This is a genomic window from uncultured Arthrobacter sp. (genome assembly GCF_947495145.1).
GTDB lineage: Bacteria > Actinomycetota > Actinomycetes > Actinomycetales > Micrococcaceae > Arthrobacter_D.
In genome coordinates this window covers 1-55,811 of record NZ_CANLXP010000003.1, presented here as the reverse complement: position 1 = coordinate 55,811, position 55,811 = coordinate 1, and the positions used below count along the sequence as shown (strand labels likewise).

Annotated in this window: 57 protein-coding genes, 2 tRNA genes and 1 riboswitch (1 of these 60 running past the window's edge); of the genes, 26 read left to right on the top strand and 33 right to left on the bottom strand. The window is 63.7% G+C overall.

The genetic code is table 11. From position 1 onward, the window contains the following. The 6 genes from Q0877_RS03030 to Q0877_RS03005 all read right to left on the bottom strand — a co-directional run. Window positions 1–275 carry the 5' end (the start) of a LysM peptidoglycan-binding domain-containing protein gene (locus Q0877_RS03030; protein ID WP_299165647.1) on the bottom strand. Its footprint begins 634 nt before the window's first position, so 275 of the gene's 909 nt are visible here — the first part of the coding sequence; it begins with the start codon at window positions 273–275; its stop codon lies off the left edge, out of view. A gap of 4 nt (window positions 276–279) precedes the next feature. Continuing rightward, window positions 280–469: riboswitch (cyclic di-AMP (ydaO/yuaA leader) on the bottom strand. 110 nt (window positions 470–579) lie between these two features. Then, window positions 580–861 carry a YtxH domain-containing protein gene (locus Q0877_RS03025; RefSeq protein ID WP_299165646.1) on the bottom strand — a complete coding sequence of 94 codons (282 nt, stop codon included), beginning with the start codon at window positions 859–861 and terminating at the stop codon, window positions 580–582. A gap of 77 nt (window positions 862–938) precedes the next feature. Continuing rightward, window positions 939–1,874, bottom strand: coding sequence for a bifunctional DNA-formamidopyrimidine glycosylase/DNA-(apurinic or apyrimidinic site) lyase (mutM, locus tag Q0877_RS03020; RefSeq protein ID WP_299165645.1), 936 nt, complete (start codon window positions 1,872–1,874; stop codon window positions 939–941). Window positions 1,875–1,889: 15 nt separating this feature from the next. After that, window positions 1,890–2,612 carry a ribonuclease III gene (rnc, locus tag Q0877_RS03015; RefSeq protein ID WP_299165644.1) on the bottom strand — a complete coding sequence of 241 codons (723 nt, stop codon included), beginning with the start codon at window positions 2,610–2,612 and terminating at the stop codon, window positions 1,890–1,892. Between the two features lie 58 nt (window positions 2,613–2,670). Continuing rightward, window positions 2,671–2,874, bottom strand: coding sequence for a 50S ribosomal protein L32 (rpmF, locus tag Q0877_RS03010; protein WP_056548281.1), 204 nt, complete (start codon window positions 2,872–2,874; stop codon window positions 2,671–2,673). Window positions 2,875–2,876: 2 nt separating this feature from the next. Next, window positions 2,877–3,452 (bottom strand): DUF177 domain-containing protein, encoded by a 576-nt coding sequence (locus Q0877_RS03005; RefSeq protein ID WP_299165883.1) that lies wholly within the window; start codon window positions 3,450–3,452, stop codon window positions 2,877–2,879. Between the two features lie 130 nt (window positions 3,453–3,582). Between Q0877_RS03005 and Q0877_RS03000 the strand changes: the two genes are divergently transcribed. The 4 genes from Q0877_RS03000 to Q0877_RS02985 all read left to right on the top strand — a co-directional run bounded on the left by Q0877_RS03000 (window position 3,583) and on the right by Q0877_RS02985 (window position 6,858). Next, window positions 3,583–4,155, top strand: a complete 573-nt coding sequence (locus Q0877_RS03000; protein ID WP_299165641.1) for a YdcF family protein — start codon at window positions 3,583–3,585, stop codon at window positions 4,153–4,155. Between the two features lie 125 nt (window positions 4,156–4,280). After that, on the top strand, window positions 4,281–5,036 hold the full coding sequence (modA, locus tag Q0877_RS02995; protein ID WP_299165640.1) for a molybdate ABC transporter substrate-binding protein: 756 nt from the start codon (window positions 4,281–4,283) through the stop codon (window positions 5,034–5,036). Beyond that, complete coding sequence (locus Q0877_RS02990) at window positions 5,033–5,824, top strand: ABC transporter permease (RefSeq protein WP_299165639.1); 792 nt, start codon at window positions 5,033–5,035, stop codon at window positions 5,822–5,824. The genes modA and Q0877_RS02990 overlap by 4 nt, the downstream gene beginning before the upstream one ends. Continuing rightward, window positions 5,821–6,858, top strand: a complete 1,038-nt coding sequence (locus Q0877_RS02985) for a sulfate/molybdate ABC transporter ATP-binding protein (RefSeq protein WP_299165638.1) — start codon at window positions 5,821–5,823, stop codon at window positions 6,856–6,858. The genes Q0877_RS02990 and Q0877_RS02985 overlap by 4 nt, the downstream gene beginning before the upstream one ends. 4 nt (window positions 6,859–6,862) lie before the next feature. Here Q0877_RS02985 and Q0877_RS02980 read toward each other — a convergent pair whose 3' ends face one another. Both Q0877_RS02980 and coaD read right to left on the bottom strand, forming a co-directional pair. Then, window positions 6,863–7,168: a hypothetical protein gene (locus tag Q0877_RS02980; RefSeq protein ID WP_299165637.1), complete on the bottom strand. Its 306-nt coding sequence runs from the start codon at window positions 7,166–7,168 to the stop codon at window positions 6,863–6,865. Window positions 7,169–7,224: 56 nt separating this feature from the next. After that, window positions 7,225–7,701, bottom strand: coding sequence for a pantetheine-phosphate adenylyltransferase (coaD, locus tag Q0877_RS02975; protein ID WP_299165636.1), 477 nt, complete (start codon window positions 7,699–7,701; stop codon window positions 7,225–7,227). A 76-nt stretch (window positions 7,702–7,777) separates the two neighbouring features. Between coaD and Q0877_RS02970 the strand changes: the two genes are divergently transcribed. The 11 genes from Q0877_RS02970 to Q0877_RS02925 all read left to right on the top strand — a co-directional run bounded on the left by Q0877_RS02970 (window position 7,778) and on the right by Q0877_RS02925 (window position 18,681). After that, window positions 7,778–9,004, top strand: coding sequence for an aminotransferase class I/II-fold pyridoxal phosphate-dependent enzyme (locus tag Q0877_RS02970; protein WP_299165635.1), 1,227 nt, complete (start codon window positions 7,778–7,780; stop codon window positions 9,002–9,004). Then, window positions 9,001–9,540, top strand: a complete 540-nt coding sequence (locus Q0877_RS17090) for a spermidine synthase (RefSeq protein WP_367182116.1) — start codon at window positions 9,001–9,003, stop codon at window positions 9,538–9,540. Before Q0877_RS02970 ends, Q0877_RS17090 begins: the two co-directional genes overlap by 4 nt. Beyond that, on the top strand, window positions 9,530–9,775 hold the full coding sequence (locus Q0877_RS17085) for a hypothetical protein (protein ID WP_367182115.1): 246 nt from the start codon (window positions 9,530–9,532) through the stop codon (window positions 9,773–9,775). The genes Q0877_RS17090 and Q0877_RS17085 overlap by 11 nt, the downstream gene beginning before the upstream one ends. Before the next feature lie 119 nt (window positions 9,776–9,894). Further along, complete coding sequence (locus Q0877_RS02960; protein ID WP_299165634.1) at window positions 9,895–10,185, top strand: DUF1540 domain-containing protein; 291 nt, start codon at window positions 9,895–9,897, stop codon at window positions 10,183–10,185. 215 nt (window positions 10,186–10,400) lie between these two features. Next, entirely contained in the window at window positions 10,401–11,642 is a 1,242-nt protein-coding gene (locus tag Q0877_RS02955) for a glycosyltransferase family protein (protein ID WP_299165633.1), read from the top strand. Further along, window positions 11,629–12,957 (top strand): glycosyltransferase family 4 protein, encoded by a 1,329-nt coding sequence (locus Q0877_RS02950; protein ID WP_299165632.1) that lies wholly within the window; start codon window positions 11,629–11,631, stop codon window positions 12,955–12,957. The genes Q0877_RS02955 and Q0877_RS02950 overlap by 14 nt, the downstream gene beginning before the upstream one ends. After that, entirely contained in the window at window positions 12,954–14,081 is a 1,128-nt protein-coding gene (locus Q0877_RS02945) for a glycosyltransferase family 4 protein (protein WP_299165631.1), read from the top strand. Before Q0877_RS02950 ends, Q0877_RS02945 begins: the two co-directional genes overlap by 4 nt. Further along, window positions 14,081–15,913: an ABC transporter ATP-binding protein gene (locus Q0877_RS02940; RefSeq protein WP_299165630.1), complete on the top strand. Its 1,833-nt coding sequence runs from the start codon at window positions 14,081–14,083 to the stop codon at window positions 15,911–15,913. Before Q0877_RS02945 ends, Q0877_RS02940 begins: the two co-directional genes overlap by 1 nt. Beyond that, window positions 15,910–17,163, top strand: a complete 1,254-nt coding sequence (locus Q0877_RS02935) for a phosphotransferase (protein WP_299165629.1) — start codon at window positions 15,910–15,912, stop codon at window positions 17,161–17,163. The genes Q0877_RS02940 and Q0877_RS02935 overlap by 4 nt, the downstream gene beginning before the upstream one ends. Then, the gene (locus Q0877_RS02930; protein WP_299165628.1) at window positions 17,160–18,290 is read left to right on the top strand and encodes an aminoglycoside phosphotransferase family protein; all 1,131 of its coding nucleotides are present in this window, start codon (window positions 17,160–17,162) and stop codon (window positions 18,288–18,290) included. The genes Q0877_RS02935 and Q0877_RS02930 overlap by 4 nt, the downstream gene beginning before the upstream one ends. 109 nt (window positions 18,291–18,399) lie before the next feature. Next, the gene (locus Q0877_RS02925; RefSeq protein WP_299165627.1) at window positions 18,400–18,681 is read left to right on the top strand and encodes a hypothetical protein; all 282 of its coding nucleotides are present in this window, start codon (window positions 18,400–18,402) and stop codon (window positions 18,679–18,681) included. Window positions 18,682–18,744: 63 nt separating this feature from the next. On the opposite strand, the gene Q0877_RS02920 is transcribed toward Q0877_RS02925, so the two are convergent. From Q0877_RS02920 to Q0877_RS02910, 3 genes are all read right to left on the bottom strand, one after another. Next, window positions 18,745–20,142, bottom strand: coding sequence for a UDP-glucose/GDP-mannose dehydrogenase family protein (locus Q0877_RS02920; protein ID WP_299165626.1), 1,398 nt, complete (start codon window positions 20,140–20,142; stop codon window positions 18,745–18,747). 141 nt (window positions 20,143–20,283) lie between these two features. Beyond that, window positions 20,284–20,850, bottom strand: a complete 567-nt coding sequence (gene rsmD / locus Q0877_RS02915) for a 16S rRNA (guanine(966)-N(2))-methyltransferase RsmD (protein ID WP_299165625.1) — start codon at window positions 20,848–20,850, stop codon at window positions 20,284–20,286. Window positions 20,851–21,038: 188 nt separating this feature from the next. Next, the gene (locus Q0877_RS02910) at window positions 21,039–21,938 is read right to left on the bottom strand and encodes a YsnF/AvaK domain-containing protein (protein ID WP_299165624.1); all 900 of its coding nucleotides are present in this window, start codon (window positions 21,936–21,938) and stop codon (window positions 21,039–21,041) included. A gap of 277 nt (window positions 21,939–22,215) precedes the next feature. Between Q0877_RS02910 and Q0877_RS02905 the strand changes: the two genes are divergently transcribed. Next, window positions 22,216–22,476: a hypothetical protein gene (locus tag Q0877_RS02905; protein WP_299165623.1), complete on the top strand. Its 261-nt coding sequence runs from the start codon at window positions 22,216–22,218 to the stop codon at window positions 22,474–22,476. Window positions 22,477–22,573: 97 nt separating this feature from the next. Continuing rightward, window positions 22,574–22,957, top strand: coding sequence for a GNAT family N-acetyltransferase (locus tag Q0877_RS02900; protein WP_299165621.1), 384 nt, complete (start codon window positions 22,574–22,576; stop codon window positions 22,955–22,957). 16 nt (window positions 22,958–22,973) lie between these two features. On the opposite strand, the gene Q0877_RS02895 is transcribed toward Q0877_RS02900, so the two are convergent. Both Q0877_RS02895 and Q0877_RS02890 read right to left on the bottom strand, forming a co-directional pair. Beyond that, on the bottom strand, window positions 22,974–25,190 hold the full coding sequence (locus Q0877_RS02895; protein WP_299165620.1) for an ATP-dependent DNA helicase RecG: 2,217 nt from the start codon (window positions 25,188–25,190) through the stop codon (window positions 22,974–22,976). Between the two features lie 83 nt (window positions 25,191–25,273). After that, window positions 25,274–26,071 (bottom strand): GAF and ANTAR domain-containing protein, encoded by a 798-nt coding sequence (locus Q0877_RS02890; protein ID WP_299165619.1) that lies wholly within the window; start codon window positions 26,069–26,071, stop codon window positions 25,274–25,276. A gap of 194 nt (window positions 26,072–26,265) precedes the next feature. Between Q0877_RS02890 and Q0877_RS02885 the strand changes: the two genes are divergently transcribed. After that, window positions 26,266–26,727 carry a MarR family winged helix-turn-helix transcriptional regulator gene (locus Q0877_RS02885; protein WP_299165618.1) on the top strand — a complete coding sequence of 154 codons (462 nt, stop codon included), beginning with the start codon at window positions 26,266–26,268 and terminating at the stop codon, window positions 26,725–26,727. Window positions 26,728–26,749: 22 nt separating this feature from the next. Here the strand turns inward: Q0877_RS02885 and Q0877_RS02880 are convergent, their stop codons facing one another. The 5 genes from Q0877_RS02880 to Q0877_RS02860 form a co-directional block, all read right to left on the bottom strand. After that, the gene (locus tag Q0877_RS02880) at window positions 26,750–27,952 is read right to left on the bottom strand and encodes an MFS transporter (RefSeq protein WP_299165617.1); all 1,203 of its coding nucleotides are present in this window, start codon (window positions 27,950–27,952) and stop codon (window positions 26,750–26,752) included. Window positions 27,953–28,058: 106 nt separating this feature from the next. Continuing rightward, window positions 28,059–29,033, bottom strand: a complete 975-nt coding sequence (locus Q0877_RS02875) for a DAK2 domain-containing protein (protein WP_299165881.1) — start codon at window positions 29,031–29,033, stop codon at window positions 28,059–28,061. Window positions 29,034–29,055: 22 nt separating this feature from the next. Next, complete coding sequence (gene thiL, locus Q0877_RS02870) at window positions 29,056–30,060, bottom strand: thiamine-phosphate kinase (RefSeq protein WP_299165616.1); 1,005 nt, start codon at window positions 30,058–30,060, stop codon at window positions 29,056–29,058. Between the two features lie 103 nt (window positions 30,061–30,163). Further along, window positions 30,164–30,802 carry a DedA family protein gene (locus Q0877_RS02865; protein WP_299165615.1) on the bottom strand — a complete coding sequence of 213 codons (639 nt, stop codon included), beginning with the start codon at window positions 30,800–30,802 and terminating at the stop codon, window positions 30,164–30,166. Beyond that, on the bottom strand, window positions 30,792–31,832 hold the full coding sequence (locus tag Q0877_RS02860) for an LCP family protein (protein WP_299165614.1): 1,041 nt from the start codon (window positions 31,830–31,832) through the stop codon (window positions 30,792–30,794). Before Q0877_RS02860 ends, Q0877_RS02865 begins: the two co-directional genes overlap by 11 nt. 122 nt (window positions 31,833–31,954) lie before the next feature. On the opposite strand from Q0877_RS02860, the gene Q0877_RS02855 reads away from it, so the two are divergent. The 6 genes from Q0877_RS02855 to Q0877_RS02830 all read left to right on the top strand — a co-directional run bounded on the left by Q0877_RS02855 (window position 31,955) and on the right by Q0877_RS02830 (window position 39,456). Further along, complete coding sequence (locus Q0877_RS02855) at window positions 31,955–33,205, top strand: MFS transporter (protein WP_299165613.1); 1,251 nt, start codon at window positions 31,955–31,957, stop codon at window positions 33,203–33,205. A gap of 167 nt (window positions 33,206–33,372) precedes the next feature. Then, window positions 33,373–34,614, top strand: coding sequence for a DUF2254 domain-containing protein (locus Q0877_RS02850; protein ID WP_299165612.1), 1,242 nt, complete (start codon window positions 33,373–33,375; stop codon window positions 34,612–34,614). Window positions 34,615–34,630: 16 nt separating this feature from the next. Then, window positions 34,631–35,563, top strand: a complete 933-nt coding sequence (locus Q0877_RS02845; RefSeq protein WP_299165610.1) for a PfkB family carbohydrate kinase — start codon at window positions 34,631–34,633, stop codon at window positions 35,561–35,563. A 44-nt stretch (window positions 35,564–35,607) separates the two neighbouring features. Continuing rightward, the gene (locus tag Q0877_RS02840; protein ID WP_299165609.1) at window positions 35,608–37,944 is read left to right on the top strand and encodes a glycoside hydrolase family 65 protein; all 2,337 of its coding nucleotides are present in this window, start codon (window positions 35,608–35,610) and stop codon (window positions 37,942–37,944) included. Window positions 37,945–37,998: 54 nt separating this feature from the next. Continuing rightward, the gene (locus Q0877_RS02835) at window positions 37,999–38,496 is read left to right on the top strand and encodes a DUF3515 domain-containing protein (protein ID WP_299165608.1); all 498 of its coding nucleotides are present in this window, start codon (window positions 37,999–38,001) and stop codon (window positions 38,494–38,496) included. Window positions 38,497–38,532: 36 nt separating this feature from the next. Further along, window positions 38,533–39,456 carry an aldose 1-epimerase family protein gene (locus Q0877_RS02830; protein WP_299165607.1) on the top strand — a complete coding sequence of 308 codons (924 nt, stop codon included), beginning with the start codon at window positions 38,533–38,535 and terminating at the stop codon, window positions 39,454–39,456. Window positions 39,457–39,462: 6 nt separating this feature from the next. Here the strand turns inward: Q0877_RS02830 and Q0877_RS02825 are convergent, their stop codons facing one another. From Q0877_RS02825 to leuC, 7 genes are all read right to left on the bottom strand, one after another. Further along, window positions 39,463–40,458, bottom strand: coding sequence for a LacI family DNA-binding transcriptional regulator (locus Q0877_RS02825; RefSeq protein WP_299165605.1), 996 nt, complete (start codon window positions 40,456–40,458; stop codon window positions 39,463–39,465). 19 nt (window positions 40,459–40,477) lie between these two features. Continuing rightward, window positions 40,478–41,611 carry a D-alanine--D-alanine ligase family protein gene (locus Q0877_RS02820; protein WP_299165879.1) on the bottom strand — a complete coding sequence of 378 codons (1,134 nt, stop codon included), beginning with the start codon at window positions 41,609–41,611 and terminating at the stop codon, window positions 40,478–40,480. Next, entirely contained in the window at window positions 41,608–42,633 is a 1,026-nt protein-coding gene (locus Q0877_RS02815; RefSeq protein ID WP_299165604.1) for an NAD(P)H-dependent glycerol-3-phosphate dehydrogenase, read from the bottom strand. Before Q0877_RS02815 ends, Q0877_RS02820 begins: the two co-directional genes overlap by 4 nt. Then, entirely contained in the window at window positions 42,630–43,388 is a 759-nt protein-coding gene (locus tag Q0877_RS02810; protein ID WP_299165603.1) for a 1-acyl-sn-glycerol-3-phosphate acyltransferase, read from the bottom strand. Before Q0877_RS02810 ends, Q0877_RS02815 begins: the two co-directional genes overlap by 4 nt. An 18-nt stretch (window positions 43,389–43,406) precedes the next feature. Beyond that, complete coding sequence (murA, locus tag Q0877_RS02805; protein ID WP_299165602.1) at window positions 43,407–44,750, bottom strand: UDP-N-acetylglucosamine 1-carboxyvinyltransferase; 1,344 nt, start codon at window positions 44,748–44,750, stop codon at window positions 43,407–43,409. Between the two features lie 230 nt (window positions 44,751–44,980). Continuing rightward, the gene (leuD, locus tag Q0877_RS02800; protein WP_299165601.1) at window positions 44,981–45,580 is read right to left on the bottom strand and encodes a 3-isopropylmalate dehydratase small subunit; all 600 of its coding nucleotides are present in this window, start codon (window positions 45,578–45,580) and stop codon (window positions 44,981–44,983) included. A 36-nt stretch (window positions 45,581–45,616) separates the two neighbouring features. Beyond that, a complete protein-coding gene (gene leuC, locus Q0877_RS02795) occupies window positions 45,617–47,089 on the bottom strand; it encodes a 3-isopropylmalate dehydratase large subunit (protein ID WP_299165600.1) in 1,473 nt (490 codons plus the stop codon). Window positions 47,090–47,203: 114 nt separating this feature from the next. On the opposite strand from leuC, the gene Q0877_RS02790 reads away from it, so the two are divergent. After that, window positions 47,204–47,929 carry an IclR family transcriptional regulator gene (locus Q0877_RS02790; RefSeq protein ID WP_299165599.1) on the top strand — a complete coding sequence of 242 codons (726 nt, stop codon included), beginning with the start codon at window positions 47,204–47,206 and terminating at the stop codon, window positions 47,927–47,929. Further along, complete coding sequence (locus tag Q0877_RS02785; RefSeq protein WP_299165598.1) at window positions 47,926–48,456, top strand: DUF1697 domain-containing protein; 531 nt, start codon at window positions 47,926–47,928, stop codon at window positions 48,454–48,456. Before Q0877_RS02790 ends, Q0877_RS02785 begins: the two co-directional genes overlap by 4 nt. On the opposite strand, the gene Q0877_RS02780 is transcribed toward Q0877_RS02785, so the two are convergent. The 8 genes from Q0877_RS02780 to Q0877_RS02745 form a co-directional block, all read right to left on the bottom strand. Continuing rightward, a complete protein-coding gene (locus Q0877_RS02780) occupies window positions 48,457–50,115 on the bottom strand; it encodes a GTPase family protein (protein WP_299165597.1) in 1,659 nt (552 codons plus the stop codon). Continuing rightward, a complete protein-coding gene (locus Q0877_RS02775) occupies window positions 50,112–51,923 on the bottom strand; it encodes a dynamin family protein (RefSeq protein ID WP_299165596.1) in 1,812 nt (603 codons plus the stop codon). The genes Q0877_RS02780 and Q0877_RS02775 overlap by 4 nt, the downstream gene beginning before the upstream one ends. 93 nt (window positions 51,924–52,016) lie before the next feature. Then, window positions 52,017–52,089: transfer RNA gene (locus Q0877_RS02770), tRNA-Glu, on the bottom strand. A 144-nt stretch (window positions 52,090–52,233) separates the two neighbouring features. Further along, a tRNA-Gln gene (locus Q0877_RS02765) sits at window positions 52,234–52,305 on the bottom strand. 67 nt (window positions 52,306–52,372) lie between these two features. Beyond that, window positions 52,373–53,101: an HAD family hydrolase gene (locus Q0877_RS02760; protein ID WP_299165595.1), complete on the bottom strand. Its 729-nt coding sequence runs from the start codon at window positions 53,099–53,101 to the stop codon at window positions 52,373–52,375. Continuing rightward, the gene (gene gltX / locus Q0877_RS02755; RefSeq protein WP_299165594.1) at window positions 53,091–54,590 is read right to left on the bottom strand and encodes a glutamate--tRNA ligase; all 1,500 of its coding nucleotides are present in this window, start codon (window positions 54,588–54,590) and stop codon (window positions 53,091–53,093) included. The genes Q0877_RS02760 and gltX overlap by 11 nt, the downstream gene beginning before the upstream one ends. Before the next feature lie 45 nt (window positions 54,591–54,635). Then, window positions 54,636–55,409, bottom strand: a complete 774-nt coding sequence (locus tag Q0877_RS02750) for a fumarylacetoacetate hydrolase family protein (RefSeq protein ID WP_299165593.1) — start codon at window positions 55,407–55,409, stop codon at window positions 54,636–54,638. Window positions 55,410–55,506: 97 nt separating this feature from the next. After that, window positions 55,507–55,650, bottom strand: a complete 144-nt coding sequence (locus Q0877_RS02745; protein WP_299165592.1) for a hypothetical protein — start codon at window positions 55,648–55,650, stop codon at window positions 55,507–55,509. Between the last annotated feature and the right edge of the window lie 161 nt (window positions 55,651–55,811).

The following is a 55,811-nucleotide window of genomic DNA, read 5'->3' as shown; positions in this document are numbered from 1 at the left end:
GCGTCTGCGGCAGGTGCCGGAGCTGCAGGCGCTGCAGGTGCTACCGGCGCAGCCGTTGCCTGGACGCTGACCTCAGCGGCCGGGGTGGCAGTGGAAGTGGTGGTGGTTCCCGCACTTGCCGGAAGGGCGGCTCCGAACATGATTCCGGAAGCTGCGACCACTACGGCTGCGGGGCGGCCAACGGTGCCAGCGTGGGAGCTGACTGCCTTGGACACGACCTGCATGGTGCTGGGCGGTGTTGCACGGTGGCGCGCGATATGACGGTTCTTGGACACAGAAATAGCCTCTCCCAATGCCTGCGAAGTTAGCTGTCGGATTCGGATGGGAGCCACCCGGACGGCCGGCTTGAGCCGGTGCGTCTTCACCCCTAGAACTTCCTGAAGAAGCCCGCTATCTGGTTCCCCCGCTCCTGCCGCTGTGTGTAGCGAACGGACCTTCCGGCGGCGGCAGGATTAGGCAATCCACCAGAAGGAAGCCGGGCTTTTGAGCCCGGCGTATCCATAACGTTACATACCTTTCCTTGAAATGTCACGTTTCGATCACAGGAAGGACAGACTGAGCTCCTGGGTGCAACCGGAATCAGATCTTGTATTCGTCCGTAGGGTTCTTCGGAGCGTCCTGATCGCCGTTGCGATGCAGCGCTGACTGCGCCTTCTTTACCGCTTGCTCAGCCTGTGCCTGGACCTCCGGCGCTTTGGCCTTGACCGTCTCCGATGCCTGCGAAACCTTGTCCTGAACCTTCGGGTTGTTCCAGAGCTCGTTCGCCTTGACCTTGATCTGCTCGTAACTGGCACGACCGGCCCGGGCGCCCAGAACGTAGCCTGCTGCCATCCCCGCCGCAAAAACCAACTTGTTCTTCATCGCGATACTCCTGACGTGTCGGATACTGAGGTATCGAATCTAGTCAGCATACTTACTTTTGTCACGTCAGGGGATGCTTACCAACGTCCGCTGCGCGGCCGCGGCTGGCATCGGGGACAGGTGTAGGAAGACCGGTTCATGAAGATGTCCCGCCGGATTCGTGAATCCAAGCCGAGGGCTGAGCATCGCCTGCAGGGCTCTCTCTCCCTGCCGTAGGCATTGAGAGATCGTTCAAAGTAGCCTGAGGCGCCGTTCACATTCACATAGAGGGAATCGAAGCTCGTCCCGCCTGCGTCGAGCGCCCGGGTCATCACTTCCCGGCAGGAGTCGACCAGCCGCACGGCTTCGGCACGGCGCAGCGTGTCAGTGGCCCGGGCATAGTGCAGCTTGGCCGCCCACAACGACTCGTCGGCATAGATGTTCCCCACGCCCGAGATGAGGGTCTGGTCAAGCAGCGCGCGCTTCACGCCGGTACGCCGTGCGCGCAGCTTCCGATAGAAATCCTCGAACGAAAATGCAGGGTCGAGGGGATCCCGGGCGATATGGGCTGCTTCAACCGGAACCAGGGGCAGGGGATTCTCCCCCAGACCCCCGGGAAGCCCATCAGAAGTGGGAACCATGCCAGTGACGAAGAGACCGCCGAAGATTCGCTGGTCCACGAAGCGGAGCTCGTCCGGCATCGAGGCATCGCCAGCCGCCTTCGACAGCCTCAACCGAACCTTCAGGTGCTTCTCATCGGGTTGCGCGCGATCCTCAACCAACAGCTGACCGCTCATTCCGAGATGGGCTACCAGTGCTACCGGGGCGCCGGTGAGCGGCAGCCAGAGGAACTTGCCGCGACGTACGGTGTCGCTGACGCGGGCTCCGATGAGGTTGCCGATGAAGTCCTCGGTGCCGAGGGCATGACGGCGGATGGATCGTGGGTCAAGAACGTCAACCGCGTCGATGCGGCGACCGCGGACCCAGCGCGCAAGACCCCGGCGGACCACCTCCACTTCGGGGAGCTCAGGCAATTACGGCTCCCGGAATCACGTAGACTGCTGTGCCTCCGCGGCGGCCTGTGCAGTGCCGCCCTCAGTCTGCAGAAGCTTCCAGGAGGCGGCGGCAGCCTCCTGTTCCGCTTCCTTTTTGGACCGGCCGGCTCCGGAACCGTAGCTAGCTCCGCCGATGACCAGCACGGCTTCGAACCGGCGGTCATGATCAGGCCCGAACCCTGTGACCCGGTAGTCGATTACGCCCATCCGTTGCGCGGCGGCTATCTCCTGGATGCTCGTCTTCCAGTCGGTTCCTGCGCCGAGCGCCGCAGCGTCCTGAAGTACAGGACCGATGATGCCCATTACAAGGGACCGCGCTGTTTCCATTCCGTTGCTGAGGTAGGTTGCACCAATGATGGCTTCCATGGTGTCAGCAAGGATTGAGGACTTGTCCCATCCGTTGGTGAGCTTCTCCCCCTGTCCCAGAAGGATGTGCTTCCCCAGATCGAGGCTGCGGGCAATCTCCGCCAGCGCACGCGTGCTGACGACGGCCGAGCGCCGCTTGGCGAGCTCACCCTCCGAGAGGTCCGGATTGTCCCGGTAAAGTGCATCCGTGACGGAAAGGCCGAGGACGGCGTCCCCAAGGAACTCAAGGCGTTCGTTGGTGGGGATACCGCCCTGCTCATAGGCGTATGAGCGATGCGTCAGGGCAAGACGAAGCGTCTCGGCGTCAATAGTGACACCGAGACGCTTCAAAAGATCTTCTGAACTTTCCACGCGGACGACGCTTTCGCGGTCATTGCCGAAAGCACCGGAAACCGGTGCCGCCAGCAGATTAGACGTCGGCTACCTTGCGGCCCTTGTACTCAAGGAACAGTTCGGTGCCGGCAGAATCCGTAACGACCTTGGCCTGGTGGGCAAGACTGTAAGTGACGCGGCCGTTCTCAACCGTCTTCACCAGCTTGGGAGCAACAGCCTTCCACTGGGACCGGCGTGCACGCGTATTCGAGCGGGACATTTTCCGCTTGGGAACAGCCACGGCTAACTCTCTTCTCTCTTGTCTGACTCTGTCTTAACTTCTGGCTCAGCTGCATCAGGGCCGGCGTCCGCACCGGCCAACCCTGTCAGGGCAGCCCAGCGGGGGTCAAGGACCTCGTGCTGGTGTCCGGGATCCTCTTCCAGGCGCACGCCGCATTCGGCGCACAAACCCTGGCAGTCCTCCCGGCATACCGGCTGGAACGGCAGCGATGTCACTACCGCGTCCCGCAGCGTCGGTTCGAGATCGATCGTGTCGTTCTCGATCAGACGCTGCGCGTCCTCCTCTTCGTCCTCCGCCATTTCAGGGGCGTCGTAATAGAAGAGTTCCTGCACGTCGACGCTGCTGTTGTAGCGGAGCGGGTCGAGGCATCTACCGCATTCGCCGGATACTTCGACGTCAACGGTTCCTGATACCAGGATCCCCTCGTGTACAGCCTCGAACCTCAGGTCCAACTCAATACGGGAGCCTTCCTGAACGCCGATGAGCGCCACACCAAAATCCTTCGGTGCAGGCACATGTTCTTCTTCTGTCCGCATGGTTCCCGGGCTGCGCCCGAGATCCCTGACACTGAAGACCAGGGGCGAACTGAGATCGCTTTTGATGAAAACTCCTGTAGAACATGTGACCGACGAACCATCTTAGCCCGAAACAAAGCCCTGCCCCAAACCGAGAGGATCCCGTGCCGCCAAGGCCCCTAAACTTGATGACGTGACAGATCAAGCAGCGGCGAAGCGGGAAGCGGGACGCAGGCTGGTCCTCGCATCGGGCGCCGTGCTTATCTTATGGCTCCTGTCTTCCTACGCGTTGTTCTTCAATCCGCCGTTGGGCGAACCAGAGCAGGCAGATGCGGTGGTGGTCCTTGGCGGTGCGAGCTCCGAGCGCTTGCCTGTAGGGCTGGAACTGGTATCGGACGGCTGGGCGCCGGTGCTTGTCCTCTCACATACGGACACACCAGGGAACGTGGATGCCGATCAACGGTGCCACCGGCGGCAGGTCGAATCCCTCATCTGTTTCCGGCCCGATCCGATGACCACCCGGGGCGAAGCCCGCGCCATCGCCCGGCTGGCTGCTGACAAAGGGTGGGACACGATCTTGGTGGTGACCTCGCGCTACCATGCGGTGCGCTCATATCAGTACATCGATCAGTGCTCCAGCGCTCGAATCATCATGGCTGGCTCCGACCCGGAGTTGGGCGAGCTCGGGTGGATACCCCGATTCGTTGAAGAGAGCGCCGGCCTCCTGGCAGGTGCAGTTCGGCCCGTTTGCGCCAACCAGATCTGACCGGGTTGCGCAGGTTGCAGCAAGTTCCCGGAATCGGGTCACATATTCCAAGATATGCTCGCCTCCGTGACTCAAATTCGCCTGGTTCCGGCCGGCCCCGTAGCGCGTCCGCCGGGCGGTTCCCGGTGAGCCGCAGGCTGTCCCTTCTGGTGGGTGGTGTCGTCGTCCTTTCCCTGACCGCGTGCGGCAGCACTAGCCCGACGACGGACGCCACACTCAACGTCTACGCTGCGGCATCCCTTCAAGCTCCCTTCGAAAACATCGCCGGTGAGTTCGAAGCTGATCACCCCGAAGTGAGGGTGCAACTGAACTTTGCCGGATCCGCGGACCTCGCAACGCAGATCATCGCCGGTGCGCCCGCCGAGGTGTTTGCATCAGCCGATGCTGCAACTATGGAACGGGTTGCAGCAGAAGGCTTGCTCGCATCCACGCCCAGAACTTTCGCCACCAACACGCTGACCATTGCGGTGGCAGCGGAAAACCCACTCGGTATTGACTCACTGGAGTCGCTCAGCAACCCGGATGTCTCCACGGTCCTGTGCGCTCCGCAGGTGCCGTGCGGAGCCGCCGCTGAGGCAGTACAAAAGTTCAGCGGCATCCCGATCGAACCCGTCAGCGAAGAGGGCTCAGTCACGGACGTGTTAGGCAAGGTCTCCTCCGGGCAGGCAGACGCCGGTCTGGTGTACGTGACCGATGTGCAGGCGGCCGGCGGAGCCGTCGAAAGCGTGCCGTTCGACGCGGCCGGTCAGGCTGTGAACGCCTACCCCATCGCCGTGACAGGTTCCGGCGGGGAACTTGCCCAGGCATTCGTCGACCTGGTCACCGCACCGCCCGGCCAGGAGATTCTTTCCGCCTACGGGTTCGGGGAGCCTGACCAGTGACCGGGACCTACTCCGGAGTTCCCCGTTGGCTTCTGGCGGTCGCGGTTGTCGGAGCCTTGTTTCTGGTTGTGCCGCTTGGTGCCATCGTGCTTCGGGTCGACTGGGCCCGGTTCGGTGAACTGGTTAGCTCGGACTCCTCACGCGCCGCGCTGCTTCTCAGTCTGCAGACATCCGCAACCAGTACGGTGCTGTGCGTTCTGTTCGGGGTTCCCATGGCTTTCGCTCTCGCGCGGACCCGGTTTCGGGGCCAGCGGGTGCTTCGCGCGCTCGTTCTCCTGCCGTTGGTGCTGCCTCCGGTAGTCGGCGGCATTGCTTTGCTCTACACTTTCGGGCGGCAAGGTCTGTTGGGCGAATCGTTGCGGGTGGTGGGCGTGGACATCGCCTTCTCAACCGCCGCCGTCGTGCTGGCGCAGACCTTTGTAGCGCTGCCGTTCCTTGTGCTGAGTCTTGAGGGCGCACTGCGCACGGCGGGCACCCGGTTCGAAACCGTTGCCGCGACGCTGGGTGCACGCCCCACAACGGTGCTCAGGCGGGTGAGTCTGCCTCTCGTGGGACCGGGCATTGTGTCCGGTGCCGTTCTGTCCTTCGCCCGTGCCCTGGGCGAATTCGGTGCAACCCTGACGTTCGCGGGAAGCCTGCAGGGCGTCACCCGCACGCTGCCGCTAGAAATTTACCTGCAGAGGGAGACGGACCCGGACGCCGCAGTTGCACTGTCGCTTGTACTCGTCGCGGTTGCCGTACTGGTGGTCGCCGTTGCCCACCGGATTCATGAGGGCAGCACACAGTGAGTCTTCGGTGCAGCGCCCGCATCGAGACACGGAACTTTGACGTGCGGTTTTCCCTCTCGGCGGGGGAAACAGTGGCCGTAATGGGTCCCAATGGAGCCGGAAAATCGACTCTGCTCGGCGTTCTCGCGGGGCTCCTTCGTCCCGACAGCGGCTCAGCTGCCCTGGACGGACGAACTCTGTACGACGACGACGCCTGGCTGGCGCCGCATGTCCGCGGCATCGCACTGCTCGCCCAGGATGCACTGCTGTTCCCGCACCTCTCGGTTCTGGAGAACGTTGCGTTCGGGCCGCGCAGCGCCGGTGTCCCGCGCAGCGCCGCCAGACAGGCAGCGCTGCGCTGGCTGCGCGAGGTCGACGCCGATGACCTTGCCCAGCGTCGGCCGGCCAACCTTTCCGGCGGACAGGCACAGCGGGTGGCCGTAGCGCGCGCGCTGGCCGCCGAGCCCGCGCTCCTGCTGCTGGACGAACCGCTGGCCGCCCTCGACATTTCGATGGCGCCGCTGCTGCGCCGGACGCTGCGCCGGGTGCTTGCGGGACGCAGCGCAATTATCGTCACGCACGACATTGTGGATGCCCTATTGCTCGCTGACCGCGTGGTGATTATCGACGGCGGACGGATCGTCGAGGAAGGGCCTACGCGGTCCGTCCTGGAACGACCCCGGAGCAGCTTTGCGGCGGGGCTGGCTGGTGTGAATCTGCTGACCGGCGCGACCATACCAGGGGGCCTGCTCACGCCTTCAGGGATACAGCTGGCAGCACTGCAGGATCAGGACTTTCCACCCGGTGAGGAAGCGGCAGCAGTTTTCAGTCCGCGTGCTGTGTCAGTGCACAGGCTCCGGCCGACGGGCAGTCCGCGGAACGTGCTGCCCGTGACTATCACCGACCTTGAGCAGCACGGAGCCCGCACCACGGTACGGGCCGGTCATCTGAGCGCTGAGATCACCACCGCCTCAGCTGCGGAACTGGACCTGCTGCCCGGGGCGGAAGTGTACTTCAGCGTGAAGTCGGCAGAGGTGAGTATCTATCTGCGCTGACAGGTCAGCGTCTCTCGGACGAATGCTCCGCTGAACCCTCGGGCGCTGCCGGCCTTCCGCCGTCGTCGTCGTTTTGGGACCTCTCATCTGCCTGCTGCGTGGAAGCGTCCGAGAGCAGGTCCCTGTCGTCGAGTTCCTCGTTCAACTCTTCCTGACGGTGCTCAGTTTCAGGATCGGGGGTACCTTCCTCGACATACTCAACCTCGATCTGACGGTGAACCTTGCTGTTGAGGACCTCGACCTGACTGTCCTCAAGCTGATTCAGGTTTTCAGGGAACTTGTCCCCCGGCGTGATGCGGCTCTTGCCCATGTCTCCCCTATTCTGCGACTCCCTCAGAAGTCCTGATTGTACTGAAACGCAGACCGTTAGCGCGGATCTTCGCTCAGCCTCTTGAGCACTGCTTTGGGTACGAACGACGAAATGTCACCGCCCAGCGCTGCAACCTCCTTCAGCAGGGTTGACGACAGGTGCGAATAACTGGCTTCCGCCGGAATGAACACCGTCTCAATTCCCGCCAGCTGGCGGTTCATGGCGGCCATTGGTATCTCATACTCGAAATCGGCGCTTGACCGCAGGCCCTTCACGATCAGGTTGGCGCCCTGCTCCCGGCAGAATTCTGCGAGCAGTCCGTCACCCATAGGGCGCACCGACACACCTCGGAGGTAGGTAAGAGTCTCGCTCGCAATTTCCAACCGATCCTCGAGCTCGAATCGATACTTCTTTGCGTAATTGGTGGAGATTGCGACGATGACCTCGTCGAAGAGGCTGGCGGCACGGGCAATGACCTCGAGATGCCCATTGTGGATGGGGTCGAAGGATCCGGGGCAGACGGCTCGGCGCATACAACGAATCTACCGCCTGCACGCTGAATTTCGGTCCTGTCGGGACTGTAACTACAGGTTCGACATACTGGATGCCATGGAACCGAACCAATCCTCCGCAACGGGGCAGCTCTCCGGGTGGCAGCGCACCGCCCAGGGTGCCAACCTCCTTTCCCCCGACGGCCGCCTCGGGACCGTCATCTTTGAGGAGATTACGGCTCTCGCAGGAAAGCACAGCGCGATCAACCTCGGGCAGGGGTACCCGGACGAGGACGGTCCGGAACTCCTGCTGAACGCCGCCCGCGAGAACATCGCATCAGGCATGAACCAATACGCGCCCGGACGTGGACTGCCCGTGCTCCGGGAGGCGATTGCGGCCCACCAGCAGCGTTTCTACGGGATCCCGGTCGATGCTGAACGGGAAGTTGTGGTGTCAACCGGCGCAACTGAAGCCATAGCCGCGTCAATCCTCGCTTTCGCCGGGCCGGGCGATGAGGTCCTGACGTTCGAGCCGTTCTACGACTCCTACGGCGCCATCATCGGGCTCAGCGGTGCGCGGCACACCACAGCGCCGCTCACCGGCCCCGACTTCCAGCCGGATCTTGAGGCACTTGAAGCTGCCATGAACGAGCGGACCCGTGTCATCGTGGTGAATAACCCCCACAACCCCATGGGCACGATGTTCTCCCTGGAATCGCTCGAACGGATCGTCGAGCTGGCTGAACGGTTCGACGCGATTATTGTGACCGACGAAGTGTACGAGCACCTGACATTCGCTGCGAAGCATATCCCGGTGGCTACCTTGCCCGGCGCGTGGGAGCGGACCGTGACCATTTCTTCGGCGGGCAAAACATTCTCGGTGACGGGTTGGAAAATTGGCTGGCTGACCGGACCGGCAAAACTGGTGGAGGCAGTCCGGAGCGTGAAGTCCTTCCTCAGCTACAGTTCCGGCACGCCGTTTCAGGGCGCTGTTGCGCTGGGGCTGGGTCTGGAGGACGCGTTCTACCGCTCCATTGCCGAAGCGCTGCAGCGTAAGCGGGACGTACTGGGCAAGGGCCTTCGCGCCGCCGGCTTCGACGTCTTCACACCGCAGGCCACCTATTTCACAGTGGTGGACGCAGCCCCGCTCGGTATCACTGACGCCGTCGCCTTCGCCCGGCGCCTGCCCGAGCTGGTCGGTGTCGCTGCGATTCCCGTTCCCATGTTCTGCCATGAGCGCGGTGCTCTGCGCACGCGTTCACTCCTGCGGTTTGCATTCTGCAAGAAGGAGGACGTGCTGGCTGACGCGGTGCAGCGGCTGGCAACGTTGAGGGACCGGCTGTGACCGTTCCGTCACGCTATCTCCGGATGGCCGGCGCGCATGCAGAAATCGACGGGGATGCCTTCAACGACGGCGCTTTCATTCTGAGCATCGGCGGTGCACAGCAGTCCCACGTTGACCTAGCAGATCCCCGCAACGTGTTCTACGAGTACCTCCGCAGGATCGCGAACGTCCTGGACGTCTTCAAACCGGCCGGTGATCCGATCCGTATCCTGCATCTTGGCGCGGGAGCACTGACCCTAGCCCGTTATGTCCAGGCCACCCGCCCCGGCTCACAGCAGGTGGCGGTTGAGAGGGAACGGGAACTGCTTGCCTTCGTTGTGGAGCACCTGCCGCTACCGGCTGGAACCGATTGCGAGCTGCTTGTTGAGGATGCGCGCGACACACTCGCGGCCTGCGCGGAAGGCTCCTATGACGCCGTCGTCCTGGATGTTTTCCGGCGCAGACGGCGCGACCGAACTTGCGACTCCGGAGGCCTACCGGCTGCTCGTCCGGGCGATTGCGCCGGGAGGCGTTGTCCTCGTGAACGTGGGCGATGACCCTCCGCTCACCTTCGCACGCGAGCAGGCGCGACTGCTGCAGAACACGGGGCACGACGCCGCTGCACTGGGCGAGACGGGTATGTTCACCGGGCAGCATGCAGGCAACATTGTGTTGGCGGCGGCGTCACCCTGGGACGTTCAGTGGACGGCCGCCCTCACGGCCGCGGGACCGCACCCGGCGACCGTCCTTACAAGTGGCGACTACGAGGCTTTCAGCCTTACGAAGCGCTGATTTACGCGCAATTTTCATACGCTATTGATTCAGCGCCATTGGCCGGAAGCCGCAGTACCGTGGAACTAACGTGCTGACTCAGTACAGCTGGCTTCCCACCCACTACTGATGGAGGAATCATGACAGCGGAAGTGACAGAGGTATCCGATTGCAGCGTGCACAAGTGCGCATTCAACCATGATGGCTGCACTGCCTACGCGATCACGGTCAGCGGCAGTCCTGAGCATGCCTCCTGCGCAACCTTCATCGACACCTCCGAGACTGGCGGCCTGCCGATGGTCCTTGCTCATGTGGGAGCCTGCCAGCGCAACGAGTGCGTCCACAACAGCCATCTAATGTGCAACAAGCACGACGTGAAGATCGGGTCCGGGTCGGATCTCGCCGACTGCCTGTCCTACCAACCCCGGTAGCTTCCGCCCCGCACCGGGCGGAAATACGAGTGCCCGGCCTTCCTGCCTCTGACACTGCAGGCCGGACGGGCACTTCTGTGTCCGGTGACCACTCCGCCGGTGCCACCGCTCCAGATGAGAGCTCTCTCATGGACGGCTCACCAACGTCTCATCGCCTGCTGGCTAAATGGGAAACCTGCGGTCCTCGTTGGACGGCGGGGAAAGTTGGGGAAGCCATGACAGTGGACAACGACGGCGCGAAGAGTGCCGATCCGCACTTAGCCGGGACACTGCGCGTAGTCCTGTACTCGCACGACTCGCAGGGGCTGGGCCATACCCGGCGCAATCTCGCCCTCGCACACGCACTCACAGCCAGCTTCAGGCGGAAGGGACAGAAGGTGAGCGGCGTCCTGGTCACGGGCGTCGCTTCCGCCACCCGCTTCGAGGCGCCCGAAGGATGGGACTGGGTGGTGCTGCCCGGAATCACCAAGGGAGGCAACGGGTATGAACCCCGGCACCTGGCAATCCGGCAGACGAGCGTCGTCAGGCTTCGATCGTCGCTGATCGCCGCCGTGCTGAAGAACTTCCACCCTCACCTCGTGGTGGTGGACCGCCACCCGTTCGGCGTGGACCATGAGCTGGCGGCGGGGCTCGAGTGGCTGCGTCGCGGGCGGCCATCCTGCCGCGTGGTACTCGGCCTGCGAGAGGTTCTCGACCAACCTGCGGCTGCCCGGCGTGAGTGGGACGCCCTGGATCTGGAGCAAGTGCGCCGGAGTTTCGACGAACTGTGGGTTTACGGCGATCCGGCGGTACACGATGCCGTGCGGACCGGGGAGATTCCCCGGAGCCTTGCCCCCCTCGTGCGGCACACGGGGTACCTCTCCCTGGGACGCCCGGTCCGCCGTCGTACCGGCTCTACCGGCGTACCCTTCGTCGTCACAATGGCGGGCGGCGGGTCCGACGGCCTCGACCTCACACTCACCGCGGCCAAGGCCGCACTTCCGCAGGGTCTCGAGCAGCTCATCATCACCGGACCACAGATGCCCAAGGCTGACCGCGCGCAGGTCGAGGCCGCCGCCCGCCCCGGCACCCATGTAGTTGCATCCGTGCGGGACGCCCTTGCGGAGATTCAGTCGGCGTCCGCCGTCGTCGCAATGGGCGGGTACAACACGGTCTGCGAAATCATGAGCACAACTACGCCGGCGCTGATCGTGCCGCGGGTCGCCCCACGCCGTGAGCAGCTGATCCGGGCGCGAGGGTTGGCCCGCCATCAGTTGCTCGACTTCTGCCATCCGGATGAATTCACTCCGGGCACCCTATCTGCCTGGTTGCAGGACATGGCCGGGCAGGACGTTTTCCGTAGCGGGGTCAACCTGAACGGACTCACCACCATCCATGAATATGCCGCCGAGCTCCTCGCCGAGCCCGCCGATGCCTCGCGACACCACACGGATTGGACCCGCCATGCAGCTGTCTGAAACGGGGCGGATCGGTTACGTCCTGAAAATCTACCCGCGCTTCTCCGAGACATTCATTGTCACCGAGATCCTTGCCCGAGAAGCCGCGGGCGAGGAGCTGGAGATTTTCTCCCTTCGCCCGCCAGTGGACCCGCGCTTCCACCCCGAACTTGCTCGGGTGCAGGCGCCCGTGACCTACGTCGGCCGCCCGCAGAAGCTATCCGAGGGCTGGCCGATCATCGCGGCCGCCCACGCCATCATCCCGAACTTCGCCCAGCGTTTCGCGGACCTCCTGCCTGAGCTGGCTGAGTGCGACGCGTCGGAAGTTCATCAGGGGGTGGAGCTCGCGACCCGTGTGGTCGAGCGCGGTATATCCCATCTTCACGCCCATTTCGGCTCAATCGCCGCGCGCACCGCCCGCATCACCTCTGCACTCACGGGCATTCCGTTCTCCTTCACCGCCCATGCGAAAGACATCTATCACGAGCAGGTGGACAACGCTGAACTCATCCGGCTCATGCAGGACGCCCACCACACAGTCACTGTGAGCGACTTCAACCACCGCTACCTTTCAACCCTGGCGCCCGCAGCCTCCGATCGGCTCCACCGTGTGTACAACGGACTGGAGCTTGACCGCTTTCCCTTCCGGCGACCGGCTCCCGTGCATACGCCCTTCCGTGTCGCCGCCGTCGGCCGATTGGTGGAGAAGAAGGGCTTCTCGCTCCTGATCGACGCCGCCGCGGCGCTGGTTCGCTCCGGCATGCAGGTAGACGTGCGCATCGCAGGCGGCGGGGAACTGGCGGATAGCCTGGCAGAGCGCATCAGATTGCTTGGTCTGAGTGAGCACATCCGGTTGCTTGGTCCGCAAACCCAGAGCGAAGTGATTGACCTCCTGCAATGGGCCGATGTGTTCGCTGCCCCCTGCGTCATCGGAGCGGACGGCAACGCCGACGGACTACCGACAGTCCTGCTTGAAGCCATGGCGATGGGCGTGGTGTGCATCGGCTCCGATGTCACCGGCATACCGGAGGTCCTCGGCGGCCCGGACGGAACCGATACGGGTCTGCTTGTGCGCGCGGGGAATGTCGAGGACCTGATTCAGGCGCTGGAGACGGCAGCTTCCGACTCCTTCGACCGTGCGGCAACGGCCTGTGCTGCCCGATCACTCATTCAACGGTGCTTCGATTCCCGGATCCAGTCGGCACAGCTGAGGCGGCTATGCGCCGAGGCAGCGGCGGAGGCTCTGGCTACGGGGCCGGACGCGATCCCGTCAGCGCCCTCGTCCGCTATCCCGCCGTCCACCAGGTCCCCGAAAATTGAGGCGGTGGCACGATGAGGCGCATCGCGTACCTGTGTGTTGACCCCGGCGTGCCGGTGTTCGGCACCAAAGGTGCCTCAGTGCATGTGCAGGAAATCATCCGTGCCTGGCGGAACCGTGGTGCAGAAGTGACTGTGTACTGCACGCGGACCGGCAGCGATGTTCCGGCCGATCTGGCAGACCTGACCGTCGTCGTCGTGCCCGTGACGGGTAAAGGCGCCACGCGGGAGGCCTCGCAGGCTGCCGTTGCCGCTGAACTGGCCCAGCGGGTTCTCAACGATGGCGCGGATGCAGTCTACGAGCGTTACTCGCTCTTCAGCGATGCACTTGCCCGTGTTACCGCCGAGCTGCGTATCCCGGGCTTCCTTGAGGTCAACGCGCCGCTGATCGACGAACAGCGGACTTATCGGATTCTGCATGACGAGACCGCGGCGACCGCGGCACTGCAGCTTCAGGTTGCCGCTGCTACGCGGACGGTATGCGTCTCCGATCCGGTGGCCGACTGGGTCCGGAAACGGGTCGATCCAGGGGACCATGAGCGCATCCGCACCGTCGCCAACGGCGTGAATACCGACCGCATCCGTCCCTTCCCGGAAGCACCCGGCCGACCGGTGGTTGCTTTCGTGGGCACGCTCAAGCCCTGGCATGGGGTCGAGACCCTGATCGAAGCACAGGCCTCGGGCTCGCGGGCGTGGACCCTGCGCGTCGTAGGTGACGGCCCGCAGGGGCCGGCGTTGCGCAGCCTGGCTGAGAGAGTGGGCGCCGACGTCGACTTCACCGGCGCCGTGGCTCCCGAGAAAGTGCCGGAGCTCCTCGCCGGATGTGCCATTGCGGCTGCACCGTATCCGAGCACTTCCAACGACGGAGACCAGTACTTCTCCCCGTTGAAAATCTACGAGTACTGCGCGGCCGGGCTGCCCGTTGTTGCCTCCCGCGTGGGTCAGGCACCCCACATCATTGACGACGGCGTCACCGGGCTTTTGGTGGAACCGTCCGACCCGCACGCTCTCAGCGAAGCCATCAGCAGCCTCGCCGCAGCGCCGCTGGCCAGGGCAGCGATGTCCTCCGCGGCTCGCCGCGCAGCCACTGAGCGCCACAGCTGGGACACCGTGCTGAACCGGATCACCCAGGAGGTGGCGTGATGGGCAACACCATTCACACGACTCCCGAGAAATCCGCCCTTCGGCGAACATTGCAGACCATCAGGCCTCATCTGGGCGGCCAGGGACTCCTCATGGGCGGTGGGGTACTGGTGTTGCTGTGCGAGGTGGCGTTCCGGGTTCTCGAACCATGGCCCGTCAAATTCGTCGTTGACGCTGTTACCCGTAGCCTCGGAGCTGACTTCTCAGGCACCGGACCGGAGGCCACTCCCCTGCTCCTCCTGGCTTGCGGCGCTGCCCTCGTGTTCTTCACCGGAATGCGGGCCCTCTGCAACTTCGTCGCCACGCTCGCATTCGCGCTGGTCGGCTCGCGGGTGGCAACGAAGCTGCGTGCCGCAGTGTTCGACCACGTGCAGTCCCTGTCGGGCCGGTTCCACTCAGCCAACCGGACCGGCGACACGGTTCAGAGACTGGTCGGCGATGTTGGCCGGCTGCAGGAAGTCGCGGTCACCGCGGGGATGCCGCTGATGGCCAACTGCATCACCCTGGTTGCAATGGCAGGCGTCATGTTCTGGCTTGATCCGCTGCTCGCCCTCGTGGTCATCGCCGCCTGTGCCGGATTCTTGCTCCTTTCCAGGGTCAGCACCGACAAGATCACCATCGCCGCCCGCCGTACGCGAAAGGGTGAGGGTTCTCTGGCCAACACTGCGCAGGAGAGCCTGGGCGCCATCCGTGTTGTTCAGACCTATGGGCTGGAGCGTGCGCTCTCCGACCGTTTCGGCAGCAGCAACGAGCAGACCCTCAGGGAGGGAGTCAAGTCCCGTCGCCTCGCAGCAGCCCTGGAGCGAAGGACGGACGTGATTGTCGGTGTCGCAACCGCCGTCGTGCTTGGAGGCGGCGGGTGGCGCGTTGTTCAGGGAGCCATGACTCCGGGCGATCTGGTGCTCTTCCTCATGTACCTGAAGACTGCGATGAAACCGCTGAGGGACCTGGCGAAGTACACGGGCAGAATTGCGCGCGCCACCGCGTCCGGCGAGCGCGTGGCCGAGTTGCTCGAGGAGGAGGTGGACATCACCGACTCCCCTACAGCCCTTCCGCTGGGCAGGGTGTGGGGCGAGCTTGAGTTCCGGCAGGTATCGGCCTCATACAACGGGTGCGAAGTGCTTTCCGACCTGAACCTGTGCCTGAAGGAGGGTCGCAGCACGGCCATTGTCGGTCCTTCCGGCTCAGGAAAGTCGACGCTGCTGTCCCTGCTTGTCCGGGCAATGGATCCGCAGCACGGGTCTGTGCGCCTCGATGGAGTGGATCTGCCCGACATCACGCTCGCCTCCCTGCGGTCGAACGTGAGCCTTGTCCTTCAGGAAGCCGTGCTGTTCACCGGGACCGTCCGGGAGAACATCCGCTTCGGCCGCCTCTCAGCGACGGATGAGGAGGTCGAGCATGCAGCCAGGCTGGCACAGGCACACGGGTTCATCACCAGCTTTCCCGACGGCTACGACTCGACTGTCGGCGAGCGCGGTGGAACCCTCTCGGGCGGTCAGCGACAGCGAATCGCCATTGCCCGCGCAATGCTGCGGGACGCGCCGGTCGTACTCCTGGATGAGGTCACCACGGGGCTTGACCAGAACTCACGGACGGACGTGCTCCAGGCCCTTTCCACTCTCAGCGCGGGTCGAACCACCGTAACGGTGACCCATGAGGCGTCGGTGGCTTTGAAGTGCGACCGGGTTATCTGGCTTCAGGGCGGCCGGGTCCTGCTGGACGGCTCACCCGAGGAATTGATGCGCTATCCCCTCTTCGCGCGCTGGGTCGAGGAACAACGCACCTCCCGCCAGGACCGGGACGGTTCGCTTCCCATCGGGACCCTGCTGTGAGCAGCGTACTCGCTCCTCTCGACTCCGGCTTGCACTCGGTCAATCTCTTCTTTGACCCTGATGCGCTGAGTTCTCTCTTCAACCGTCCTGTTCGTGCCAGCCACCTGCGCTGGAAGCCCGGCACATCCGCGGTGGCCCGCCTTCACGACGGCGACGGCGTGCGTTGGCTTGCCATGTATAGCGCCGACGCGTCGGTGAAGCTGGAGAAGTCCTCCCGGCGGGCGCTCACACAAAACCTGGAGCTTGAGCGTTTTGCTCTCGATGACGGTGTGCTGGCGAGCGGGCCCATTACGCTGGATCCGCGCCTTTACGGCGTGCTCCGCCCGTTCCGCCGGGCGGCGCTGGATTCCCTATCTTCCGGCGTGCGGGTGCTCAAATACAACCCGTTGCGGCGTGTGGTGTTCAGTATTGCCACCGGTCCTACCGCCGGTATCGCCCCCGGTTCTACCGCCGGTATCGCTCCCGGTTCAATCACCGGGACCGGCCGATGCCTGGTCGGCAGGGCGAGTGCTGCGCGTCACGCAATGACCCGCAATATGCTCTCCAAACTGGCGGAGGGTGGGGTTCCCCTACTTGTTCCCCTCGAACCGCCGCTGTTGCCGGCGGGCCTACCGTTCGGGAAGCACCTGGAGTACCTGCCCTGGTACGGCTCCGGCGACCTCGGCACCGTCCCACCGGCGAAAGCGCAGCCGCCCGCACGTACGGCCGGCGGAGCGTTGGCCCTGCTGCACCGCCAGGCCCCGATCCACCAGGCACATACGTGGCGCGCCCCGGCGGGACGTCTGCGTTCGCTGGTGAAGGAAAACGTTGAGCTGATGCCTGAGAACCGGGACCGCCTTGAGCGTGTGCAGCGGCAACTGGAGTGTTTGCTGCGCCGGCCCGGCCTCGCTGGGGTAATCCATGGTGACTTCTCTGCCGACCAGATACTCGTCGACGGTAAGGACGTGCGCCTGATCGACTTCGAGCGGTGCACGTACGGTGCCGCCGCATCCGATCTGGGCAGTTTTGCTGCCGTCGAAGCACTTGAAGTTCGCCAAGCGGACCGCCGCAGCGTTCTCGCGCTGCCCCGAACGGCCGCCCTGCTTGACGGGTATGGCTCAGGTCCTGACACCGTGAACGAGTCCGAGGTGCTGACCTGGACCGCTTTCTACCTGCTGAACCGGCTCCGCGAACCGTTCCGTGCCTGTTCCCCCTCCTGGCGGCAACAGATGGACGCGCGTCTCGCAATGATCGAGGAGGTGCTGTGGTGAACCGCATTCCCGGTGAAGTTGCGGACGACGACGGCAAAATCGTACGAATCCACCGCGCCTGGCCGCGACGCGGCGGAAGCCTGATCGTAGAGGGTCGTGAGATCGGATCCGATCGGGTCCGGGCCGGGCGAATCGACGCAGGTGGCCGCGCGTCCATGGTGCCGTTCGCTCACGACCCTGCCCTGCCCGCGCTGAGCGCCGAAGGATTATCCGGGGAGCTGCTGGTGCACCGGCTGAAGCGGCGCGCCGTCGTGCGCTCGGATGGGCAGTACAGGAAGTTCGTCGCCGGCGGAAAGGCATCCGCCGTTGCCGATGCGCATCGGGTTGCAGTGAGAGCGCTGGCTGGGTCCGGGCTCGAGGTTCCCGACGTCGTCGCCTCCGATGAGTACAGCGTTACGCTGACTGCCGTGCCCGGTATGAGCCTGTTTGAGTTGGGCCGGACTTCGGGCCCTGCCAATGGGACGATCGCTCCCGGAAACGGCGGTGGCGCCGGGCAGGGGGCGCTGGAGGCTTGGGAGCGTTCCTGGAGGCTGTGGGCGATGCGATGGCCCGAGTTTGTTGGAGGGCCGGGAAGCACGGATGCATCGATGGCTGCACGGATCCACTCCGCGGCAGATGAGGTTCGCACCGTTGAGCGTTGGCTGGAACTTGGCGCCTTCAACGCCCTCGGGGTATCCGAGCGAAGGCTCCGGGGTGCGGCGGCAGGCGTCGCCCAGTCCCTGCTGGCTGGCACATCGCCTGTCCGACTGGCGCACAGGGACCTGCATGACAAACAAGTCCTCGTTGACCCTGACCAAGGATCAGTGGGAATCATCGACTGCGACACTCTGTCCGTCGCCGAGCCTGCCCTCGATCTGGCGAACCTGTCGGTGCACCTTGATTTCCGGGTGGCGCAGAATTTGTTGTCTGCCGGAGCGGCAGCCTTGGGCAAGCAGCACATCCGGGAAACTGCCCAGGCTCTTGAGATACCGCCCGCCCGCTTTGAAGCCTATGCTTCGGCGACCGCGATCCGGCTGGCGTGTATCTATGCGTTTCGGCCGCCCTACCGGACCGTGGCGCGTACCTGGTTCAACGCTCTTGAGACACGTCTTGTCGCCGCATCACGAGCTGGAGCGGCGTCCCGCTGACCCCCTTCCCGACACGAACATTAACCCCCGATAACGGACCTGTCCCGATTCGCTAACGACACGACGACACACGCTGAAATACTCAGCTAGCTGTTCAATACTGGGGTTCATGGTCACGCAGCAGTTCGAGGAGACAGTCAGGACAAAAGTTCGTCGGGTATTGCGTTGGGATTGCGCCCCTGCCGTGATTGTTCTGCTTGCAGTGGCGGTCTTCTGGATCGGAGGGTCACTGGAGTGGTTCCAGATGCTCCGCGTCCCTGAGAACGCAGTGGGCAACGTGGTCTGGCTCTACCTCATGCTCGCCGCGGTGGCAGGTTCGATCGTGTTGGGAGGCGGCGCCGTCGTCGATCTGGCTCGTCGTGTGAACCGACGGTCCGGGCAGGATCAGTAGCGGTACTTCCCCTCCCCGCCCAGCTGCCCGGCCGGTTTACCGGCGCGTATGAGGGCGGAGAAGCTAGGCCCGTGGTTCCGCCGCAACCCGGGGCCTGGCTTCTCCGATGAGCCTGGCATCCGCAGCGGCAGCGGCAGCAGATCCAGCCGCTGCCTTGGGACGTCCCAACGCACGGTAGGTCCAGCCGGCATCGCGCCAGGCCGTCGCGTCCAAGCAGTTCCGTCCATCGACGATTGCCGGCCGTGCGACCAGCCCGGCGAGATCTTCCGGATTCAACGTGCGGTACTCCTCCCACTCGGTGAGAACGAGGACGGCGTCGGCATTCTGCACAGCCTCCTGCACTGACGTTGCGTACGCGAGGTCAGGGAAGCGGCGTGCTGCGTTGGGAACCGCCTGCGGGTCGATGGCCGTCACCGCTGCCCCCTGAAGTTGAAGCTGGGCTGCGACGCTCAGTGCCGGGGAGTCGCGGACGTCGTCGGAGTTGGGTTTGAATGCCAGGCCGAGTACGGCGATCCGTTGGCCCAGCAGTGACCCGCCGCAGACCTCGCGGGCCAGATCGACCATGCGGGAGCGTCGCCGCATGTTGATCGAGTCAACTTCGCGCAGGAAAGTCAGCGCCTGGTCGGCACCGAGCTCTCCGGCGCGGGCCATGAAGGCGCGGATGTCCTTGGGAAGGCACCCTCCCCCGAACCCAAGCCCTGCGTTGAGGAACCTGCGGCCGATCCGGTCGTCGTGGCCGATGGCGTCCGCAAGCAGGGACACGTCAGCCCCGGTTGCCTCGCATACCTCAGCCATCGCGTTGATGAAGGAGATCTTCGTGGCCAGGAACGCGTTGGCAGAGACCTTGACCAGCTCGGCGGTTTCATAGTCCATAACCAGCCGCGGGCGGCCGTCGGCGAGTGCCTGGGCGTACACCTCATCCAAGATCAGTTGCGCACCGCTGTTCGCATCGTCCAACCCGTACACCAGCCGGTCGGGTTCCAGCGTGTCCTTGATCGCGTAGCCCTCTCGCAGAAATTCGGGATTCCAGGCCAGTGTCACGGAGGGGCACGCCTCAGTGATCCGGGTGGAAAGTCCACGCGCGGTTCCGACGGGAACGGTGGACTTTCCCACCACCACATCGCCCTCGCGCAGGTGCGGAAGAAGCGCATCAACACTCGCGGCTACGTGGCTGAGGTCCGCGCCATTCTCGGTGCGCTTCTGCGGAGTCCCGACTGCTATGAAGTGCACAGCGGACCCGGCGGCATCAGCGATGTCAGTCGAGAACTGCAGCCTGCCTGATTCAAGTGCTTCAGTGAGGAGCTCCGCGAGTCCCGGCTCGAAAAAGGGAGGCTCCCCTGCGCCGAGGCTGGCGACCTTCGCGCTGTCGACGTCGATGCCCACCACGTCATGTCCCAGCTTCGCCATGCACGCGGCATGCACTGCCCCTAGATACCCGCATCCGATGACCGACAACCGCATGATGAACTCCCCTTGCTGTGTCCCGTTTCAGTGGTCTTACGAAAACCGTACGGACGGCACATGGGGCGCAGATGAACTAGAGATGAGAGTTGGATGAGATCGGGCGGTCAGCTCTGTGCCCTTGGAGTCATGGCGGAGCCGCTAGGCCGGTTCAAGGAACCAGAGCCGGGTCTCGCCGTACTTCTTCTCGGCGAAGCGCTCAATCCCGGCGGGCCACACCGGTTCCACTGAGCGCGATGAGCGTTCCAGTACGACGACGGCGCCCTCCGCCAGATGCCGGGCAAGCGACGACAAGACAGTCATCAACGCCGCATCCTCCAATGGATAGGGCGGGTCCATGAGCACCACATCCCACAGCGCGTCTTCCGAGACCCGGTTCAGGTACGTTTCCACCTTCGACCGGTGCACCCGAACACAGGTCCATCCGAGAACACGGTTCATTGCGTCGGCGTTGGCCCGGCAGGCGGCTGCGGCCTTTTCGGCGGACTCCACGAGGTCAACGGCTGATGCCCCACGACTCGCAGCCTCCACGCCGAGTGATCCGGACCCGGCGAACAGGTCCAACACATGCGCGCCATTCAGAATGTTGTACGCGTCAAGCCGTGAAAAGAGAGCTTCCTTGACGCGGTCGGTGGTGGGTCGCGTCCCCTGGCCCGGGACGCTGGTCAGGGAAGTTCCCCCTGCGACGCCGGCGATGATTCGACTCATGACAAAACACTCTAAACCACTGGCAAAAGCGTTTCAGCACAGCGGGACGAGGCACAGCCGGTACGAATCTCGAGCGGCCGCTTACAGAGAAGCTGGACGCCCGGAAGATTCTCCGGACGCCCAGCTACTACTGTGCGAAGTGAACGACGACGCCGGCCGTTTTTATGGTGACCGGCTCGCCGATTCGATCAGATTCCGCGACGGGTGTCGTCGGTGCCGTCAGTCTCGATCTCTTCCTTGCGGACTTCCTCGCTGACCGTTTGCTCATCCGTGACGGTTTCCTTGTCGAGACGCACGCGCTCCACGGGCACGGCTTCCTTTTCAACGACGGGGCGTTCCTCGTGAAGGGTCACCTCGTGCTCTTCCTCGCTGATGGCCGGGCCATCCAGCGCGTCGCCGCGGTTGGCGTCGGTGATGGGCTCGCGCTCAACACGCACTTCCTCACGCTGCACCGGCACAGTCTTCGTGACGTTCTCCGTGACAACGTACTTGCGAAGGCGTGCGCGGCCGGTCTCGCGGTTCTCAGTTCCTACGTGCAGACGTTCCTCGGAACGCGTCATGGCGTCATCCGTTGTGGGACCGGAGGTGTCGTGTCCCACGGTACGGTCGCCGCGATCCGTGTCGCTCAGATCCCGATCGCCGCGATCAGCGTCATAACGATCCCGCTCGCCCACCCCGGCAATGCCCGGGCTGGTATCGCCCAAATCATCGGAGCCGGTTGTGGTGCCGGAGTAGGTGCCGTGGTCTGCGGCGTCATACCCGCCACCTTGCCGGCTCAGTGAGTAATGGCGGTACAGTTCCTCTTCTTCCGCTTCGCTCAGATTCTGGTCTGGATCGACCTTTGGCGCGTCCTTGACCTGGTCCTTGGTGTAGGCGATGCGCACGTCATCGCCGTCCATGGAAGCGCCCTGCAGCGGAGCGAAGGATTCAGACGTGCCGAAGAGGCCTGTCTTCACGGTGACCCAGCTGGGCTCTCCTGTGTGGTCATCCACGTAAACCTGCCCCGCGGACCCCACCTTATTGCCATCCTGGTCCACAACGTTGCCATTGCCATCAAGGATGCGGTCAATGTGTTCCTGCGTGATCATGTCATCTCCTCGAGATTGATTGCAGAGGACTTCTTCCGAAGTATCCGGTCGCATAAGAGTATGCACAAAAGGACCCCAATGGGAAGCATGCTTATTACTTCCGGATGGAAGTCTGTCCGACCCCGACTTGCTGCACCCAACGTGGGCTGCGAAGTGACGAGTTGCAAGCGGGAAGCATGTGAACCGGTCCCGGGTTGCTACCCGGAGAGAGCCGGTTAGACTGACAACAGGTTCAGCAGCGAGCCACAGTAATACCTACTTGTGGGAGTGCCACCCTATGGACGCTCAGTCGCGCTCAGTTATTGAGCCGGATCATTCGTTGACCTGCGGTTTTTCCGTAGATCCGCCTACATCAGCCGATATCGATGACGGCTTCCCCTCCGACCTTTCCTCGACACCGGAAAGCCGGCTTCTGGAGCTGTCCGATGCCCTGTTCCTCGAACTGGATTCCAAGATGCCCGACCTGAGGGCCATGGAGCGGTATCTGACCCTTTGCGACGAACTCGCCCTCCGCCAGATACGTTCGGGCGTTGCCTGATAACGGCGAACACTTTGTCAGCCTACTGATTGTCGCTATAGTTGTCTGAACGGTTCAGCAGTGAGCCTCACCAGCACTTTTGACTGTGGGAGTTGACATGGACCTGCGTTACCCCAACGCCTCCGCAACGAACCTGCGCACGGCAGTTCGCGACAACATGAAGCTGAGTCGTTTCGAACTGTACGTCGACGGCGACAACATCGGGCATCTGCAATATGAGACCCGCCAGGGCCAGATCTGGCTACTGCACACCATCATCGAACAGCGTTTCAAGCGCTCCCGCCTGGACCAATACTTCGTGGGGAACGTACTCGAAAACCTGCACCGGAGACGGCTCGCGGTGATGCCCTTTTGCCCCACGGTGCGTGCGTACCTTGCCGGGCATCCTGAATGGGCCACCCTGATACCGGCGTCCGAACGGTCGCGTTTCCGCCTCACGCCTGCCTCCAAAGCGCGGAAGACGACATCCCGGGCTTCCTGACCTTGCCGGCCCTGCCCTATCCGCGCTCCAGAAACGCTTCTTTCTCATCATTCAGGTAGAGATCCAGTGCTTCAGCGAGTTCTGGGTGTTCTGCAAGATCAGGGTCCGCGTCGATCAGTTCCTGGGCGTCTTTCCGCGCCTTCTCGATGACACCGGCATGCTGGATCACCTTGAGAAAGCGCAGCGCTGATCGTCCACCGGACTGTGAAGCGCCCAGGATGTCGCCCTCCCGACGCAATTCCAGATCTTTCTGGGAGAGCTCGAAGCCGTCGGAAGTCGATGCGACAGCATCCAGGCGCTCCCTGCTCGGGTGCTCCGGTTCGAGGTCGGTAACAAGCAGGCACGTACCTTGGTGACCGCCGCGCCCGATCCGACCGCGGAGCTGGTGCAGCTGTGAGATGCCGAAACGATCGGCGTCCATGATCACCATGAGCGTTGCATTGGGGACGTCAACGCCGACCTCGATCACGGTAGTGGAGATCAGGAGGCTGATACTTCCCTCATTGAACCCGGCCATTGTGGCGGCTTTCTCCGCCGGATCCAGCCGCCCGTGCAGGAGCCCCATGCTCACTCCAGCAAGCGCGGGGACCTCCGACAAAGACTCGAACAGCTCGACAACACTCGTCAGTTCCTGCTTGTTCGTGGGCGGCCCCTCGTAAAGTTCCAGCGCGTCAGCACTGTCAGGTTCCGTCTGGGCGTCCCCGATTTTGGGGCACACGATGTACACCTGGCGGCCCGCGTCGATTTCCTCTCTGGCCCGTGCCCACGCCCGATCGATCCAGCGCGGATTCTCGGAGAGCCCAACCACATGGGTTGCGATTGGGGCCCGGCCGGCCGGCAGCTCCGTCAGTGTAGACACGTCCAGATCGCCGAACACCGTCATGGCGACTGTTCTGGGAATTGGCGTGGCGGTCATGACAAGCATGTGGGGAGCCGCTGCCGCTTTGCCCCTCAGCGCGTCCCGCTGTTCAACACCGAAGCGGTGCTGCTCATCCACAACGATCAGTCCAAGGTCGTAAAACTGGACGTTTTCGGACAGCAACGCGTGGGTTCCAATGACTATGCCTGCATCCCCGGAGGCTGCCGCAAGCAGAGCTTCACGCCGCTGAGCAGTCGTCATTGAGCCGGTCAGAAGCACCACCCGCGTGCCGTCCACGGCACCGCCGAGCATTCCACCCTCAGCCAGCGGGCCAAGGGTCCGCGTGATGGATTGGTAGTGCTGCGCTGCGAGCACTTCAGTCGGCGCCAGAAGGGCAGCCTGCCCCCCGGCGTCGATCACCTGAAGCATTGCACGCAGCGCAACGATCGTCTTTCCGGATCCGACCTCGCCCTGAAGCAGCCGGTTCATGGGGTGCGGGGCAGCGAGGTCCACGGCCAGCTGTTCGCCGACCGCTTGTTGGCCCGAGGTCAACACAAAGGGCAACGATGCGTCGAACTGGTCCAGCAATCCGTGCCGGTGTTGGGGCCGCGCGGTGGCTTCCTCCGCGAGGATCTCCGCCCGCCGTCGTGCCAGTGCCGTCTGCAGGACCAGTGCCTCCTGATAACGGAAGCGATGCTGCGCGCGATAGGCGTCTTCAACCTCGACCGGCCTGTGAATCATCTCGTAGGCCTGCGTGATGTTCATGTACTTGTCCCGGCGGGCGATATGCGCCGGTATGGGATCGTTCAGCTGTGAGTGCACAAGGCTGTCGAGGAGTTTCGACACGCAGCCCCTGATTATTTCACTGCTGATCTGCTCGGAAGCCGGATACACGGGAGTGGGCAGCAGATGCTCTTCCATCCCGCCGTTGTCCTCATCCAGAAGGGAGAACCGTGGGTTGGTAAGCGTGAGTTTTCCGCGATAGCTACCGGTCTTGCCCGAGAAAATGGCGCGGGTTCCTGCAGTGAGCCGCCGCTCAGCGCCACGACCGTTGAAGAAGGTGAGATGCATGGTGCCGAGCCGGCCGGCGCCGTCGTCGTCGGTGATGACGACATCCAGTACTTTCCCCTTGCGGGTTCGCATCCACCGTGAATTTGCCGACTGAACCCGGGCGATCAGGGTGATCTCTTCGCCGAGCGGGACTTCCGACAGTCGCGTCAGCTCTCCTGGAGCGAGATACGTGCGGGGAAAATGATTCAGAAGCTGGCCGTCAGAGTAAATTCCGAGGCTTTCCCGGAGTAGTTTCCTCGACCTCTCGCTGAGCATTTTCAGGCGCAGGGGTTCGGCCAGCTCGGGCGGGCGCCTGTTCTCCATAGACCTTCCCTGAAACTTTTCCTGCGCATCGCAGGACCATCAAAATGACAGTGCGAGCTTAGCGGAGGGCTCTGACGATCCTGCTAGACCTGATAGTGAGTCGCGGACGGAGTCCCGGCGACCCGTTGAACGATCTCGGCCGCGATGATGCGCAGCTTGACGTTGCGTGTGCTTGAGGCGCGCTGCAGGATCTCGAACGCCACGGCCTGGGAGCACCGGTTCTGAGCCATGACAATGCCAACAGCCACGTCGATATCTGTTCGCGATTCCATCGCTCGGCTGCGGTTGTCGGCTTCTTCGCTGTAATGCGCCATACGCAGTGCGAGCTGCAGTCCCCTGGAGGCTTGCCGTGCAAATGACTCGGCGAAGGCTATCTCGTCATCCGTGAAGGAGTTCGGGCGGTAGGAATACAGGTTCATTGCGGCCTGCGCTCCGTGCCCGATGGTGAAAGGGGCGGAAAGAATTGAGCGGAGACCGTGCGCGGCCACAGCTTCCGAGTACTCAGGCCATCTGCCGTCGGATTCGAAATCGTCGACGACAATTGTCCGCTGATCCCGGGCCGCGGTAAGACATGGGCCTTCCCGAAAGGCGTACTGGAGCTCGTCCATGGCCTTCGCTGTCTCGGAGTTATAGGCTACTGTCGCGGCCCGGCGGTGGCGCAGCAGGGTTATCCCGCAAAGCACGCTTCCCTTGTTGCTGCTGACGCTGCGTGCCGACAACACCGCGAGTTCGCCGAGCAACTCCTGCATATCAGAGGTGGACAGGATGAGATCCTGCAGCTCTTCAAGAAGCGAACTTTCACTGGAAGCGGTCGGTTGCCCGGCTCCTCGGTTCGGTACGCCGATCTCCTCCTCAGCTTCGAAGGAGACGAGTTCGCCCACAGGTGCGTCCTTTCCCGATGGTTCAAAGATCAAGTTTCTTGGCATAGGATACTTCACTAAGCGCCCTTTGCATTATCCGGCGGAACTCGTACTCCGCCGCTGGCAGGCGCTGCCGGTGCCGTCCCACCGGGTTCAGTTCGAGAGTGCAGCACAACGTGAGGTGCAGCACCTCTATGGGGTTGGAAGGTTGAGGAATGGATACTTCGCACTGGGCAACAAGCCGGCTGCTGAGCACTGCTGCCCGGCTCAATGAGAACCGTGACAACGAGCGGCTACGCAGCATCGGGGTTACCCATTCCGGGGTGACCATCCTGAAAGTGCTGGCTACCGCCGGTTCCATGAGCCAGGTGAAGCTTGCCCAGATCGTCCGGGTCCAGGCGCAGACGGTGGGCAAGGCCCTGGAGCGGCTGGAAGCCCGCGAACTCGTCACGCGGCAGAAGAGTGAGACTGACCGCCGGGTAACATTCGTTGCCCTCACCCCTGCCGGTCAGGCCATCCTCGAAAAGGTGCAGCAGGGAGAAGGCGTACCGCTTGGCGCAGCAGACTACGCGGAGGAAGACCTCCGTGCGGCGCTGATCAACGTGATCAATGCCACCCGCGACAACCTGCTTGCCGGCGGTGCAACTCCCGGACCGGACCTGGCCATTCCGGCCTAGCGTCCGCTTCCAATCCGGGCGCTCACGCGCCGCTGATCACCCGGTCTCGTCCGGCAAGAACCCCCATCATCGCCAGGACCGCCATGATTCCGGCGCAGACGAGCAGTGGAAGCGTCCAGTCGCCGCTCAGATCGTATAGACCGCCGAAGAGCACCGGACCGGCGGCGCCCAGGCCGTAGCCCACGGATTGCGCCATCCCGGACAGGGCAGCGGCCTGCGGATAATTCATGGTCCGCAGGCTGAACAGCGTCAGCGCGATCACAATCAGGCTCCCGCACCCGACCGCCCCCAGGAGCACCCACAGCAACGTGAGGTCCGGTGCAACCGCCAGACCGAGGAAAGTCGCGAAGGTCAGTGCGCTGCTTGCGAAGGCCACGAGCCGCTGATCCGGTCCCCGGTGAAGGATTCCGCCGGTTGCAAGGCTGGCGAAGACGCTGACAAGAAGGAATACCGAGAGGTGGAGACCCGCCGTCGTCGCCTCAACGCCGCGGCTTTGCTCGATGGTCGGCAGCCAGGCCATCAAAACGTAGAAGGCAATTGACTGCAGTCCCATGAACAGGGTCACTTGCCAGCCCAACGCCGATGACCATGGTGACCGGTAGGTTACCTTGGGCGCCGTTCTACCGGCGGATCCCGGCCCGCGGCGGCGCAGCCACGGCAGGAGCACCGCCATGGCAACCAGTGCCAGCCCCACCCAGATACCGAGGGCCAGCCGCCAACCCGCCGGAGAGGTCTGCGCCACCGGTACGACGACGGCTGCCCCGATTGCGGCGAAGGCGGCTTGTGTGGCCGTGTAGCTTCCGGTGACCTGACTGACTCTCGTCGGGAAATCCCGCTTCACCAGCGACGGAACAAGTACGTTGAGGAAAGCGATGGCAAGCCCGATAAGCGCGGTGCCAACCCAGATCAGGCCGGGCACCGGCAGGGAACGAAGCACGATTCCCGACGCGAGGAAGAGAAGGGACACCCAGAGCGCCCGATCGAGCCCCAGGCGGGAAGCGACAGCCGGCGCCACAGGGGAGAAAACCGCGAAAGCGATGAGCGGAAGACCCGTGAGAAATCCCGCTGCAGCGCTGGACAGCTGCAGGTCGCTGCTGATGTTCCCGAGAACCGGGCCGACGCTGACGAAGGACACTCGAAGGTTGACTGCGATGAGCAGGACGCCAATGAGGGCGAATCCGATTCGGGCAGTTCGTTCAGGCGCCTTTGAGGTGACAGCGGACATCGTGCGGTTCTTCCGTCCTTTGGTGAGGTAGGGAGCGCCCGTGGCCCCGTCCGCTTCTACCCTAGCGCCCAGAATGCGGCGGTACCGTTGGAAGCCGGGACCGTAGCTAAGACCCGTAGCGCTCCTGATCAGAGTAGTAACCCGGGTCCTGGGGAACGACTGCTCCCGCCCCGGCGAGCTGGGTGACAGCAATGTGGCTGGGCTGCCCGGCTTCCTCGATGAATTTGAGCGCGAGGGCGGCTTCGGGGACGTGGACGTGCACGCGCCATCTGTAGCCTTCCTCGACTTCGGTCACCGCACTCATGATGACGGAATCGCCTACCTCGTCGAGGTGGAGGCGGAGGGTGGCAGCGTCCAGGGGGCTGAGGTTGATGGTGCACATCACTTCGACGCCTTCAGCGGGCATGCCGTTGTGGATATGAGGTGCCTGGACGTCGTAGCCATGCAGGCCGTCGATCAGTTCGTCCCGCAGCTCTTCACCCAGCGAGGCGGCGCGGAGTGCATCCATGATGAGCAGGAATCCCACGCCGCCTGCATCCACGACTTTCGCTTCGGTGAGTGCGCCCAACTGGCTTTCCGTCTGCACAACGGCCTCAAGTGCAGCCTCCACCGCGCCCTGCAGGGTCATGGCGAGGGCATGGTTACTGTCATCGCCCTCGTTCGCCTGGTCTACCGTGGCGGCCCCAATGGCTGTTGCCTCCAGCACGGAGAGCATGGTTCCGGGTACAGGATCGCTGAGCGCTGACCAGCTGCGGATCTGCGCCCGGTTCAACGCAGTTGCCAGCAAGGGCCCTGACAGGCGGGATGCGCCATGGAGGGGCTCGGCTATTGCCGCCAGGAAGACGGCGAAGAGGGTGCCTGAATTACCGCGGGCATCTTCCATGGCCGCCTGGCCGGCAACTTTCAGCACCTCACCGAGATCATGGGAGTCGAGGTCTGCCGCCGCCTGCGCTGCTGCCCGGACCGTCAGATAGAGGTTGGTGCCGGTGTCGCCGTCAGCCACCGGGAAGATGTTGATGGCGTTGAGGCGGTCGCTGTGGTTGCCGAGGGATTCTTCAGCCTTGCTCAACCATCGCTTCATCGCTGTCGCGTTTGCGGTGATTTTAGTCTGCAAAATGATCCCATCCCACGTTGGCTGGAGACTGTGACCCGACGGTCACTTCGGCAAGCCCGGCCTCTACCGAGCCTACCGCAGTGAAGCCTGCCAGCGGCATAACGTTTGGGTTAACGGTAGCCAGCAGACCGTGGTCCTCTCCCCCGCCGAGCACCCATTCCAGCGGGTCCCTTCCCAGCAGATGCGCTGCTGCGCCAAGCGGATCCGCGAGGCGTTGGAGGACCTCAGGATCGAAGTCGATCCGCACCGAACTGGCGGAAGCAAGCCGGAGAGCATCGCGCACCAGCCCGTCGGAAACGTCCATCATTGCTGTCGCGCCGGCTTCAGCCGCAGCGGGCCCCGATTGCAGCGGAGGACGTGGCCGGCACTGAGCCTCGACGAGAGCACGTAGTTCCGCTTGAAGCGAACCGTATTCGTAGTCGGACTCCAGCAGTGCCAGCCCCGCTGCGGCACGCCCCAGCACCCCGGCGTGCACGACGACGTCGCCCGGTTGGGCTCCGGACCGCACCACCGGAGCGCGCCCGTCCAGCGAACCCGTGACAGCGGCGGTTACTGAGATCTCCGTCCCCCGCCCCAAGTCGCCCCCGACCACCACGCAGGTGGACGCATCCAGTTCACGGACCGCGGCGCTCAGCCCTTCTGCCAGCTCTTCAACCCAGGCGACCTCGGTGCTGCCGGGAAGGGTGCAGCTCACTACCAGCGATGTGGGGCGCCCACCCATCGCGTTGATGTCGCTGAGGTTTTGGGCAGCGGCTTTCCATCCCACGTCGAACCCGGTGGTCCTGTAACCGTTGGCCCACTGCAGCCGGAAGTCCATGTCCTGGACCTGCGTATCGATGGAGATAAGCACCCGGCCGTCCGGAACGACGACCAGGGCAGCATCATCCCCAGGGCCGAGATGGACGCCCGAGGAGACGGCTGACCCGGCTCCGAGACGCGGAAGAATACGCTCGAGGAGGGCAGACTCGCTCAGTTGGTTGACGGTAAGAGGCATTGTTCAACCGTACGTGGGGCAAGCGACATTCCTGTGCCGCCTGTGGACAAGCGAGGCACGGAATAGAGGGGTAAATGAGGCACAAACAAGGTTGGCGGCAGCGCTAGCCGACCCGGCGCCGTCGTACCCGCCTGAGGATAAGCCAGCCGACAAGAACGCCAAGGGCCACGTAGATAACGATGTCGAAGTATTGGGAATACTGGTCCACCAGGTGGTACTGCGTTCCGAGGAAGTAGCCCAGGCCGATCAGCAGCACATTCCACAGCAGGCTACCAGCAACGGTGAAGAGGGTGAACGTACCGAGCGGCATGTGTTCGGCGCCCGCCGGCAGGGAAATCAGGCTCCTGACGCCCGGTATGAGCCGGCCGAAGAAGACCGCCGACCGGCCGTGGCGGTCGAACCAGCGCGCCGCCCGCTCGAAGTCGTCGCGGTCCACCAGCGGCAGCTTCGAGAGTCCGCGCACCACGCGCTCCTCGCCCAGCTTCGCACCGAGCAGGTATAGGAGAACTGCGCCGATGTAGCTTCCGAGAGTTGCCAGTCCGAGTACAAGAACGGCGTTCATCTCGCCCTGCTGGGACAGGAAACCTGCCAGCGGCAGGACCACTTCACTGGGAATGGGTGGAAAAACCGTCTCAAGAAGCACGAGTACGCCGACGCCAACTTCCCCGAGCGCGCTCATCACGTCAGTGATCACTCCGGTCAGCCCGGACTGCTCCTGCGGCCCGCCGGTACTAGCCTGCATTGGTGCTGGCCACATATTCCCCCAATGTTCCCTGATCGAGTGCCTCGGCAATGCGCGCTATTGCTTCCTCGTCCTTCACGACAATCGACTGGCCGTCCGGTGAGGTTCCGACTCCCAGGTTCGGGAGCGTGAAGAACACGACGTCGTCGGAGCGGATCTGCCACATCCCCAGTGCGAGGGAGCCGAGAGTGGCAGCGCCGAACTCCTCATCGACGCTGAGGTACGGCGAGATCTCGTTCACTACCCTGCTGAGCTTCACCGGGTTGGTGAATGTCTCGGTGCTCAGCAACTCCGACATGATCCCCTTGATGAAAAGCTGCTGGTTCTGCACCCGCTGAAAATCTCCGTCGCTGAATGCCTTGCGCTCGCGAACGAACTTCAATGCTGAGTCGCCATCGAGCGTGATGGTGCCCTGCTCGAAAAATTCTCCCTCAGTCCCTTCCGACTGGAAAGCGATCGGATTGTCCACTGTCACGCCGCCAAGCGCGTCGGTCAGGCCTTTGAAGCCCTCGAAGTCAACGATCATCACGTGGTCGATCGGCGCATCGAACATGGTCTCGACGGTTTGGACGACCAGCGGCACTCCACCGAGCGAGATCGCGGCATTGATTTTGTTCTCGCCATACCCGGGAATCTCGGTCCAGGTGTCGCGCAGAATCGACATGACGTAGACGTTCTGCCGATCCTGGGGAATGTGCACGAGCATCATCGTGTCGGATCGCGAATCGGTGAATCCCTCCCCCGCTCCGTCTTCGGATTCGGCGGGCCGCGCGTCGCTGCCCATCAACAGGAGGTTCATCGCCCCTTCCGCGGCAGCCGACCGTTCAGGCCGCGTGGACGAGTCAGGAAAAGCGTTCTCGATGGTGGTGGTCTTCGTTTCGAAAGCCACCGCCAGACTGATCAGATAGCCGGCGACGACGGCGGCGAAGGCAGCAACGACGCCAAGTATCACCAGCACGGCGGTACGCAGCGGCCGCTTTCTCTTCGCCGGCCGCCGCGGCGCATCTTCCACGTAATCGTGCGTACTCAAACGAATCGCTCCCTGCAGATAGCCAGTGAGCCCAATGGTACCGAGCGCGGCCGGAAGCCTCCTGAGACTGCACTTTCCCAAGTGTCCTTGAGTTTTCCCAATCGCTGTGGGACTGTTCACACATGGCGAGCGAATCCGTGAAGGTCGACGATGCAATTCAGGCGCCGCTCGGTGCGCCCTACTGGAAGCTGTGGACGTCATCCGGGCTCTCCAACCTCGCTGACGGGGTCTTCAAGATTGCACTGCCCCTGGTTGCAATTCAGTTCACCCAGTCCCCCACGCTGATTGCCGGGTTGTCTTTTGTCGGCACCCTCCCGTGGCTCCTCTTTGCGCTTACAGCGGGCGCTCTGGCGGACCGGTTGGACCGCCGCCTGCTCATGCTGGTAGCCAACCTCACGCGTGCGGTCCTGCCTGCCATGCTTATCGCTGTCATCCTGCTCGACCTCGGTTCGATCTGGGCGCTCTACGTCGTCGCCCTCCTGGTCGGGGTCGCCGAGACGCTGCATGACACCTCAGCGCAGTCGATCATGCCGCAGCTGGTGCACCGCGACCAGCTCTCCCGGGCCAACGGACGGCTGTACGCCGTTGAGCTGACCACCAACCAGTTCGTCGGTCCGCCGCTGGGCGGCTTGCTGGTCGCAGCCGGCGTGATCGGCGGGTTTGCGGTGCCCGCTGCTCTGTGGCTTGCGGCGGTAGGAGCCCTGTTCCTGGTACGTGGCCCCTTCCGCATCGAACGCGAGGTGAAGACAACCCTGCGCTATGACATCGCCGAGGGCCTGAAGTTTCTATGGAACGAGAAGATCCTGCGGACGCTCGCCGTCATGACCGGAACCCTCAACTTCGCGTCGAGCGCGGCTTTCGCACTCTTCGTCCTCTTCGCTGTGGGGCCTTCTTCGGCGATGAAACTCTCCGAGGTGGGTTTTGGCGTACTGCTCACTACTTCCGCGATCGGCGCGTTCCTTGGGTCCTTCATCTCGGAATGGGCCGAACGGAAGCTGGGCCGGTCGAAGTCGCTTGCCCTGACCATCCTTGGCGGATCATTCTTCGTGGGCGCCCCCGCCCTCACCGACAACCCCTACATCCTAGGCTTCGTGTTCTTCGTCGGTGGTGTGCTGGTTATGCTCTGGAATGTCATCACCGTCTCGCTGCGGCAACGCATTACGCCGGACCGCCTGCTCGGCCGGGTCAACAGCGCATACCGTCTCCTCGCGTGGGGCACCATGCCGCTCGGCGCGGCCGCCGGCGGTCTCCTGGCGCAGTGGCTCGGGCTGCAGGCCATGTTCGGGATCATGGGCGTGCTGACGCTGGCCCTGCTGGCTCTCATGCCGATCCTCACGGACAGCGCCATCGACGCGGCCGACGTCGCGAGCTGACTTCCGCTGGCCCTCACCGGTTGCTCGAAGATTCTTTCCTGCTCGCAGGCGGGCATTTGACACAGGAATAGACGGCTGCTCAGCCGATGCTAAGGTGAAGCACCAAATCCAGGGTGGAAGCGGGATGGATGCAGCGGTTTGAACTGAAGCACTGGCTCAAAACCAGAATGTGGGTCATTCCCGTCCTGTTCGTTCTGGGCGGCGTGGCGTTATCCTCGCTCGTCATCGCCATCGATCCCAGGGGCACTCTGGTGCCACAGAGCATCAGCGGCGACCCGACAGCTGCCATGCAGATCCTCTACCTCATTTCATTCGCCATGCTCACGCTGACCGGCCTGGTGCTGTCCCTCCTGGTACTCGTGGTGCAGCTGGCAATGGGCAGCTTCTCGCCACGCATCGTGCGGCAGATCCTGCAGGACCGGCCGTCACAGTGTGCAATCGGTCTCTTTGCCGGAACCTTCACCTTCGCACTGCTTACCATGCGTACCGTCGTGACTTCGCCCGAAGGCGGCACTGTCCCCGGCCTGGCGGTCGTGGTAAGCGTTCTGCTGGTTCTCTCCTGCATTGTGACCCTTGTCTGGTACCTCGACCACATCGGGCAATCGCTCAGGGTGGCAGCACTCGTCGATTGGGTCGCCAATGACACGATAATCACCCTGGACAGGGTCTTCCCCGATCCCGGCGAGAGACAGCAGATGGAAAGCGACCTCATCCGAACGCCGCGCAGCGGTGTGCTCTTCGAGGTCGACCACGACCGCATGATCGATCTGGCGCACACGGCCAACGTCTCCTTCGAGGTGTTGTGGTCGGTTGGCGACTTCGTTCCCACCGGCGCACCCGTCGTCCGCATTCACGGAAAGCCGGATGAAGTGGACATCAAGGCGACCGTTCGCTGTATTGCGCTCGGCCCCGAGCGAACGCTGAACCAGGACGTGGCCTACGGCATCAGAATGCTGGTGGACATTGCGCTGGGCGCCGTCTCGTCGGGCCCCTTTGATGACCCGACGACGACGGTGCAGGCAATCGATCGCCTCCACGACGTACTCCGGCAGATCGTCCGACGCCCGCTCCACTCGGGCGAGTACCGCGACGACGACGGCGCGCTACGCCTCTCCGTTCCGGCCCTGACCTGGGAGGCTTTCGTCGAGTTGGCCTTCGATGAAATCCGTCGGTCCGGGGCTGCGTCGCCGCAGATCACCCGCCGGCTCATGTCTGCGCTGAACGATCTGCTGAACCTCGCGCCAGCAGACCGGCGCCCCGCACTCGAACATCAGCGGGAACTGTTGGCGGCGTCGATGGCGGCGGCAGTCGAGCAGTCGGATGACCGGCGTCGTGCGCTGATCCCGGATCCGAGCGGGATCGGATCCGCTATCGGTCTTTCGAACTCCCCCCGTCAAGAGGAACCCTGAGAGGAAGTGAGTGAATATGCCCAGGGTTGTTGTTGTGGGTCAGGTGGCGCGCGATCTGGTGCTGACGATCGGGAGCATGCCGGAGGAGGGCGGCTCAACTCCTGTTCAGGAACGCCGGGAACTACTTGGCGGCAAAGGCGCTAATCAGGCAGTGGCGTGCCGTCAACTTGAGGCAGCGGTGGAGCTTATCGGAGTTGTCGGCGATGATCCGCCCGGGCGAGCTGTGCTGGCTCAGGCCGTCGGTGACGGTATCGGCGTCGACGGCGTCATTCGCCGGCCAGATGCTCCCACCGCTTTGCTCCTCGACATCGTTGAACCCCATGGCGTGCGGCGCCTGTTCGAGGACGTCGACCAGCGGATGCTGCTGACAGCCGACGACGTCCGCGGGAGCGAAGACGCGCTGCGTGCCGCCGATGCAGTTCTCGTCCAGCTGCAGCAGCCCCCTCAGGCTGTCAGCGCGGTCCTTGAGATCGCGTCAGCAGCCGGTTCCCTGGTAATAACCGACGGCGCGGCGGCAGACGAGGATTCGCGCGAGCTGGTGCTGCGCCGCGCCGTCGTCGTGCGTGCAGATACGGAGGAGACCGAAGCCCTGGCCGGCTGGAAACCCCGTGATCTCGCTCAGACCATCGAGGCCGCACAGTCCCTCGTCGAGTCCGGGCCGCGGATTGTGGCGCTCGCTGTGCCGACGGGTGGGAACGTCGTCGCATGGCAGGACGGGCACGTGGTACTCCCGCTGATCGACGACGATCCCGTGGACCCGACGGGTGCCGGGGACGCATTCGTCGCCGCGCTCGCGATCAGCCTTCTGCAGGGAGACGACATGCGAACCGCCGGCTGGCTGGCGGCAGCTGCTGCGGCGCAGGTGGTCGGCACAGCCGGCGGACGGCCCCATCTCGACCCCAGCGAACTGCGTTCCGCTGCACGCCGGGCGCGGAAGATGCACGGATAGGCCTCGCTGTCCTGCAGGACCGTCAGTACGGTTAGCATTAGCATGTGCCCGCCCATTTAGACTCTTTCAATCCCTGGCAGATCACAGAATCGGCTTTTGAGTGGGACGGGCCCGGAGTCGCCGAAACTGTCTTCGCACTGTCCAACGGCTACGTCGGAACACGCGGCACCCTCGACGAAGGCCACCCAAGCGCCTCCCCCGGGACCTTCATGGCAGGCGTATTCGAGTACCACCCGCTGTCCTATCCGGAGGACGGATACGGGCATCCGGACAAGGGACAAGCGATCATCGGTGTTGCCGAAGGCATTCCGATCCGGATTGAGGTCGACGGCGCTTCCCTCGATATCGACAAGACGCCGCCTGAAGTCCACGAACGCACGCTGGACCTGCGTGCCGGTACGCTGCACCGCACCTCGGAATGGACCACCTCGGCCGGTCGCCGGTTGCGGCTGCAGTCGACCCGCCTGGTTTCATTGACCCAGCGCTCCGTCACGGCTATCCACTATGAAGTGGAAGCCTTGGATCATCCGCTGCAGGTGGTCATTCGGTCAGAATTGGCGGTAAACCGCTCGGCGTTACAGATCGACAGCGAGGATCCGCGGGTTGGCGAAGCGCTTGACCGGCCGTTCGCGCCCTGCTTCCATCGCCTGTTCAACGACGGTGGTCTCCTGGTCCACCGCACCCGGAGCAGCGGCATTTCGGTGGCCGCGGCGGTCCGGCACGAGGTGCAGATGCCCGACGGCGGCCAGCTCTCCACCGCAGCCGGCGAGGACGAGGTCCTGACCACCGTGGCTGTCGACCTGCGACCGGGTGAGAAGGCAAGCGTCGTCAAATACATCTGCCACGTCCGCTCATCTGATGACTCGGAAACTGAACTGGAAGCCCGGGCCCTTGCCGCAATGGAGGATGCCCGCAAACGTGGATGGAACGGACTCTGCTTCGATCAGCGTGCCGTCCTTGACGAGTTCTGGGCAGACACGGACGTCGAAATTGACGGCGACGCCGAACTACAACAGGGCTTACGCTTCGACCTTTTCCAGATCCTGCAGGCATCGGCCTTCCTCAGCGACGCGCCCATCGGGGCAAAGGCCCTCACAGGCGCCGGCTACAGCGGCCATACCTTCTGGGACATCGAAGGCTTCGTCGCTCCGACACTGACGCTTCTGCGACCGGACCACGCTGCGCGCCTGCTGCTGTGGCGGGCATCTACGCTGGACACCGCCCGCAGGCGCGCAGGCGTTCTGGGCCTGAAGGGAGCGGCCTTCGCCTGGCGCACTATTGACGGCCACGAAGCCTCGGCGTATTGGCCGGCGAGCACCGCTGCCGTCCACCTCAATGCCGCCGTTTCGCGTGCCTACAATATTCACGCGAATGCCACCGGGCGCGCGTTGACCGAGAATGGCGGCGTCGACATGCTGGTCGAGACGGCTCGCATGTGGGCATCCATCGAACATCAGGACGACGACGGCCGGGTGCACCTCTTCGGTGTAACGGGGCCGGACGAATACACCGGCGTGGTGGACGACAATGTGTTCACCAACCTGATGGCGCAGCGCAACCTGAGGACCGCTGCCGATGCCTGCGACAGGTATCCGGAAGCCGCCCGCGAGCTCTCGGTCAACCAGTCTGAGGTCGAGGGGTGGCGGCGGATCGCCGACGCCATGTTCGTGCCGTACGACGACGCCCGGGGCATCCATCCGGCAAACCAGGGCTTCACCACCTATCGGGAATGGAACTTCGACGACAACGCTGTCTACCCGATTCAGCAGCACGCGCACTACGCCAAGATCTACCGCCGTCAGGTGGTCAAACAAGCGGACCTTGTGCTGGCAATGTGGTGGTGTCCTGAAGCTTTCACCGCTGAGCAGACCGCCCGGAACCTCGAGTATTACGAACAACGTACCGTCCGGGACTCCTCGCTCTCGGCGGCCGTGCAGTCGGTCGTAAGTGCGCGGGTCGGCCATTTGGACCTCGCCCTGGCGTACCTGCGTGAATGTGCCCTGGCAGACCTCAGGAATGTGCAGGGTGACAGCCATCAGGGCATACACCTTGCTTCGCTCGCGGGCGCCTGGCTCGCAGTGGCGAGCGGGTTCGGCGGGTTGCGCCTGGACGACGAGAACCTCCGGCTTGCACCCCGGCTGCCGGCAAAGCTCTCCCGTATAGCGTTCCGGCTGAGCTGGCGTGGCAATCGGCTGACCGTCGAAATCACTTCCGCAGGCACAACGGTCTCCCTGCCCGACGGCGGCGAAGACCTGCCGGTGGAGATCGACGGCGTCGCCATGACGCTGACATCGTCCGAGCCGCTCCTGGCACCCCTGGTAGAAGCTCGCCCCATGACGCCCCCACCCCGGCAGCCGCCGGGCCGCGAACCGGGTACCTGACGCACTGCCTGATGGGCAGAACGATGGTCGTGCCATCCCCGATATGGTGGGTACATGCCTTCGAATCTGCGTTTGCTGCTGCGTGTTGCCGGGCCGGGCGTACTGCTCGCGGCAGCGCTGAGCGCCTGCTCACCCATTGTCGATGTGGATGCCGCACCGGATGCAGTCAATCCGGCCTGCGCCGGAGTGATGATTGCACTGCCGGACCAGGTGGCGGGCAATGAACTCAGGGAGACCAACAGCCAGGCGACGGCGGCTTGGGGCGACCCGTCGCAGGTTGTCCTCCGATGCGGAGTCCAGGTTCCGGGACCAACCACCGATGCCTGCGCTTCCGTGAACGACATTGACTGGATCATCCAGGAATCCACCGAAAGTGACGTGTGGACGGCCACAACCTATGGCCGCGATCCAGCCGTCGAGGTGCTCTTCGACCCCAACCAGGTCGCTTCCAGCACCGTTCTCGTCGATCTCGGCGGGGCAGTCTCCCAGGTCGAACAGACCGAGCAGTGCCTGAGCCTGAACGACACGGTGGACTTGCCCACAGGAGGCTAGCGCCGTCGTCGTTCCCAGGTCCTAAACTGAGTCTCGATGAAAACCACCGATTCCACTCCCCTGTCCGGTACCCAGTACACCCTTGCGCACGGCCCCTACACGGCATCCATCGCCAGCGTCGGAGCGACCCTGCGGTACCTGCGCCATGATGACCGGGACCTCGTGGTTCCCTATGACGCAGAAGAGATCCGCCCATCCTTCCGGGGAGCAGTACTGGTGCCCTGGCCGAATCGTGTAGTGGACGGGAAGTACTCGTTCGACGGCAAGTCCCATCAGCTTGCCCTGACGGAGCCGCAGCGCTCCCACGCCATCCACGGTCTCCTCGGTTGGGTGGACTGGACGCTGGTTGAGCAGTCTCCGGCCTCGGTCCGTCTGGCGGCATCGGTGATTCCGCAGAAGGGTTATCCGTTCCGGCTTGAGGTTGAAGTGCTCTACACGCTTGGCGGCGACGGACTCACCACAACGATCGCAGCCGCAAACCCCGGTCCATCGGCAGCGCCCTACGGTGCCTCGGCGCACCCCTATCTCGTTGCCGGCGAGGGGTTGGTGGATGACTGGACGCTGCAGGTGCCGGCGTCTTCGGTGCTCCAGGTCACCGAAGACCGGCTGATCCCCACGGATCTGACGGATGTGGCGTCGTCGCACTTTGATTTCCGGAATCCGCGCCTCATCGGCGACACCTTTGTGGACCATGCGTACACGGGCATCCATTACGACGACGGCGCCGCCACCGTTGCAGTGCATGCTGCGGACGGACGCGGAGCAGCGATCACTTTCGACCAGACGTGCCGGTGGGTGCAGATTCATACGGCGGACAAGCCGGACCAGGCGGTCTCGCGGCTCGGGTTAGCCGCCGAACCCATGACGTGCCCACCCGATGCCTTCAACTCGGGCACAGACTTGATAGTCCTGGAACCGGGCGAGACGCACTCAGTGGGTTGGCGCATCCACGCGTTGTAAAACTGCCTATGGCGTACCGGGAACAGGCCCGGTGGAGTTTCGTGGCAGAAACTCCGGCCTGAACGAGACGGTTGCGGGGATGTCGTCGTTCACAACTGAGTCGATAGCGGCTGCCACAATAGCGGATTCGTCCCAGCCGAAGGTGGTGAGCGCGGGGCTGACCAGCGGAGCCAGCTCGCTGTCATCGAAGCCGAGAATGGAAACGTCGGCGGGGATACCGAGGTTGAGCGAGCGGGCAGCCCGGTAAGCGCCGAACGCTAACGAATCGCTCAGGCACAACAGAGCCGTCGGCGGCGCGGGCCGTCGCAGCAGTGCAGCTGCCGCCTCGGCGGCCCCAGCTACGGACGATGTCGACGACGCCACTGCAACTTCCAGGCCCATGCCGGCACCGAGATTTTCCACCAGAAGCTGGGCGGGCCTGCCGGGCGTGGACGGCAACGACGGCGCGAGGAGCCCGATTGATCGGTGGCCGAGTTCGGCGAGATGGCTCAGGGCGGTGCTGATGCCGTACTCGTTGTCGAAGAACACCGTGCGGGCAACCGGGCGATGCAGCAGTGCGTCTCCAACCGACACCAGTCGGATCCGTTCGGGTACATCGGTCCAATACTCGGCGGACGGGTCGACTGGGAGGACGATCGCGGCGTCCACGCGGCGAGTCGTGAGGGTACGCAGTGCGTTCAGCTCGCGCTCGGGCGATGTGTCCACGTCGGCGATCGCCGAGAACATTCCCTGGTCGTGCAGTGCCTCGGAGAGCATTACCGCCAGGCCCTGACGCCAGAGATCACCCAGCGATCCGAGGATTGCCACGTTCCCGCTCCGGCCTCCGGCGAGGGCGCGGGCTACCGGATCAGCCGTCCAGCCCATTTCCTTCGCTATAGCCTGAACCCTGGCAACAGTCGCTTCGGATCCGCGAAGTCCCCGCAACGCATAGGACGTAGCTGCTTTCGAAAGTCCTGCTGCGTGGGCGATGTCCAGGAGGGTGGGCCGCTTCGGTTCGGTCATCGTTTGCGTTCGGCCTTGCCTAACGTAAACCCGTCTTGCGTTCAAGCGCCAACTCGATGAGTTCGTCGATCAACTCGGTGTAGGTGAGCCCGGACTTCGCCCACATCTGCGGGTACATGCTGATTGGTGTGAAGCCCGGCATCGTATTGATCTCGTTGATGATGAGCTCGCCTGCGGCCGTGTAGAAGAAGTCGACACGGGAGAGCCCTTCGGTGCCGAGGGCGTCGAAGGCCCGGGCGGCGAGTTCCCGGACACGGTCGGTGGTTTCAGGCGGCAGGTCCGCCGGACAGCTCAACTCGGCAGCGGATCCGTCGACGTACTTCGCCTCGAAGTCATACCACTCGTGCTCGCCGGACTGAACAGCAATTTCACCGGGCAGGCTGGTTCGCGGCTCTTCCATGCCGCGGCCCTGCAGGACGGCGACCTCGATCTCGCGCCCGTGGATCCCAGCTTCGACGATCACCTTCGGGTCGAATTCACGGGCGGTTTCCACGGCTGTCTCAAGTTCCGCCGGCGTGGCCGCCCGGGAGATACCCATTGACGAACCTGCCCGGGCAGGTTTGACGAAGACGGGGAACCCCAAGGTGGCGGCGCGCTGCAGACATTCCGATCGGCTGCGTGTCCATTGGCGGTCTGTGAACACCTCGTACGGCCCCACCTTAAGGCCGGCGGAGGCGAACACCACCTTCATATAGTGTTTGTCCATCCCGACCGCCGAAGCCAGTACGCCCGCCCCGACATAGCGTACGTCGGCCATTTCGAGCATGCCCTGCAGAGTTCCGTCCTCACCGAACGGGCCGTGCAACAGTGGTAGTACAACATCCACCGCACCGAGGCTGCGCGGCATCTGCTCGGAAGCGGTTGCGACCAATTCCTGCGCCGTCCCGCCGTCAGACGCCGTTGCCAGGACGACCGACTCAGGCGACACCGGCACTTCGGGGAGCACCTCGGAGCGCAGCGACCACCGGGACGGGTCCGAGGAAACCAAAGACCACTGTCCATTCTTTGCGATGCCCACCGGAACGACGTCATACTTGCTGCGGTCGATGGCCTCCAGCACGCCGGCGGCAGTCACGCAGCTGACAGCATGCTCGCTCGAACGCCCGCCGAAGAGCACGAGGACGCGGGGCTTGGCAGATGGGGTCACAGTCAGCCTTCGGATTTCAGTTCGCGGGCCAGCAGTCGCGGGCCGAGGTCATGTACTGACAGGTTCCCCTGAAGTACGGCAACAACACTATCCGTTATGGGCATATAGACGTTGAGTTGACGCGCGAGATCCAGCACCGCCTGCGCGGACTTGATGCCCTCGGCGGTCTGGTTCATGTGGGCTGTCACCTCGTCGAGAGTGAGTCCCTGGCCCAGCAGCCTGCCGGCCGTGTGGTTGCGTGAGAGCGAAGAGGAGCAGGTGGCGATCAGGTCACCCATTCCGGCCAAACCCGACATCGTCTCCGGCTCGCCCCCGAGAGCAACAGCAAGGCGGGTTGTCTCGGTGAGTCCCCGTGTGATGACCGAAGCCTTGGTGTTGTCGCCCATCTGCTTGCCCTCGCAGATTCCGACAGCCAGGGCAATCACGTTTTTCACGATCCCGCCGATCTCCACTCCGACAACATCGGTGTTGGTGTAAGGGCGGAAGTAGGTGGCAGTACATGCTGCAGCAATCCAGGTGGCGGTGCCGACGTCCGGACACGCCACCACCGAGGCGGTTGGCTCGCAGCGGGCGATCTCCATCGCGAGGTTCGGTCCGGAGACGACGGCGATGCGGTCCTCAGGCAGGCCGAGCTCCTGGGCGAGGACCTGGCTCATGCGGTCGTCGGTGCCGACCTCGAGGCCCTTCATGAGCGAGACGACCACGGCTTCCGCCGGAATCAGAGGCTTCCAGGCCGACAGTTGCGACCGAAGCGATTGAGCCGGAACAGCGATGACGACAAGCTCCACGCCGTCAAGGACGGCAGCGACGTCGGTTGAGCTGCTTATGTTGGCCGGCAGCGCAGTGTCCGCCAGGTAGCGGCTATTGGTGTGGCGGGTATTGATTTCGTCGGCAATTTCCTCACGGCGCGCCCATAACCGCACGCGGGTGCCGTGACTAACACCGGCGTCCGCAAGCACCTTTGCGAAGGTGGTCCCCCAGCTGCCGGCGCCCAGAACGGCGACGGCGGCGGGAGGCCTACGCGTCATGAAGCGTCACCCGCCGGTGACTCGAAGTTCCGGCCGGTTTGCTTCTGGTTCTTGGCGGCAGGATCCCATCGCTGGGCCGGCGGAGTTTCACCACGCAACTCGGCGACCAGCTCAGTCAGGGCGTCCATGATGCGGTTGGTCGCGGCGTCCAGCGTACTGCGGGTGATCGGACCGCCCTGAAGGTCGGAGAGGTCCACGGGCTTGCCGACGAGGACACGGGACGTCTTGCGAGGAAACAGATAGAGCCGCTTCGCATACCGCGGAAAGACCTCCTGCGCGCCCCAATGCGCCATGGGCACAACCGGTGCACCGGTCTGCAGTGCCAGACGCGCCGCACCGGTGCGGCCCTTCATCGGCCACATGTCCGGGTCACGCGTGAGGGTGCCCTCCGGGTAGACGATAATTCCGCCGCCGCCGTCGATGGCTTCCCTGGCTACTTCGAGCGAGTTGTTGGCTCCCGCCGTCGTACGCTCCACCGGCACCTGCAGCGTGGCGCGCAGGGCAGCGCCGAACACGGGAACCTTGAACAGCGATGCCTTTGCAAGAAAATGCGGCAGCACCTTGTTGTTGTAGAGGAAGTGACCCACCACGATCGGGTCGATCTCCGTGACGTGGTTGGGACACACGATGAAGCCGGTGTCGCGTGGCAGGTTCTCGGCACCCTTCCATTCCTTGGACATCATGGCATTCATGAGCGGCCGAAGAATGGTTGCGAGAAGCGCGAACGTGGCCCGGGACGAGAGGGGTTCGGTCATGCTGGCATGCGGCCGCGCTTAGCGGCCGGTTCCTGCATCTGCCGATTCAGCTACATCGAAATCCGCGCCGAGTCCCTCAAGCTTGTCCTGGAAGCGCTCGTAGCCGCGGTTGATGAGCTCGATGCCGGTTACCCGGGACGTTCCGTTAGCCGCCAGTGCAGCGATGAGGTGGCTGAAACCGCCGCGGAGATCCGGCACGTCGATATCAGTTCCATGCAATTGCACCGGACCGGAGATAACGGCTGAATGCAGGAAGTTCCGCTGGCCGAAACGGCAAGGGACGCTGCCGAGGCACTCGCGGTGCACCTGGATGTTGGCGCCCATGCGCACCAGTGCGTCGGTGAAGCCGAACCGGTTCTCATAAACGGTCTCGTGGACAATCGACACGCCCTCGGCCTGGGTCAGTGCCACCACCAGCGGCTGCTGCCAGTCAGTCATGAAGCCTGGATGGACGTCTGTCTCCAATACCAGGGGCGAAAGCTTGCCGCCCGGATGGTAGAAGCGGATACCGTCGTCGTTCACGTCGAACGCTCCGCCGATTTTGCGGTAGGTGTTCAGGAAAGCGGTGAGGTCAAGCTGCCGGGCTCCCTCGACGTAGATATCGCCACGGGTGACCAGCGCAGCAGATGCCCACGACGCCGTCTCGTTGCGGTCCGAAATAGCCTTGTGGTTGAACCCGGTTAGCTCCTGCACACCCTCGATGCGGATGGTGCGGTCCGTCTGGACCGTGATGATGGCGCCCATCTTCTGCAGCACCGCGATGAGGTCCATGATCTCCGGCTCGACTGCGGCACCGCTCAATTCGGTGATGCCCTCGGCGCGCGTAGCGGTCAGCAGCACCTGCTCAGTGGCTCCGACACTGGGATACGGAAGCTCCAGCTTTGCGCCGTGAAGACCTTTGGGAGCGGAGATGGAAATACCGCCCGGACGCTTGTCGACGACGGCGCCGAAGTTCCGAAGTACCTGTAGGTGGTAGTCAATGGGACGGTCCCCGATCTTGCAGCCGCCCAGGTCGGGGATGAAAGCTTCGCCGATGCTGTGCATGAGGGGCCCACAGAAAAGAATGGGAATACGGGAATCGCCGGCATGTGCGTCGATGTCTTTGGACGCCGCCATTTTGGCATTGGCGGGATCCATGGTGAGGTCGCCGGTCACCGGGTCCTTGGTCACCTCGACGCCGTGAAGCTTCAGGAGGCTGGTGACGACGTCGACGTCCTTGATTTCAGGGACGTTCCTCAGCACCGACGGTGCATTTCCCAGCAGCGCCGCGACCATAGCCTTCGGCACCAGGTTCTTGGCGCCGCGGACGGTCACCTTGCCTGCGAGAGGGACACCACCACGGATTGTCAGAACGCTACCCATGAACACCTATTTCCTTCAACATGTAAGCCCCAACAGCAGATAAGACCCCTGCTAAGCATAGGAGCTACTGTTACCAGACTGAAATACCGACGGCCCTCGGTTGGGGCTGTGTCGGAACCTGGTCGGGACCGTGTGGACCCCGCCGATCATTGTCAACAGTCCGGTTGAGCCCTAAATTCCGGCGCGCAGGGTGATCTTCCTTGCACAGGTGCTTCAAGCCGGCTCGTGAGCTAGGTACGTGCGGGCAGTGTGGTGGGCTTGAAGCTGGGCCGTTCTGCTTCGTAGGCAGTGATGGTTTCCTCGTGACGCAGTGTAAGTCCGATGTCATCGAGCCCCTCAAGCAGACGCCAACGCGTGTAGTCATCGATCTGGAACGGGGCGACAATGGATCCGCAGGTCACCAGACGTGCTTCGAGATCAACGGTGATTTCGGCGCCCGGGTGATTTTCGAGCTCCTTCCAGATCAGCTCAATGTCATCCTGGGCAACCTGGGCGGCGACGAGGCCCTGTTTGCCGGAGTTTCCGCGGAAAATATCGGCAAACCGGGATGACAGTACCGCCCGGAAACCGAAGTCCTTCAGCGCCCAGACCGCGTGCTCCCGCGAGGACCCGGTGCCGAAGTCCGGTCCAGCGACCAGCACCGAACCACGGTTGAACGGCTCCTTGTTCAGGATGAAATTTTCATCCTTCCGCCACGCACTGAAGAGCGCGTCCTCAAACCCGGTGCGGGTGATGCGCTTCAGGTAGACGGCGGGAATGATCTGGTCGGTGTCCACATTGCTCTGCCGCAGGGGAACGCCGATCCCGGTGTGAGTAGTGATCTTTTCCATGGTGCTCCTTGAAAGGTCCGCTCTTTTGCCCCGGTATTAGGCAGCGTGGATGGTGGAACCGCTCTCAGCGGGCAATGCAGCGGCAGGCGGTACGGGATCGAGGTCCGAAGGCGAACTGAGGGTGCCGCGAACGGCAGTAGCGGCCGCGACGACGGGAGACACCAGATGTGTGCGTCCGCCCTTTCCCTGCCGGCCTTCGAAATTGCGGTTCGACGTCGATGCGCACCGCTCCCCCGGAGCCAGTTGATCCGGGTTCATACCCAGGCACATTGAGCAGCCGGCGAAGCGCCATTCAGCACCGAACTCCTTGAAGACCTTGTCCAGGCCTTCAGCTTCGGCCTCGAGACGGACGCGTGCTGAGCCAGGCACAACCATCATTCGGATGTCCGGGTCCTTCTGCCTGCCGCGGATGATGTCCGCTGCCAACCGCAAATCCTCCACCCGGCTGTTGGTGCAGGAGCCCAGAAAGACCGTGTCCACCCGGATGTCCTTCATCGGTGTGCCTGCTTCGAGAGCCATGTAGTCGAGGGCCCGCCGGCATGCTGCCTTCTCATTCTCGTCTGCGAAGTCATCCGGTGACGGCACAGCCTGACTGAGGGAGACACCCTGCCCGGGGTTGGTTCCCCAGGTGACGAAAGGCTCGAGCTCGTCAGCGTCCAGAAAGACCTCGGCATCGAAGGTTGCGTCGTCGTCAGTGCGCAGTGTCCGCCAGTTCTCGACTGCGGCATGCCAGTCCGCGCCCTGCGGCGCGTGGGCGCGCCCTTTCAGGTACTCGAAGGTGGTCTCATCCGGTGCGACCATCCCGGCGCGTGCGCCGGCCTCGATCGACATGTTGCAGATGGTCATGCGCGCGTCCATTGACAGCGCCCGGATGGCGGAGCCACGGTACTCCAGTACGTAACCCTGGCCGCCGCCGGTCCCGATCTTGGCGATGACGGCCAGAATGATGTCCTTCGACGTAACGCCCGGCTTCAACGTCCCCTCGACATTGATCGCCATCGTCTTGAACGGATTCAGCGAGAGGGTTTGGGTGGCCATGACGTGCTCCACCTCAGAGGTACCGATGCCCATTGCGAGTGCGCCAAAGGCCCCATGAGTAGACGTATGCGAGTCGCCGCACACCACCGTGAGGCCCGGCTGGGTCAGCCCGAGCTGTGGGCCGATGATGTGCACAATGCCCTGCTGGGCGTCGCCCAGCGAATGCAACCGGACGCCGAACTCCTTGCAGTTGGCCCGGAGCGTTTCAATCTGGGTGCGGCTGGTCGGATCAGCGATCGGACGGTCGATGTCGATCGTGGGGGTGTTGTGATCCTCCGTGGCTATTGTCAGATCGGGCCGACGCAGCTTCCTGCCCGCGAGACGCAGCCCTTCGAACGCCTGGGGCGAGGTGACCTCATGCACGAGGTGCAGGTCGATGTAGAGCAGGTCGGGTTCGGCCTGGCCGTTCACGACCTCTCCCCTGCGCACAATATGCGATTCCCAGACTTTTTCTGCGAGCGTCTTGCCCATGGCCGGTTCCTCCGCGTGCCTTCGATCAGATCTTCCAACAACTGAAGCAGGCGCGCATCCAGTGCGCCACTCCAGAGACTTGCGTCTCAGATATTGAGACGGCAATATCAAGTTATGGACAATTCTAGTGGCGTCGGCGTGATTGATAAAGCGGCCCTCGTGCTTGACGCGTTGGAAGCCGGCCCCACGACGCTGGCCCAGCTGGTCACGTCCACCGGCCTCGCCCGCCCTACCGTGCACCGGCTTGCCCTCGCGCTGGTTCACCACCGGTTGGTCAGCAGGGATATTCAGGGCCGCTTCGTGCTTGGGAGCAGGCTCGTTGAACTGGCATCTGCTGCGGGCGAGGACCGGTTGATCGCTTCGGCGGGCCCCGTACTCCTTCAACTGCGTGATGCGACCGGCGAGAGTGCCCAGCTGTTCCGCCGCCAGGGGGATGCGCGCGTCTGCGTCGCCTCGGCCGAGCGCCCGATCGGGCTGCGCGACACCATTCCGGTAGGAACCCAGCTGTCGATGAAGGCCGGATCCGCAGCCCAGTGCCTGCTCGCGTGGGAAGACCACGACCGGCTGCTCCAGGGCCTTCAGAACGCGCGGTTCACGCCTACGGTTCTTGCCGGAGTACGACGGCGGGGCTGGGCACAGAGCCTCGGCGAACGTGAGGCCGGGGTCGCCTCGGTTTCGGCTCCGGTGCGCGGTCCGTCCGGCCGTGTCATCGCCGCGGTCTCGATCTCCGGACCGATCGAGCGCCTCACCCGCCAACCGGGACGCATTCACGCCGAGGTTGTCGTGAACTCTGCAGCGCAGCTGACCAACGCAATCGGCAAGTCCGCGGAAACACCGTGACCCGGTACGCAGTGTTCCTTCGAGGAGTGAACGTCGGCGGAATCACCATCAAGTCTAAAGACCTCAGGGAAACCTTCGAATCCCTCGCGGTGTCCGACGTCAAGATCCTGCTCGCATCGGGAAATGTCGTGTGCAGCAGCGACCTGTCCGCAGTGGAACTCAAAAGTCGGAGCGAACAAGCGCTGCGGCAGCGTTTCGGGTACGAAGCCTGGGTTGTTGTCCTGGACGCGGAGACACTCGGGGACGTCATCTCGAACTGCCCGTTCCCTGCCGATGACCCCGGCACCCACACGTACATCACGCTGTTCTCGGATCCTGCCGTCCTGGCGGAACTTGTCCGGTTCGCCCGCTCCATTGACGAGCCGGTGCGGCCCCTCGGAACCTTGGCCGCCGCCTGGCAAGCGCCGAAGGGCAGCACGCTGACAAGTCCGCTCAACGCTTTCACAAACCGAACCCGGTTCAAGAGCGCGACGACAACCCGTAACCTCCGGACACTGCAGAAGGTCTCCGCCGCGCTGCAGGCGTGACTACCTACGCGACCCGGCGGTATCCACCGCGCGCACAAAAGTGTTGTAACGCTCGATCTCAGCGGCGGCGGGACCTACAGCCACGGAATCCGTGGTCTCGCCGATCGAGGCGACCAGCCGCCGTCGTACGCGTTTTCCGCGCCTTCGGGCACCAAGCCGGGCAAGGCCGGCGCACAGGATCCCAAGGGCGACTCCCGCTACCGCTCCCCCCACTGCCAGCAGGGTAGGGACCGGGATCCCTTCAACCACCGGCGAGTCCGGAACCGGGAACTGCAGGAACCCCAAAGCTGCCAGCAACGCCAGCCACCCGATACCGACCACCATTGCTGCGAGGAAGAGCCACTGGAGCACACCGGCGACCGGCCACCACCAGGCCCGTGCCCCGGTGGCGAAGTCAGTCCGGGCAACCGCCTCGTCCAGTCGCTCCAGCAGCTCCGGTTCAGGGCTTCTCGCCGCGTCGCGGATGGCCGTCCGCCACGGTTCCACTGCGCCGGTGGAAAGTTCTTCCCCGAAAGTGCGCAGGGCGCGGTCAACCGACGCCCGCTGCGCCGGGCCGGGTTCCGGAAGGGACGTCCGCCCAACAAAGTCCTGTACGTCTCGGCGCCGCAGGTTCAGGCGCCTCAACGGATCCGAGCGGATTCCGCCGAGCCAGCGCGTGACCGGCCACCCGGTCACGGCATGGGCGTCCCTGCGGTAGGAGCGCACGACGGCGTCTATCACCGCATCCGCACCGGTCGCTCCCGCGAGGCGGTCCGCAAGCCCGGTCCGCGCCGCTTTCGAAGGCGGCGGCAGCTCGGACCCTGCGAACGCCCGTAGCGAATCCACCGCAACGTCGACATCCGCCGACAACCGCCCGGTAGCAGCCTCTTTCCTGCGCACGATCGCGCGGATTTCCTCAGCGAGTCCGCCCAGCCCTGTTCCAGTGACGGCCGAGATCGTATGAACCACCGCCGATCCGTGGCCTTCGGCGGAGAGAATCTGCTTAAGTGACCCGACAACCTGCGACAGGTCCTGTTCGGATAGCCGGTCAGACTGGTTCAGCGCAACAAGAATGACGGATTCGTGCGTCGCCAGTGGTTCGAGGAACTCCTGATGCAGGGCGGCGTCCGCGTACTTCTGCGGATCAGTCACCCAGAGGAGCACATCCACCTGCCCGGCGAGCCGTTCCACGATGGCACGGTGGCCGAGCGCGGTGGAGTCGAAATCCGGCAGGTCGAGCAGGATCAGCCCGCCCTCGACGGCGTCGTTACGGGTGGTTCGACGGCTTTTGCCGGGAACGGTCAGTACCGGGGTACCTTCGGGCATCACGTGGCGGTTCTGAACCTGCAGCCAGTCAAGCAGGTCGTCGCTTCCGTCCTCACCCCAGATGACGGCGAGGGGTTCGGCCGTTGTTGGGCGGCGGGCTGCAACACGTGCAAGGTCGGTACCTGTGAGGGCGTTCAGCAGCGACGATTTTCCGCTGCCGGTTGGCCCGAAGATCCCGACGACGGTGTGGGCCGCTGAGAGGGACCTCCGCGAGCTTGCCCTATCCAGTACGTTGTAAACGGCGCCCAACTGGTCCTCGTGGACGCGCCCCTCCGCGTGTTCCCGTGCCTCATTGAGCGCCTCCAGGCGAACCTGCAACCGGGAGGCTGATGCCTCGCCGCGGTGACGGCTCACTGCCCGTCCTCCGGCACCGCATCATCGTTATCATCGTTTTTGAGATCCTCAGCCACAGAGCGCCGTTGCGTGAGAGTGATCGCCAGCGCGCGGAGGTCCTCCGGCGAAGGTTCCTCCGCCAGAACCCGCAGCCGGTCGGTGAAACGCTCGCGCTCGGCCGCGAGGAGCTTCTCACAACGCTGCTGCAGCTGGGTACGTGCCGTTCTGGCGAGCCGGCGCACCGCCTCTTCGCCGAAAATTGCCTCCAGCAGCTTCTGCCCGACGACGGCGGAGCCACCTGCGATGAGCACCTCGCCTCCGGTGAGGCCGGCCGTGGACGCGAAGACGACGATCATCAGGGCAACGGCGACGCCATTCACTCCGAAGGAAAGCATCCGCGCGGCGAACCGCTTGTCGGCGCCCTCGGAGCGGACAAGATCCAGCAGGTCTTTCTGCCAGGCGCGGATTTCACGCGCCACGGTGTCCGTGAAGTCAGGCGACATGGTCTGGGTGTCCGGCTCCAGCAGCCCGCGCCCGGCCGGCTCGGCCCGCCATTGCCGCTCTGTCCGGTCTGCGGCCTTCGCGGCTTCCTCGACTATGACAGTCTGGAGCCCGCTCTCGATCGCACTCTCAACTGTTACTGCGCGCGGGGGCTTGCCGGTGAGGAAGCCGCCGATCCGGTCGCGGATCCGTCCGACGGTGGATTCGAGACCGCGCATGAATTCACCGGTGCCGACGAAGTCCTGCCACCGGGCGAGCACCTCACCGCGAAGGAGGGTGCCGTCCTTGGTCGATTCGAGGACGGCCTCGAGAGCGGAGGCGTAGGACGCGCGCGCCGCTTCCTGCAGCCTCGCGGCGGCCTCCGCCTGATCGTCGACGGCGTCGGCGATGCCCTCCACCTTGTGCCCGAGCGCCCGCAAGGCACCCTCAAGGGTGCGGCGGGCAATTTCCCGCCGGCCTTCGGCGTCCGCGGAGATGGCACGCAGCCAGCGCAGCAGCGGATCCACGCTTTCTGCCGGCAGCATGCCGAGCGGATCAAGCCGTTCCTCGGGGATGACGAAGATCGGCGCGTGGCCCAACTGCTCGTTGGCTAGCAGCGTATGGAGGTCTGCGCGTACCTCCTCCTCCACGCCATGCGGCACCCGGTCCAGGACGACGGCTAGCAGGATGTCCCGCTGGGCCGCTTCCCGTAGCAGGTGCCACGGAACGGCATCGGCATAGCGGTTGGCCGTAGTGACGAAAAGCCACAGGTCAGCTGCCGCCAGCAGCTGCGAGGCCAGGCGGCGATTCTCGTCGGCGATGGAATCAATGTCCGGCGCATCCAGCAGGGCCAGTCCCATGGGAATCGTCGCGTCGGGTTTCAGCAGCAGCGCAGCAGCGCTGCCCTCGCTCGCTGAGGCAACCAGCGAAGCCGGCACGGCCTCGGCTTCGCCGTCCACGACGACGGCGCGCTGCCGGGTCAGGGATGGCAGCACTCGGTCATCGGCGAACCAGTGTCCTTCTGCGGGATGGTGCAGCAGGATGGGTTGGCGTGTGGTCGGCCTGATGGCTCCCGAGCGGGTAACCGGATGACCGACGAGTGCGTTGACCAGCGTTGATTTTCCCGCTCCCGTGGATCCGCCGACAACGGCGAGGAGCGGCGCGTCCAGACTCTTGATGCGGGGCAGGATGTAGTCATCGAGCTGCTCGGCGGCCGCGCGAGTCTCGCGTCTCGCGTCAGCTGCACCGGAAGATGCCAAGGGGAAGGTGTGACGGTTGAGCGTTGCACGGACGTTGCCCAGGAGATCGGCGAGCTGCGTGGCATCAGCGTCCGGCAGCGAGTCATCCATGGTCCCATCATGCCAGTTCCAGAGGTCAGAGCCGGGATTGACCGTTTAAACGAAATTCCGCCCCAACCGAGATGGTTGAGGCGGAATCTGTTGTGACCCCAGCGGGATTCGAACCCGCGTTACCGCCGTGAGAGGGCGGCGTACTAGGCCGCTATACGATGGGGCCAGTACTGTGCTGCCTGCCGGTTTCCCGTCAAACGAGCTAAATGATTGTTTCACACCCGACGCCGTGCGCCAAACTGAATCAACCGAACCGAAGCGGACCGAATTGCCGAGCCGGCGGCCGCTCAAGTAGTGCTGTTTTACAGCGCTGGGGTACCAGGACTCGAACCTAGAATGTTGGTACCAGAAACCAATGTGTTGCCAATTACACCATACCCCAATGGCACTTTCGGGCGGTTTTTCGCTGCTTGGCAGCAGGTCAAACCCGTCCGCGCCGAGATACGACTTTACCGGATTCCCTGCACGATTCGCAAAACGCCGTCCAGGCCGGTGATCCGGCGGCCTTCGAAGCCGTCACCCAGCGCGCCGCTACGATCCAGCCAAACACCAACGAGGCCCGCGGCATCCGCGCCCACGGCATCGACAATGGGATTATCGCCCACATAAAGCGTGCGAGCCGGATCGGTTCCAAGTTGGCGCGCGCCCTCCAGAAAAATCGCGGGGTCCGGCTTCGCAACGCCGACGGCGTCGATACCTACCAGTGCGGCAACACGCTCAAGGCCTGCCCGGTCCAACTTGGCGCGCTGATAGTCGTGCACGTTGTTGCTGACTGCCCCGTACGGAATCCTCAACCGGTCAAGCTCATCGAGGACGGGAGAGACGTCCTCGTATGGCTCGAAATGCAGAGGCAGCGTGGACTCGTAGGCGTGGTTCCACCGTGCTGCAGCAACACCTTCCAGCGGCTCGGCAATGAACGAGGCCTGGGCGTGCTTTGCACGCCGGATGCGTTGTTCCGTGAAGCTGAGCTTGCCGGCAAGAAACTGGTCGTAGTAGCCGTGGGGATCACTGGTGTACAGCCGCTTGTATTGGGTCCACTCGGCCTCGCTCAGGTGCGCAAGCCTCTCAGCGCCGATGTGGTGCAGGGTGCGACCCATCGCTGTCTCGAGATCCACCAGCGTGTCATCGATATCGAACAGCACGCCCTCAATGACGGGCTGGGCGGAGTCACTCCTCATACAGGGCTCTCACCCGGACAAGCGAAGAATCCTTGCCGAGGATGACCATCGACTCGAAAAGCGGTGGTGAGATCTTGCGTCCCGACACGGCCGTACGCACGGGCCCGAAGGCCACCCGTGGTTTCAGTCCAAGTTCATCCACCAGGGCAGCACGCAGAGCCGCCTGGATAGATTCAGCGGTCCAGTCCTCAACCGGTTCAAGCGCCCGAAGAGCTGCATCAAGCACCTCTTTGTAGTTCGTGGGCAGGCCCTTGCGCGCATCGTCGGCCACGTCGATCGCGTCGTCTGTTCGGAACAGGAAGCCCAGCATCTCCGGCGCCTCGCCCAACAGGGTAATCCGTTCCTGTATGAGCGGAGCAGCTTCGGTGAGGATTGAAAGCTGACGGGGGCTGATGGTCCCGCCGATCAAGCCTGCAGACTGCAGGTACGGAACGAGCCGCATCCGGAAGTCCTCGGGCTCGAGTAGACGAACGTGGGATCCGTTGATGGCCTCGGCCTTCTTGACATCGAATCGCGCCGGGTTGGCGAGCACGTCATGGACGTCGAACTTCTCAACGAGCTGGTCGACGGTGAAAATGTCCTCGTCAGCGCTGAGGGACCAGCCGAGCAGCGAAAGGTAGTTCAACAGGCCCTCACGGATGAATCCGCGCTCCCGGTGCAGGAAGAGGTTCGATTCGGGATCGCGCTTGGAGAGCTTCTTGTTCCCCTGCCCCATCACGTAGGGCAGGTGGCCGAAGAGCGGCATGTAGCGGGCCACACCGATGTCGATAAGGGCCCGGTACAGCGCGACCTGGCGCGGCGTCGAGGAGAGGAGGTCCTCCCCGCGCAGCACGTGGGTAATGCCCATCAGTGCGTCATCGACCGGATTCACGAGGGTATAAAGAGGTGCGCCGTTCGCCCGGACGACCGCGAAGTCCGGGACGCTTCCGGCGGCGAAGGTGATGTCCCCGCGAACCAGGTCGGTGAAAGTAATGTCCTCCTCCGGCATACGGAGACGCAGAACGGCTGGCCTGCCTTCCGCTTCGAAGGATGCCTTCTGCTCCTCCGAGAGATCGCGGTCGAAGTTGTCATACCCGAGCTTGACGTCCCGACCGGCGGCCCTGTGCCGTTCCTCCACCTCGTCCGGTGTTGAGTAGGACCTGTAGAGGTGCCCCGCAGCGATGAGGCGGTCAATGACGTCCTGGTAGATCTCGCTCCGCTGGGATTGGCGGTAAGGAGCGTGCGGCCCGCCGACCTCAACCCCTTCATCCCAGTCGATTCCCAGCCACTTCAGCGCGTCGAGGAGCTGTTGGTAGCTCTCCTCACTGTCTCGCGCAGCGTCCGTGTCCTCGATGCGGAAAACCATCTTCCCGCCGGTATGCCGGGCATATGCCCAGTTGAACAGGGCGGTCCGGATCAGGCCGACGTGCGGCACGCCCGTCGGTGATGGACAGAAGCGGACCCTGACGGGAGTTTCGGGCGTGACAGTGGGGAGATCAGCAGTAGTCATGATGGAATTCAGTCTACTGTCCGGCCGGTAGCGCCCCGCAGTCAGCTAGCGGCGGACGGGGTTGGACAGTCGCCCGATTCCCTCGATCTCTACCTCGTACCGTTGCCCCTCGGTGATGAGCCCAACCCCGGCAGGGGTGCCGGTGAGGATGATGTCGCCAGGCAGGAGGGTGAACGCCTGGGAGACGTAGGAGACGAGCTCCTTCACGCCCCAGATCATCTGGTTGGTCGATCCGTCCTGCTTGAGTTCGCCGTCGAGCCAGCCGCGCACGGCAAGATTCTCGGTGTCCAGTTCGGTTTGGATCCAGGGGCCGATCGGGCAGGAGGTGTCGAACCCTTTCGCCCGGGCCCACTGATTGTCGGTTTTCTGGATGTCCCGCGCCGTGAGGTCGTTTGCACAGGTATAACCGAAGACCACGTCATCAACCCGTTCAACCGGGACGTCCTTGCAGATCCGGCCGATGATGACGGCGAGCTCGGATTCGTAGGAGATTTCCTCCGAGAAGGACGGAAGCACCACAGGATCTCCCGGGCCGACGACCGATGTATTGGGTTTCAGGAACATCAGCGGAGCCGGCGGAACCTCATTGCCCAGCTCGGCTGCGTGATCGGCGTAGTTTCGACCGATGCCGATGACTTTGCTGCGCGGGATCACCGGGGCAAGCAACCGGACGTCCTCGAGCTTGTGGCGCACACTTGTCGGCTGCACGCCCCCATAGAAGGGGTCACCGCTGATGACGGCTACCTCTTCCTCCCCTTCCGGACCTTCGACGAGGCCGAACGCTGGATCATCATTGAGCACAAAACGGGCGATTCGCATGAACCTAGGCTAATACAGACGCCGCCGGGAAACGCGAGAGACCGTCCGAAGGACGTGCGTCCCACGAACGGTCTCAGGATGAAACTTCAGTATTTGGTCAGTTAGGCCAGTTATCGATCAGCGTGCTGTAGGAGACAGCACCCGTCTTCACTGCTGGCGCACTGTCTTTGGCCACCGCCGCTGACCCCCCTCCCACTGCAAGGGCCGCCGTAAGCAGGAGAACTGCGGAAAGTCGTTTCATAACGGATTCCTTAGGGTAGGAGTGCAGCGTCAGTGACACTAGGTTGACTCAGTATATGAAGCATGTGTGATCTGCAACACCCCTCGACGAGACTCATCTAAAGTGCCCGCGAAACACCCTCGGTGCCTCAAATGAGAATGCCCGCGAAACGGTGACCCTCG

What these genes read in the sequence shown, in the direction of transcription:
- coaD (WP_299165636.1), bottom strand. Translation starts at nt 7,701, where the DNA reads ATGCGCCGAGCCGTCTGCCCCGGATCCTTCGACCCCATCCACAATGGG.
- Q0877_RS02920 (WP_299165626.1), bottom strand. Translation starts at nt 20,142, where the DNA reads ATGCGGTTGTCGGTCATCGGATGCGGGTATCTAGGGGCAGTGCATGCC.
- Q0877_RS02750 (WP_299165593.1), bottom strand. Translation starts at nt 55,409, where the DNA reads ATGCGAATCGCCCGTTTTGTGCTCAATGATGATCCAGCGTTCGGCCTC.
- Q0877_RS02940 (WP_299165630.1), top strand. Translation starts at nt 14,081, where the DNA reads ATGGGCAACACCATTCACACGACTCCCGAGAAATCCGCCCTTCGGCGA.
- Q0877_RS02850 (WP_299165612.1), top strand. Translation starts at nt 33,373, where the DNA reads ATGTGGGTCATTCCCGTCCTGTTCGTTCTGGGCGGCGTGGCGTTATCC.
- Q0877_RS02970 (WP_299165635.1), top strand. Translation starts at nt 7,778, where the DNA reads ATGGAACCGAACCAATCCTCCGCAACGGGGCAGCTCTCCGGGTGGCAG.
- Q0877_RS03025 (WP_299165646.1), bottom strand. Translation starts at nt 861, where the DNA reads ATGAAGAACAAGTTGGTTTTTGCGGCGGGGATGGCAGCAGGCTACGTT.
- Q0877_RS02980 (WP_299165637.1), bottom strand. Translation starts at nt 7,168, where the DNA reads ATGGGCAAGAGCCGCATCACGCCGGGGGACAAGTTCCCTGAAAACCTG.
- Q0877_RS02960 (WP_299165634.1), top strand. Translation starts at nt 9,895, where the DNA reads ATGACAGCGGAAGTGACAGAGGTATCCGATTGCAGCGTGCACAAGTGC.
- gltX (WP_299165594.1), bottom strand. Translation starts at nt 54,590, where the DNA reads ATGACTACTGCTGATCTCCCCACTGTCACGCCCGAAACTCCCGTCAGG.
- leuD (WP_299165601.1), bottom strand. Translation starts at nt 45,580, where the DNA reads ATGGAAAAGATCACTACTCACACCGGGATCGGCGTTCCCCTGCGGCAG.
- Q0877_RS02745 (WP_299165592.1), bottom strand. Translation starts at nt 55,650, where the DNA reads ATGAAACGACTTTCCGCAGTTCTCCTGCTTACGGCGGCCCTTGCAGTG.
- Q0877_RS02875 (WP_299165881.1), bottom strand. Translation starts at nt 29,033, where the DNA reads ATGAAGCGATGGTTGAGCAAGGCTGAAGAATCCCTCGGCAACCACAGC.
- Q0877_RS02895 (WP_299165620.1), bottom strand. Translation starts at nt 25,190, where the DNA reads ATGGAGAACAGGCGCCCGCCCGAGCTGGCCGAACCCCTGCGCCTGAAA.
- leuC (WP_299165600.1), bottom strand. Translation starts at nt 47,089, where the DNA reads ATGGGCAAGACGCTCGCAGAAAAAGTCTGGGAATCGCATATTGTGCGC.
- Q0877_RS02855 (WP_299165613.1), top strand. Translation starts at nt 31,955, where the DNA reads ATGGCGAGCGAATCCGTGAAGGTCGACGATGCAATTCAGGCGCCGCTC.
- Q0877_RS02900 (WP_299165621.1), top strand. Translation starts at nt 22,574, where the DNA reads ATGGACCTGCGTTACCCCAACGCCTCCGCAACGAACCTGCGCACGGCA.
- Q0877_RS02815 (WP_299165604.1), bottom strand. Translation starts at nt 42,633, where the DNA reads ATGACGCGTAGGCCTCCCGCCGCCGTCGCCGTTCTGGGCGCCGGCAGC.
- Q0877_RS02910 (WP_299165624.1), bottom strand. Translation starts at nt 21,938, where the DNA reads ATGATCACGCAGGAACACATTGACCGCATCCTTGATGGCAATGGCAAC.
- thiL (WP_299165616.1), bottom strand. Translation starts at nt 30,060, where the DNA reads ATGCCTCTTACCGTCAACCAACTGAGCGAGTCTGCCCTCCTCGAGCGT.
- Q0877_RS02925 (WP_299165627.1), top strand. Translation starts at nt 18,400, where the DNA reads ATGGTCACGCAGCAGTTCGAGGAGACAGTCAGGACAAAAGTTCGTCGG.
- Q0877_RS02865 (WP_299165615.1), bottom strand. Translation starts at nt 30,802, where the DNA reads ATGCAGGCTAGTACCGGCGGGCCGCAGGAGCAGTCCGGGCTGACCGGA.
- murA (WP_299165602.1), bottom strand. Translation starts at nt 44,750, where the DNA reads ATGGGTAGCGTTCTGACAATCCGTGGTGGTGTCCCTCTCGCAGGCAAG.
- Q0877_RS02830 (WP_299165607.1), top strand. Translation starts at nt 38,533, where the DNA reads ATGAAAACCACCGATTCCACTCCCCTGTCCGGTACCCAGTACACCCTT.
- rsmD (WP_299165625.1), bottom strand. Translation starts at nt 20,850, where the DNA reads ATGAGTCGAATCATCGCCGGCGTCGCAGGGGGAACTTCCCTGACCAGC.
- Q0877_RS02945 (WP_299165631.1), top strand. Translation starts at nt 12,954, where the DNA reads ATGAGGCGCATCGCGTACCTGTGTGTTGACCCCGGCGTGCCGGTGTTC.
- Q0877_RS02825 (WP_299165605.1), bottom strand. Translation starts at nt 40,458, where the DNA reads ATGACCGAACCGAAGCGGCCCACCCTCCTGGACATCGCCCACGCAGCA.
- Q0877_RS02775 (WP_299165596.1), bottom strand. Translation starts at nt 51,923, where the DNA reads ATGGATGACTCGCTGCCGGACGCTGATGCCACGCAGCTCGCCGATCTC.
- Q0877_RS02835 (WP_299165608.1), top strand. Translation starts at nt 37,999, where the DNA reads ATGCCTTCGAATCTGCGTTTGCTGCTGCGTGTTGCCGGGCCGGGCGTA.
- Q0877_RS02885 (WP_299165618.1), top strand. Translation starts at nt 26,266, where the DNA reads ATGGATACTTCGCACTGGGCAACAAGCCGGCTGCTGAGCACTGCTGCC.
- Q0877_RS02845 (WP_299165610.1), top strand. Translation starts at nt 34,631, where the DNA reads ATGCCCAGGGTTGTTGTTGTGGGTCAGGTGGCGCGCGATCTGGTGCTG.
- Q0877_RS02760 (WP_299165595.1), bottom strand. Translation starts at nt 53,101, where the DNA reads ATGAGGAGTGACTCCGCCCAGCCCGTCATTGAGGGCGTGCTGTTCGAT.
- Q0877_RS02950 (WP_299165632.1), top strand. Translation starts at nt 11,629, where the DNA reads ATGCAGCTGTCTGAAACGGGGCGGATCGGTTACGTCCTGAAAATCTAC.
- Q0877_RS02880 (WP_299165617.1), bottom strand. Translation starts at nt 27,952, where the DNA reads ATGTCCGCTGTCACCTCAAAGGCGCCTGAACGAACTGCCCGAATCGGA.
- Q0877_RS02955 (WP_299165633.1), top strand. Translation starts at nt 10,401, where the DNA reads ATGACAGTGGACAACGACGGCGCGAAGAGTGCCGATCCGCACTTAGCC.
- Q0877_RS02790 (WP_299165599.1), top strand. Translation starts at nt 47,204, where the DNA reads ATGGACAATTCTAGTGGCGTCGGCGTGATTGATAAAGCGGCCCTCGTG.
- Q0877_RS02810 (WP_299165603.1), bottom strand. Translation starts at nt 43,388, where the DNA reads ATGACCGAACCCCTCTCGTCCCGGGCCACGTTCGCGCTTCTCGCAACC.
- Q0877_RS02905 (WP_299165623.1), top strand. Translation starts at nt 22,216, where the DNA reads ATGGACGCTCAGTCGCGCTCAGTTATTGAGCCGGATCATTCGTTGACC.